Annotated in this window: 40 protein-coding genes (1 of these 40 running past the window's edge); 8 read left to right on the top strand and 32 right to left on the bottom strand. The window is 64.4% G+C overall.

What is annotated here, in order from left to right; translation table 11 throughout:
• Positions 1-95: 95 nt before the first annotated feature.
• From NLM25_RS17490 to NLM25_RS17470, 5 genes are read right to left on the bottom strand one after another with little or no spacing between them, the layout of a single operon-like run.
• Positions 96-701: a DUF3306 domain-containing protein gene (locus NLM25_RS17490; RefSeq protein WP_254137799.1), complete on the bottom strand. Its 606-nt coding sequence runs from the start codon at positions 699-701 to the stop codon at positions 96-98.
• The gene (locus NLM25_RS17485) at positions 698-1,213 is read right to left on the bottom strand and encodes a DUF3305 domain-containing protein (protein ID WP_254141207.1); all 516 of its coding nucleotides are present in this window, start codon (positions 1,211-1,213) and stop codon (positions 698-700) included. The genes NLM25_RS17490 and NLM25_RS17485 overlap by 4 nt, the downstream gene beginning before the upstream one ends.
• Positions 1,210-2,214: a DUF6352 family protein gene (locus tag NLM25_RS17480; RefSeq protein ID WP_254141206.1), complete on the bottom strand. Its 1,005-nt coding sequence runs from the start codon at positions 2,212-2,214 to the stop codon at positions 1,210-1,212. Before NLM25_RS17480 ends, NLM25_RS17485 begins: the two co-directional genes overlap by 4 nt.
• Positions 2,207-2,701 (bottom strand): DUF6505 family protein, encoded by a 495-nt coding sequence (locus tag NLM25_RS17475; RefSeq protein WP_309143599.1) that lies wholly within the window; start codon positions 2,699-2,701, stop codon positions 2,207-2,209. Before NLM25_RS17475 ends, NLM25_RS17480 begins: the two co-directional genes overlap by 8 nt.
• Positions 2,698-3,465, bottom strand: a complete 768-nt coding sequence (locus NLM25_RS17470) for a biotin/lipoate--protein ligase family protein (RefSeq protein ID WP_254137798.1) — start codon at positions 3,463-3,465, stop codon at positions 2,698-2,700. The genes NLM25_RS17475 and NLM25_RS17470 overlap by 4 nt, the downstream gene beginning before the upstream one ends.
• A 137-nt stretch (positions 3,466-3,602) precedes the next feature.
• Between NLM25_RS17470 and NLM25_RS17465 the strand changes: the two genes are divergently transcribed.
• A complete protein-coding gene (locus NLM25_RS17465) occupies positions 3,603-5,573 on the top strand; it encodes a 4Fe-4S binding protein (protein WP_254137797.1) in 1,971 nt (656 codons plus the stop codon).
• Positions 5,574-5,608: 35 nt separating this feature from the next.
• Here the strand turns inward: NLM25_RS17465 and NLM25_RS17460 are convergent, their stop codons facing one another.
• Positions 5,609-6,898, bottom strand: a complete 1,290-nt coding sequence (locus NLM25_RS17460) for a c-type cytochrome (RefSeq protein WP_254137796.1) — start codon at positions 6,896-6,898, stop codon at positions 5,609-5,611.
• A gap of 491 nt (positions 6,899-7,389) precedes the next feature.
• Between NLM25_RS17460 and NLM25_RS17455 the strand changes: the two genes are divergently transcribed.
• The 3 genes from NLM25_RS17455 (at position 7,390) to NLM25_RS17450 (ending at position 8,732) form a co-directional block, all read left to right on the top strand.
• Positions 7,390-7,626, top strand: coding sequence for a hypothetical protein (locus NLM25_RS17455; protein ID WP_254137795.1), 237 nt, complete (start codon positions 7,390-7,392; stop codon positions 7,624-7,626).
• A 102-nt stretch (positions 7,627-7,728) separates the two neighbouring features.
• Complete coding sequence (locus tag NLM25_RS43905; RefSeq protein ID WP_256565447.1) at positions 7,729-7,851, top strand: hypothetical protein; 123 nt, start codon at positions 7,729-7,731, stop codon at positions 7,849-7,851.
• Between the two features lie 137 nt (positions 7,852-7,988).
• On the top strand, positions 7,989-8,732 hold the full coding sequence (locus tag NLM25_RS17450; RefSeq protein WP_254137794.1) for a methyltransferase domain-containing protein: 744 nt from the start codon (positions 7,989-7,991) through the stop codon (positions 8,730-8,732).
• 67 nt (positions 8,733-8,799) lie between these two features.
• Here NLM25_RS17450 and NLM25_RS17445 read toward each other — a convergent pair whose 3' ends face one another.
• The 9 genes from NLM25_RS17445 to NLM25_RS17405 all read right to left on the bottom strand — a co-directional run bounded on the left by NLM25_RS17445 (position 8,800) and on the right by NLM25_RS17405 (position 18,279).
• Complete coding sequence (locus NLM25_RS17445) at positions 8,800-10,203, bottom strand: amidase (protein ID WP_254137793.1); 1,404 nt, start codon at positions 10,201-10,203, stop codon at positions 8,800-8,802.
• A gap of 86 nt (positions 10,204-10,289) precedes the next feature.
• Complete coding sequence (locus NLM25_RS17440; protein WP_254137792.1) at positions 10,290-11,051, bottom strand: SDR family NAD(P)-dependent oxidoreductase; 762 nt, start codon at positions 11,049-11,051, stop codon at positions 10,290-10,292.
• Between the two features lie 47 nt (positions 11,052-11,098).
• Positions 11,099-11,824, bottom strand: coding sequence for an ABC transporter ATP-binding protein (locus NLM25_RS17435; protein ID WP_256570703.1), 726 nt, complete (start codon positions 11,822-11,824; stop codon positions 11,099-11,101).
• On the bottom strand, positions 11,814-12,533 hold the full coding sequence (locus NLM25_RS17430) for an ABC transporter ATP-binding protein (protein WP_254137790.1): 720 nt from the start codon (positions 12,531-12,533) through the stop codon (positions 11,814-11,816). Before NLM25_RS17430 ends, NLM25_RS17435 begins: the two co-directional genes overlap by 11 nt.
• A 2-nt stretch (positions 12,534-12,535) precedes the next feature.
• Positions 12,536-13,609 (bottom strand): branched-chain amino acid ABC transporter permease, encoded by a 1,074-nt coding sequence (locus NLM25_RS17425; protein WP_254137789.1) that lies wholly within the window; start codon positions 13,607-13,609, stop codon positions 12,536-12,538.
• A gap of 12 nt (positions 13,610-13,621) precedes the next feature.
• Positions 13,622-14,488, bottom strand: coding sequence for a branched-chain amino acid ABC transporter permease (locus tag NLM25_RS17420; protein WP_254118134.1), 867 nt, complete (start codon positions 14,486-14,488; stop codon positions 13,622-13,624).
• A gap of 98 nt (positions 14,489-14,586) precedes the next feature.
• Positions 14,587-15,828: an urea ABC transporter substrate-binding protein gene (locus NLM25_RS17415; protein WP_375166840.1), complete on the bottom strand. Its 1,242-nt coding sequence runs from the start codon at positions 15,826-15,828 to the stop codon at positions 14,587-14,589.
• A 34-nt stretch (positions 15,829-15,862) separates the two neighbouring features.
• Complete coding sequence (locus NLM25_RS17410; RefSeq protein ID WP_254137788.1) at positions 15,863-16,861, bottom strand: acetamidase/formamidase family protein; 999 nt, start codon at positions 16,859-16,861, stop codon at positions 15,863-15,865.
• A gap of 17 nt (positions 16,862-16,878) precedes the next feature.
• Positions 16,879-18,279, bottom strand: coding sequence for an amidase (locus NLM25_RS17405; RefSeq protein ID WP_254137787.1), 1,401 nt, complete (start codon positions 18,277-18,279; stop codon positions 16,879-16,881).
• A 409-nt stretch (positions 18,280-18,688) separates the two neighbouring features.
• On the opposite strand from NLM25_RS17405, the gene NLM25_RS17400 reads away from it, so the two are divergent.
• Both NLM25_RS17400 and NLM25_RS17395 read left to right on the top strand, forming a co-directional pair.
• Complete coding sequence (locus tag NLM25_RS17400) at positions 18,689-19,864, top strand: transporter substrate-binding domain-containing protein (RefSeq protein ID WP_254137786.1); 1,176 nt, start codon at positions 18,689-18,691, stop codon at positions 19,862-19,864.
• Entirely contained in the window at positions 19,861-20,448 is a 588-nt protein-coding gene (locus NLM25_RS17395; protein WP_375166839.1) for an ANTAR domain-containing response regulator, read from the top strand. Before NLM25_RS17400 ends, NLM25_RS17395 begins: the two co-directional genes overlap by 4 nt.
• A gap of 147 nt (positions 20,449-20,595) precedes the next feature.
• Here the strand turns inward: NLM25_RS17395 and NLM25_RS17390 are convergent, their stop codons facing one another.
• The 5 genes from NLM25_RS17390 to NLM25_RS17370 form a co-directional block, all read right to left on the bottom strand.
• Positions 20,596-22,071: a sulfatase-like hydrolase/transferase gene (locus tag NLM25_RS17390; RefSeq protein ID WP_254137785.1), complete on the bottom strand. Its 1,476-nt coding sequence runs from the start codon at positions 22,069-22,071 to the stop codon at positions 20,596-20,598.
• 245 nt (positions 22,072-22,316) lie between these two features.
• Positions 22,317-22,466, bottom strand: coding sequence for a hypothetical protein (locus tag NLM25_RS17385; protein WP_254137784.1), 150 nt, complete (start codon positions 22,464-22,466; stop codon positions 22,317-22,319).
• 46 nt (positions 22,467-22,512) lie between these two features.
• Entirely contained in the window at positions 22,513-23,328 is an 816-nt protein-coding gene (locus NLM25_RS17380) for a sulfotransferase (protein ID WP_254118128.1), read from the bottom strand.
• 30 nt (positions 23,329-23,358) lie between these two features.
• The gene (locus NLM25_RS17375; protein ID WP_254141372.1) at positions 23,359-40,656 is read right to left on the bottom strand and encodes a VCBS domain-containing protein; all 17,298 of its coding nucleotides are present in this window, start codon (positions 40,654-40,656) and stop codon (positions 23,359-23,361) included.
• Positions 40,657-41,165: 509 nt separating this feature from the next.
• On the bottom strand, positions 41,166-42,029 hold the full coding sequence (locus NLM25_RS17370) for a hypothetical protein (RefSeq protein WP_254137783.1): 864 nt from the start codon (positions 42,027-42,029) through the stop codon (positions 41,166-41,168).
• A 160-nt stretch (positions 42,030-42,189) separates the two neighbouring features.
• Between NLM25_RS17370 and cysD the strand changes: the two genes are divergently transcribed.
• Positions 42,190-43,128 carry a sulfate adenylyltransferase subunit CysD gene (gene cysD, locus NLM25_RS17365; RefSeq protein WP_254141204.1) on the top strand — a complete coding sequence of 313 codons (939 nt, stop codon included), beginning with the start codon at positions 42,190-42,192 and terminating at the stop codon, positions 43,126-43,128.
• Positions 43,128-44,999 (top strand): sulfate adenylyltransferase subunit CysN, encoded by a 1,872-nt coding sequence (gene cysN, locus NLM25_RS17360; RefSeq protein WP_254137782.1) that lies wholly within the window; start codon positions 43,128-43,130, stop codon positions 44,997-44,999. Before cysD ends, cysN begins: the two co-directional genes overlap by 1 nt.
• 62 nt (positions 45,000-45,061) lie before the next feature.
• On the opposite strand, the gene NLM25_RS17355 is transcribed toward cysN, so the two are convergent.
• The 12 genes from NLM25_RS17355 to NLM25_RS17300 form a co-directional block, all read right to left on the bottom strand.
• Positions 45,062-46,258 (bottom strand): CaiB/BaiF CoA-transferase family protein, encoded by a 1,197-nt coding sequence (locus tag NLM25_RS17355; protein WP_254137781.1) that lies wholly within the window; start codon positions 46,256-46,258, stop codon positions 45,062-45,064.
• Between the two features lie 36 nt (positions 46,259-46,294).
• The gene (locus NLM25_RS17350) at positions 46,295-47,449 is read right to left on the bottom strand and encodes an acyl-CoA dehydrogenase family protein (RefSeq protein ID WP_254137780.1); all 1,155 of its coding nucleotides are present in this window, start codon (positions 47,447-47,449) and stop codon (positions 46,295-46,297) included.
• A gap of 22 nt (positions 47,450-47,471) precedes the next feature.
• Positions 47,472-48,971, bottom strand: coding sequence for a tripartite tricarboxylate transporter permease (locus NLM25_RS17345; RefSeq protein WP_254137779.1), 1,500 nt, complete (start codon positions 48,969-48,971; stop codon positions 47,472-47,474).
• Positions 48,972-48,983: 12 nt separating this feature from the next.
• Positions 48,984-49,451: a tripartite tricarboxylate transporter TctB family protein gene (locus NLM25_RS17340; protein WP_254137778.1), complete on the bottom strand. Its 468-nt coding sequence runs from the start codon at positions 49,449-49,451 to the stop codon at positions 48,984-48,986.
• A complete protein-coding gene (locus NLM25_RS17335) occupies positions 49,448-50,242 on the bottom strand; it encodes a carboxymuconolactone decarboxylase family protein (protein ID WP_254137777.1) in 795 nt (264 codons plus the stop codon). The genes NLM25_RS17340 and NLM25_RS17335 overlap by 4 nt, the downstream gene beginning before the upstream one ends.
• 13 nt (positions 50,243-50,255) lie before the next feature.
• Complete coding sequence (locus NLM25_RS17330) at positions 50,256-51,029, bottom strand: SDR family NAD(P)-dependent oxidoreductase (RefSeq protein ID WP_254118120.1); 774 nt, start codon at positions 51,027-51,029, stop codon at positions 50,256-50,258.
• 11 nt (positions 51,030-51,040) lie between these two features.
• Entirely contained in the window at positions 51,041-52,066 is a 1,026-nt protein-coding gene (locus NLM25_RS17325; protein WP_254118119.1) for an acyl-CoA dehydrogenase family protein, read from the bottom strand.
• Between the two features lie 39 nt (positions 52,067-52,105).
• Positions 52,106-52,879, bottom strand: a complete 774-nt coding sequence (locus NLM25_RS17320; protein ID WP_254118118.1) for an SDR family NAD(P)-dependent oxidoreductase — start codon at positions 52,877-52,879, stop codon at positions 52,106-52,108.
• Between the two features lie 46 nt (positions 52,880-52,925).
• Positions 52,926-54,134 (bottom strand): acyl-CoA dehydrogenase, encoded by a 1,209-nt coding sequence (locus NLM25_RS17315; protein WP_254137776.1) that lies wholly within the window; start codon positions 54,132-54,134, stop codon positions 52,926-52,928.
• Between the two features lie 36 nt (positions 54,135-54,170).
• On the bottom strand, positions 54,171-55,388 hold the full coding sequence (locus tag NLM25_RS17310; RefSeq protein WP_254137775.1) for an ABC transporter substrate-binding protein: 1,218 nt from the start codon (positions 55,386-55,388) through the stop codon (positions 54,171-54,173).
• 62 nt (positions 55,389-55,450) lie between these two features.
• Positions 55,451-57,583, bottom strand: a complete 2,133-nt coding sequence (locus tag NLM25_RS17305; RefSeq protein WP_254137774.1) for an acetate--CoA ligase family protein — start codon at positions 57,581-57,583, stop codon at positions 55,451-55,453.
• Between the two features lies 1 nt (position 57,584).
• Positions 57,585-57,671 carry the 3' end of an enoyl-CoA hydratase/isomerase family protein gene (locus NLM25_RS17300; RefSeq protein ID WP_254137773.1) on the bottom strand. Its footprint extends 684 nt past the window's final position, so 87 of the gene's 771 nt are visible here — the last part of the coding sequence; its start codon lies beyond the right edge, outside the window — the gene reads right to left on this strand; it ends in the stop codon at positions 57,585-57,587.

Below are 57,671 nucleotides of genomic sequence, written 5' to 3'. Positions count from 1 at the left end.
TGCTTGCGTAACAAAGCGCTAACAGAGCGTAGACCTCGCTCCTCGGACGGTCAATCGCCGACCCATAGCGTGAGGCTATACCTTTGGTCGCAGTGTCAGCGAGGAAGAGCACCGCCATGTGTGCGGCGCCGAACAGTCGCGGCTTCCGTGGTCGGTTGCGATGCAACGGGAGCAGCGATCTCGGTGTGGACCGCTTGATCAAACTCTGTAAGCACTGCGGAGTGCACAACATCCGCATTTGGAACGTCCGCGGACTCCTGCAATTGCGTTGGCGTGTCGGAAGATGCCTCTGCAGCGTTCCGCAGGCCGCCGACGATCCGCTCGACCCAGGCGGCCAACTCGGCCTGCGAGCAATCGAGCGGTCCGAACCCCGGCATGGCATTCGGATCGTTGAAGTCCCAGGCGTTTTCGGCGAGCCCCACGAAATCGCGGATCGCCGGATCGGCCGTCCAGGCACGGCGAAGAGCCGCGTGCATCAATTCCTGCGGAACACCTTTGCGCAGGAATGCGGTGATGTCGGTCCCGGCCGCGATCGCATCGATCGACGGCAAGCTGCCGAGATCCACGTCCGGCTCGGCCTTGGCCGCCGGGGACGGCACCGCGGCCTCATCGGCCGGCTCGGCTATTTCCGCCGGCGGAGCATTCGGTTTTGACCCGCGCTTGCGGCGCGACCAACGTGCGAGAAACTCTTCCTCAGTCATTCTTGCCCGCCTTCATGCTGCCGACGCGCCAAGGCTTCGGGATCGGCGCGCCGTCGCTCGCGTTTGACGAACTCTCTCTCGACGTGGTGTTCGGCAACAAAACTTTCAATCACCTCGCGCACGGCCTCGGGCATTGGTACGGCTTCAACCAGATTGTCAGCGGCCTCGGTAAACCCCTCTCCTTCCGCGGGATCAGCCGTCGCTGCGGCGATCGCATAAGGCCAGGCGCCCTCGGATGGGCTCAAGATCACCCAGATGCTCGGCGTGCCGGAGGCAACATTGTCGCGGTAACGCGCGGTTTCCGACACGTACAGATCAACCGTTGCGCTGCCGACATAAAACAAGGTGCTGCCCTCCTGCTCGCGCAAGATTGTCCAGGGTTTCGTATCCGGTTCGTCCGGCAAAACGGCGGTGCTCCGCCAGATGAAATCGACCCAGGGCGACTCCGCCCTGCGTCGTTCGACGACGATGCCGACGGGGATACGCACGATTGGCAGGGCGGCACTCATCAGATGGCTTCCACGCGCCTGATCGGGAGTCCCGCCAACAGATTCTGCGGTTTCATGCGGAGCTTGTGATCGGCCGTCATCGCCAGGATCAGATAGACCGGCTCGCCCTGCAAGCTCTCCATGGCGAGCCGAGAATCCGCAAAAGTCAGGCGAAACAACGAAAGCACTCGCCCTGCGCTGGGCTCGTCAAGCTCCTCGCCGTGCCAAAGCCGATCGCCCATCCTGGTGGCGTCAGCGTCCAACCCGATATACCAGGTCAGCTTCACCTCGCGTGGTTCCGTCAGCGGTTCAATGACAACATCGATCCCGAGCAGATGGGAGACCCAGCGTGTCATTGCCTGCGCCAGCGCGCGAGACCCTCGCCCACCCGCGGTGAGATCGAGAGCCATGTCAAACCGGTCGCTGCGGTCCCAATAGCTCTCGGCGTTGTCCTCGCTCAACACGTCGAGCTGCGCGTCCACCTTGGTGCCCAGCATCGAGATCAGCGACAAGACAGGCGTCGGGCTGCGACCGCCGACGACCTCTTCATCGCCAAGCAGCAAGGCCTGCTCATGCGGCAGGATCCGCTGCGGCCGGAAAAACAACTCGGCGGCGCGCAGCACGAACGGATCGTTGCTGCCATCAAGGACATTGCGCAGGATCACGTGCACAAGTTGATTGATGAACAGCGGCGGCAGGTCGTTTGACCGCGAGCGCAGGGCTGCGAGATACGCAGCCTCGAGTGTTGAGTGCCGCAACATGAGATCGCGAAAGCCCAGTACGAAGCGCCAGTTCTCGCGCGCATCCTCATCGGCGATCGCGGTGACGTCGTCCGCTCCGACCGCCCGGCGCGGATCGGCGAGCATGTCGCGATGCAGTCCCCGTTCGACCGGGCACGCGTCCCTCGGCGGCATCAGCTCGGGACGGGCAAAATATGCCTTCAAGAATTCGTCGGTGACACGAAGCCCGCCGCTCTCGTCGCGATCAAGAAGATGATGGCCGCATGCGATCCAGAAATCACTCATCCTCGATTTCCATGAACGAGAATGCCCTGCCATGCGGCTGCCCTTCCCGCAGTTGCAGCCTGCGGAAGGCCTCGTGGGCTTCGCCATCTCGCGCCGAACGATGGACCGCAACGAGCGAACTGATCGGGTGCGTGCAGAGCGTCTGCGCAAAGGTGACTTCCTCTTCCGCAGCGGTCCTCGCAATTGCCATGTCCGGTGCGCCGAACCGGTCAACGAGTTGCCTGGCAAGGAGTTCGATCAGCGCCTGGCAATCGTCCTCGGTCGCCGGAACAATCTGCGCAAGTGTCGACCATCCCCAGGACTGCACGCCGAGAAAGCCGCTGCGGAAGGCGGCGCGCGCCTTTCCGCCCAGCTTCCCGGGATCCTGATCGCAGAAGCGGAACGCGCCGGAGACCGCCCATTCGCCCGAGATTGCCGGAACGTCGAACATGAAGGTATCGGAGGCATCGAGCGCGATGGTGCGCAGGAGTTTCGCAGCCTTTTTCACGACCCTGGCCCTCCGAGATCAGGATCGAGCCAGGATGGCGCGGCCAGCGCTTTAACAAGGTCTGCCCGCTCAGTCGTATCAGTTCCGATACGGCGCGTGAGCAGATCGCCGCGATCATCGATGCGTCGCAACGTCTGCCGCTCGCGAGGGATGCGGCTGAGATATTCGCGCGCGACGCTGTCAAATCCATCGACCTGCCAGTTGTCGATCGCCCGCATCAGGTGCCGCGCAAAACTCTCTGTCATCTGCACTGCACCGGCCTCCCCGAACCCTTCCTCATCCAGGGCGGAGGCAAGTGGGCGAACACCGGGATCATGATCGTTCATCGTGACTGTCCGGATCACGGCTCCGAATACGAGCCAGCCCGGCGGCTCATCCTCGTCCGCGGATGCGGGCCAGCCCAGCCGTCCCCCTCCGACCAGCGCTCCGTCAATCCTCACCGCATCAGGCCAACCGATCGCGACCTCCTTGGCCGGCGGCGCATAGGCGCGCAGGGCGTCGGTCAGAGCAACCATGCCAGCGTAAAAGGCGCGGCGCGCGGTGGTCAGCGGCTCGGCCGGCTCCAGCACCACCGCGAACTCGGCAACATCGAACCGTCCTACATAGACTAGCGTGCCGGCACCGCTTTCGAGTGCAATGCGGCATGCATGGGCAAACGCGTCTCCGCTCTCGCGCAATCGGACCAAGGCAAAGGGCGGCGGCAACTGGATGGGTTCCGCCATGGAAGCGTGGCTGGTTGGGATCGACCGCAGGCCGTCCTCCACTTTCCCCTTTTTCCCGATTGACAATATTTATACGAGGCAAAGGATCGGCGCGAGTCCGTCATTCGTCGCCCGTCTCGGGAGGGATGAACCTGGAGCAGCCAGCGAAGACCATCCTGATTTGCTCGTGTGAAGACACGATGCGTCTTGACGTGACCGCGATCCAGCGCGGATGCGGCAATGGCAACATCAAGAGTTTTCGTCACCTGTGCGGCGCCGAGCTCGACCGTTTTCGCGCAGGCGCAAAGGCAGAGGGCCCTCTGACCGTTGCCTGCACGTATCAGCAATCCTTGTTTGCGGAGGAATCCGGCGAGCGCTCCGCGCCCATCGCGTTCGTAAACGTTCGCGAAACGGCAGGCTGGTCGGCCGAAGGCGCGCAAGCGGGCCCCAAAATGGCGGCGCTGCTCGCAGCGAGCGCCGTGCAGGCGCCCGACTATCCGCTGGTCACGCTGGCGAGCGACGGGGTCATCCTGATCTACGGCAGGGACGAAGCGGCAATCGAAGCCGGGCGGCTGCTTTCGGAGCACCTCGATGTGACGGTGATGCTGAGGGAGCCGCGCGAGATCATCTCGCCTGTGGCAACGTCCTTCCCGGTCGTGAAGGGAGCGATCCGTAACGCCAGAGGACATTTTGGCGCCTTCGAGCTCACGATCGACGACTACGCTCGCCCGCGTCCCTCCTCGCGCGATCACTACGTCTTTGAAACGCCACGCAATGGCGCCACCTCGCGTTGTGACATCATCCTTGACCTATCGGGAGAGAGACCGCTGTTTCCAGCGCATGATTTGCGCGACGGTTACCTGCGGGCCGATCCCAAGGACCCGGGCGCCATGCTCCGCGCCGTCCTGAGCGCGCGTGATCTCGTCGGACGTTTCGATAAGCCCAAATATGTCGAGTTCACGCCCGATCTTTGCGCCCATTCGCGCTCGAATCTGACCGGCTGCCATCGTTGTCTTGATTTGTGTCCCACGAGTGCGATCACACCGGCCGGCAATCACGTTGCCATCGATGCCGCGATTTGCGCCGGCTGCGGCCAATGTGCCGCCGCTTGTCCGACGGGCGCGGCGTCCTACGCGTTGCCGCCCGCGGACACCCAGCTTCACACCATCCGCGCCATGCTGCTCGCCTATCATCAGGCGGGCGGATCGAACCCTGTCCTGTTGCTGCACGACGGCTCACACGGCACGCCTTTAATTGACGCGCTTGCGCGGCACGGCGATGGGCTGCCTGCCCAAGTCATCCCTCTGGCCGTCAATGAGGTGACACAGGTCGGGCCGGAGGCCGTTATCGGCGCCTTTGCCTACGGAGCGGCCGCATTCCGGTTCTTGCTCCGCAGCAAGCCGCGGCATGACGTGACCGGGCTGAGGCAAACGATCGGCATGGCAGAGACCATCCTTGCGGGCCTCGGATTTGAAGGACACCGGGTCGCTGCGATCGAAACCGACGATCCGGATGCATTGCTGGAGCAATTGAAGGGTATCGGACGACTTGCCAGCGTGAAGACGCCAGCGACGTTCAAGACTGTCGGCAAGCGGCGCGACCTGCTCCGCTTCGCGTTGAGCGAGCTGCATCGCCTCGCGCCGAACCCGGTCGATGTCATTGCGCTGCCTCAGGGCGCTCCGATCGGCGCAGTGAGCGTCGATACCAGTGGATGCACGCTGTGCCTGTCCTGCGTTTCCGTCTGCCCGACCGGCGCGCTCCGCGATGATCCCGAACGCCCGGTACTCAAATTCGTCGAAGATGCATGCGTGCAATGCGGCCTCTGCCAGAGCACCTGTCCCGAGAAGGTCATCACGCTCAAGCCCCAGATCGATTTCCGCGCCGGCCGCGCGAGCGCGGTTGTGATCAAGGAGGAAGAGCCCGCGCTTTGCATCCGCTGCGGCACGGCGTTCGGCGTAAGAAGCACGATTGATCGGATCGCGGCAAAGCTCGAGGGCCGGCACTGGATGTATCCGGCCGGCGACAAGCGCCTCGACACCATCAGGATGTGCGCCGATTGCCGCGTGATCGTGATGAGTGAACAGCAGTTCGATCCGTTTGCGGGCGTTCCGGAACGCGCGCCGCCCCGAACCACCGAGGATTATTTGCGCCGGCCGGACAGCAAGACCTGAGCGCGACCGTTCGTCACCAGGGCTCGGGTACTCACCTATTGCGAGGTCGCCCGGACCAGGAAGTCGGTCAATGCGCGGCGGTCTTCGGCCGATCCGATGCGCTGCTCCGGCATCTTCGTTCCCGGCGTGTAGACGTTGGGCCCGACTTCAAACAGCTTCGCGACTGTCTCGGGGGTCCAGACGATATCCATCGTCTTGAGCGCCTCGGAAAACCGATAGCCGGGGACCGAAGCGATTTTCCGGCCGAACAATCCGGCTAGCGTCGGCCCCGCACGTTGCGCCTCCTTGGTCGACAGCGTGTGACAGGCAACACAGGCGCGAAAGACATCGGCGCCATGATCGCCCGCATAGGCAGCCAGCGGATCCGCTGATGTCCCGAACAGGTTCGAACCGACCGGCTCACCGCTCCGCACATTCCAACGCCGGATTTTTCCGTCCGCACCTCCAGTCACGAGCGTGGCCGCATCGTGCAGGAAGACGACCGACCAGACCGGGAAGCCAGGCCCCACGAGAGTCCTCAACACACTGCGGGACTTGCGCTCCACAATGGCAACCGTGCCGCCGATGCCTGCGGCGGCGATCAGCGTCCCATCGTCGGAAAGCGCCAAGCCAACGATCGACGCCGAGCCTGCGGCCACCTCGCCAGCCGGCTTTCCGTCCGTCGTCAGCATGCGCAGCTTGCCGTCGGCCCCTGCGGCGACGATCTCGCCATCGGGCGCAGTTGCGACGGCGTTCAATGGCACCGGCAATACCACCGTTTCAGGCCGACCCTCCGGCAAGCGCCAGATACACAACGCGCGATCGTAGCCAACGCTCACGAGCGACATGCCGTCCGGAGCGAAGGCGACACCATTCACGTTCTGCACGTGCCCCTCGAGCGCGCGTGATGCGCGATCGGCCAGGGACCAGAGCCGCACGCTGTGGTCCCACGAGGCCGAGGCGAGCGTCGATCCGTCCGGCGCCACGGCGAGTGCCACGACCGGACCGGTATGCCCCTCCAGGACTTGATCGGGCTGCTGCAGGCCCGCCGTCCAGATGGCAATCCGGCCGTCGGCACCCGCTGTGATCATGCGGCCGTCCTTCAGGAACGCAACGGCGTTGACGGCATCCGCATGATACCGCAGCACCTCACCCGCCGCGTCGGTCTTCAGCGCCCAGCGGATGGCGGACGTGTCGAAGCTGCCCGACAACAGGCTCTCGCCGTCAGGCGAAACGGCGAGCGCCCGTACAGGGCCGCCGTGCCCCGCAAGCTGCGCGTGTGCCGCCGACGCAGCAACAATCTCCAGAAGGGTCGCGGCGACCCGGGCGCACGAAGCCCACCCCATCAATCTTTGCCGGCCATGGTTGCTCCACGCCTTCAAGAATGCCCGAAAAAAATGTCCGCGGCACGACGTCTACTTTTCCGGTGCAACGACCTTTTTGGACGAGCCCTCGGGCGCCGCCTGCATCCCGGGCGGGCTCTGACCTTGCGGACTTTCGGCGGGCGCGCCGCCCGAACCCGTATTGATGGGGCCCGTCCAGCCCTGAGGCTGTATTTGGCCCTTCTCTTCGGGACGGGTCTGTGCCGCAGGCGACCCTGTCTGTCCGGACTGGGCGCGCGCACTATCGAAGGTCACGACTGCTGCCAGGCATAGGATGGATGTCAGTGCCTTCACGGCGAACTCCTCCTTTGGAGCCCAACGAGGAAGGATCGATATCCGTTCCTCGATGCGCACTGCGTCAGTTCGCCCATCGTCGGCATTCTCCCTTGAATGGCGGCAGCGCGAGTCCTAGCTTTGGTTGGTCACGTCTTTGCTCGTCATGTCAAGGAAAAGGCATGCTGGGGCAATCGAGGCCATTTCTGCGGATGATCTCATGGCTACGCGCCGTGCGCGTGCTCTTGATTACTCCGGAGCCAGCGACCCGGGAAGCCTCGCCTCTCCTCGTCCTCACGGTTGTCGTGCTCATGCTGCTCGTCGCCATATTGGAAGTGGACTTGCACCGCGCCGAGCTTCAAGCGCTGGGGTTGATCGGCGATGCATTTCCAATCGACCCGATTTTCATGAGCCCTTAGAGTCGGCAGGAACGGCGGGTGAACTTGAGATCGTCCGTCACAGTTGCTCACAGCAAGCGGCGTCGTACGATGCAGGCGGCTTGCAAGTGATGGAGTTTGCGCATGAAGGCTTTTCTGCTCGGCTGCGCTGCGGCCATTGTCATCGCATTTGGCGCAATGGCAATCCTGGATCAGGTGCAGGAACCCGTTTCCCAGGCGTTTGCTACAACCGGCGTGCGTCTGTAAGACGCCGGCCGCAAGAGGCGCCGGGGCGGCCTGCTCCATGCCCGGCTGCTATCTCTAGAGAAGGGAGAGAAGGGGCGCGTGCCCTGGGCCCACGTCTTTCGCAACGTGAACGACCGCGTCTGAGACCTGGCGACCCCATGATGACGCTGGTCCTCATCGTGGCGCTTGTCGCGGCGCTGGGCACAACTCGCGTATGCGCCGCTGACATTGGTTATCTGACTTCTCCGGGAATCCCTGCCAAGGATTTTCTCCCAACTCGGCGCCCGGTTGCGCCGATCGCCGGCCTGAGCCGCTCCGCCTGGGAGCACCGCGACGTCCTGGATGAGGTCGGTGAGGTCGCCCGTCTTCTCGAGCTGAAACCAGGCATGACGGTCGGCGATATTGGTGCAGGCAGCGGCTATTACACGGTCCGCCTCTCAAACATCGTCGGCCCAAAGGGTGTCGTCGTCGCCCAGGACATCATGCGGGACTATCTCATCGAACTCGACAGGCGAACAGAACGGTTGGGGCTGACGAACATCATATTCGCGTTGGGCGAACCACACGACCCACGCCTGCCCGCTTCCTCGCTGGATGCCGCCATCCTCGCCCGCATGTATCATGAGATAACCCAACCCTATGCGTTCCTCTATAATCTCGCGCCGGCCTTGAAGCCGGGCGCGCGGATCGGAATTGTCGACTTCGAGCGGCCGACCTCAAGGCATGGCACGCCGATTGATCTGTTGCGTTGCGAACTGGCCGCCGTTGACTACGGCGAGATCGCCACGTATCGGCTCGCAGGTGATGGCGGGTACCTGGCGGTGTTCGCTCCACCGCAGGCCGCAGTTCGAAAACCTCCTCGCGACATCGTTGCCTGTACGGATCGCGCCGGCATTCGCTGATCGTAGTTATTGGCGGTGCGGGTGGTGCCAGATGAATGTCACCTGCCCAAAACCATTCCGATGCCTCTCATTCGATGGGCGCACGCCGCGTATGCCAATCCGTCACCGACTGGAATGCGTACCCGGCACGGGCAAGAACAGCTTCGGATAGATGCGGGCCGACGAGCTGCATGCTGAGCGGCAGCCGGTCCGACGCCATGCCGTTCGGCAGCGTGATGGTCGGGCTGCCCGAGAAGTCGAACACGGCGGTGAAGCGAAGGATACTGAGCAGAACGTTCGGATCGGCGCCATATTCGCCCATCTTGGTCAGCGTCGGGATCGGCACGGGCATGGTCGGGATCAACAGCAGGTCGATATCGCCGAACAGGGCGGCGAGGCTGCCGCAGAACTTCAGTCGCTCATGATGGATCGCTGCGATCTCGACGCCACTCATCGACCTGCCCTGCTCGATAAGCTGCGCGAGATCGGGGCCGTATTCCGACTTCCGCGACGGATAGGTCTCGAGATGCGCCTCTGCCGTCTCGATCGAGCACATCGGGATCCACATGCTGACGAGCTTCTGGTAGTCCGGGAACTTGACCTCGCGGATATCGGCGCCAAGGTCCGCAAGCGTGCGCTCCGCTTCCAGCAAGGCGGCGACCACCTGCGGATCGATTCCGTCCTGGGTGTAGCTGCGGTCCACGCCGATCCGTAGGCCGCGGATGCCGTCCCCGATGCCTGCCAGATAATTCGGCACCGGGGCCTGCAGGGCCGTCGGGTCGTTGACATCGGCGCCCGCAATGACGCCGAGCATGGCGGCCGCATCGGCCGCACTCCGGCACATTGGTCCGACATGGTCGAGCGAGTCCGCCAGCGGAAAGACGCCGTGACGGCTGACGCGTCCCCAGGTCGGCTTGATCCCGGTCAAGCCGCAGGTCGCCGACGGAAACCGGATCGAGCCGCCGGTGTCGCTGCCGATCGAGCCGAAGCAGAGCCCCGCCGAGGTCGCCACGCCCGATCCGCTCGAGGAGGAGCCGACCCAATAGTCGACGCCCCAGGGATTGAGCGGCGCCTGGTCGTTCGGATGGTGGCTGGTATAGGCGCCCTCGGTCATCTTGAGCTTGCCGAGCGTGACGGCACCGGCGTGCTCAAGCCGATCCACGATCGTCGCATTGAAGGACGGAACAAACCTGGCGTGAATCGTGGTGCCGCCTGCGGTCGGCGCGAACGTGGTGTAGCATAGATCCTTCAATCCGATCGGCACACCGTGCAACGGCCCGCGCCAGATGCCCTTGGCAAGCTCGGCGTCACAGCGCTTCGCCTGCGCCATGGCACGCTCGGCGAGGACAAGCGCATAGCCGTGAAACCGGCTGTCGAGCTTCGCGATCCGGCTCAGCATCGCCTCAGTCACTTTCGAGGGCAGAAGCTCACCCCGGCGAAACAGCTCGGAGAGTTCGGTGATGGACTTGTAGTGAATTGGATCTGCTGACATCTGACAGCCCCGTTGTTGTCGGAAACGGCTTCGCACACCGGCACCCCTGACGGCCCGGTCTCGTGACTGCGCTGCTCGAGAAGCGCCTAGAACTGCACTCCTCGCGTGAGGGCACCATCGACCACGAGGTTGGTCCCGGTGATGAAGCTCGCCGCCTTGCTGGCAAGGAACACCGCACCATTCGCCATTTCCTGCGGTGTGCCCATGCGGCCGGTCGGGTTGAGCGCCAGCGCGGTCTTGTACAGCTCGGGATTGCCGTCCTTGATCTGATGCCAGACACCGCCCTCGAAATAGGTGTTGCCCGGTGATACCGAATTGGCGCGGATGCCTTTACCGGCAAGCTGGAACGCGAGCCCCTGCGTGTAGTGGATGATCGCCGCCTTGAACGTGCCGTAGGGGCCGCTGGCGAAATCGACCTCGCGCCCCGACACGCTTGAGATGGTGACGATGGCGGCGGCCTTGCTCTTCTCCAGATAGGGCATCGCCGCATTGACCAGCCGCACCGTGCCCATCATGTCGGTGGAGAATTCCTTCTCCCAGCTCTCCTCGTCCTGCCCGATTGACAAGGCGCTGACATTGGCGACGACAATGTCGATGCCGCCAAGCTTGGACGCCATGTCCTCCACCCAGGCCTTGAGCGCCGGACCGTTGGAGACGTCGACCGAACTGCCAAATGCGGCGACGCCTTTCGCCTTGATCGCAGTGACCGCGGCGTCGACGTCGGCCTGGTTGCGCGCGCAGATGCCGACATTGGCGCCTTCGGCCGCGAAGGTGTCGGCGATCGCCCTGCCGATGCCCTTGGTGCTGCCGGTGACGAGAACCTTTGCTCCCTTAAGTCCCAGATCCATGTCCATTCCCTCCCTGTTGACGACATAGAGACATGCCATGCGGCCGTTCAGAGCAGGAGCTGCTCGCGGACATTGTCCTCGTTGACCTCGCCTCCCGCCAGTGACTGCGTGATCCTGCCCTTCTCCATGATGTAACATCGCTCGGCGATCGCCAGGATCGTGTCGAGATTCTGCTCGACGAAGATGATCGTGGTCCCAAGCTCGTTCCGGAACGACCTCAGCGCCTCGCAGATGTGCTGGACGATCGAGGGCTGGATGCCCTCGGACGGCTCGTCCAGGATCATCAAGGACGGATTGCCGATCAGCGCGCGGCCTATGGCGAGCTGCTGCTGCTCGCCGCCCGACATGGTGCCCGCGGCCTGCCGCCGACGTTCCTTCAGCCGCGGAAAATACTCATAGACGAGCTCCGGCAGCTTCTTGCCGCCGGGACCGCCGATCAACTCGCCGACCTGCAGGTTTTCCTCGACCGTCATCTGCGGAAAGACGTCGCGTCCCTGTGGAATGTAGCCAAAACCCGCCCTCGCCCGCGCGTCGGCTTCGAGCTTTGTGACGTCCTGCTCCATGAAGCTGATCGTGCCGCGCCATGTCTGCAGCAGTCCGATCAGGCACCGCATCAGGGTCGACTTGCCGACACCGTTACGGCCGATCACGCCGACGATCTCGCCGCGCGAGACCGACATGGTGACCCCCTGCAGGATAGGCGTCGCGCCGTATCCCGCCCATAAGTCCGAGACGCGAAGAATCCGGTCAGTGGGCGTGGGCTTAGTGAGCATGGGCCTTACCGAGGTAAATTTCCGCGACCTTTTCGTCCTGCAAGATGCTTTCGAGATTGCCGCGCGCAAATATCTTGCCGAGATGCAGTACCGTGACGCGTTGGGCGACCTGGCGCACAAAGGCCATATCGTGCTCGACGACAAGCACCGTCATGCCTTCGGCATTGAACGACTTGATCAGCTCGCCGGTCTTGAAGGTTTCCTCCGGTGACATCCCGGCGGTCGGCTCGTCCAGCAGCAGGAGCTGAGGCTTCAGCGCCAGCGCCATCCCGATCTCGAGCCATTGCTGCTGGCCATGCGACAGCGCACCCGCGAGCTTCTCGCTGTCCGGGCCGAGGTTGAGCAGTGTCAGCAGGCGATCCTCTTCGGCGATGCGTTCCGCGCCGGACAGTCGCTCCTGGAGCGCAATCTGGATGTTCTGCCGGACCGGCAGCTCCTTGAACACGCTCGGAGCCTGCATCTTGATGCTCATGCCCCGCTGCACGCGCGCGTATGGACGCTCGGCCGTGATGTCGACGGTGTCGAACAGGATGCTGCCCTGGGTCGGCGGATAAAGACCCACGATCAGCTTGAACAGTGTGCTCTTGCCGGCGCCGTTGGGACCGATCAGGCAGTGGACCTCGCCCGCGTTGACCGCAAGGTCGACATCGGAGACGGCAGTCAATCCGCCAAACCGCTTGGATACGCCTTTGACTTCGACCAGCGTCATGATCAGGACTCTTCCGACTGCAAGCGGCCAGCCTCCGCCATGACGGCACCGTCATCGCGCCGCCGGCGGCCGCTCCACCAGTCCGCAACGAGCTTGCCGATGCCGAGCACAAAGCCTTGCGGCGCGAGCATCACCGTGGCGAGGAGCAGCGCCCCCATCAGCACCAGTGCGGCCTGTTGGCTGTAGACCGTGATGGTCTGGAAGCCGAACAGCAGCAGGAACGACCCGATCAGCGTCGCAGTCAAATCGCTGCGTCCGGAGAAGGCCACCCACACGATCGGCATTGCAGCGGCCGGCAAGCCAATGCTGGACGGGGTGATAAACTGGCCCCACGACGTGTACAGGGCGCCGCTGAGACCCGCGAGACCACTTCCGATCACGAAGGTAAGCAGTTGGTATTTCCTGACGTCGTAACCCAGCATCTCGGCGCGCTGCGGGTTTTCCCGCGTCGCTACGATGACGTTGCCGATCCCCGAATTCACCAGCATGCGCAGCGCGAGATAGACGATCACGATCAGCGCGACCATGACGTAATAGAGCGCCGAGCCCTCGATATAGAAGTCGCCGACCGTCAACGGGTCCATGCCCTTCATGCCGTTGAACCCGTTCAGCCGGGCCGGGCCGATGTGCCATTCAGGCCCCGCGGTCTGGCCCAGAAAGAAGGCCAGCACCAGCGTTGCGGACAGTGTCACGATGCCGAAGAAGATACCGTTGATGCCGCCCCAGATCATGAAGTAGCCGAGGATGCCAGCCGCGACCATCGCGATAAACACAGAGAGTACAAGCGCCGCGATCGTGGCGGTGCCGCCGCCCATGTTGATCGCGAGCACGCCGTAACCGTAACCGGCGATGCCGAAGAACAAGGTCTGACCGAACGACAGCATGCCGCCATAGCCCCACATCAGGCAGAGGCCGAGCGCCATGAAGATCCAGATCAGGAAGTAGGCGAAATTGCCGACGTCGTAGGAATCGGCGAACAGCGGATAGGCCAGCGCGCCTGCCAGCACGGCGACGAAGCACGACCAGAACAACTTGCCGCGTCCGAGCGTCTGTGGGCCTTCCAGCAGCTTGAACATCAACATTCCCCTTTAGCGCCCACGACGAACCAGCACGCTGGACAGCCCCTCGGGCAACACCCGAATGATCAGGATGACGGCGACCAGCATTCCGATCTGTCCGATGATCTGGCCGTAGCTCGCATTCAACGCCATCCGGATCATCGCCAGGAACACAGCGGCCGGCGCCGTTCCGAGCAGCACGTTCGCCCCTCCGATCACGACCGTGACGAAGCTTTCGACCACGAAGGTGGCGCCCATGGTCGGGATCAGCGTCATGGTCGGCGCGTACAGCGCCCCGCAAAGCCCGGCGAGGCCGGTGCCGATCCCGAAGCTGATCGCATAGATGCGGCCGGTGCGTGCGCCCAGCGCCTTCGCCATCGCGGCGTTCTGCATTGTCGCACGGGCGATCACGCCGAAACGCGTCTTCATGAAGATGATGTAGAGACCGGCCAGCACGGCCACCGCGCAACCGAACAGCACCAGACGATAGGTCGAAAACGTATAGCCGCCGATTGCGAAGCTTCCCTCGGGCGTGCCGATTCCTCGTACGGCAGACCCGACGATCAGGAGCATCGATTGCGTCACGATGAGGCTGAGGCCCCAGGTCGCGAGCAGGGAATCCAGAGGCCGCTTGTAGAAGCGACGCACGACCAGGAATTCGACGAGGACACCGATGAGCCCCGCCGTCAACGCGGCGAGTATCTGGGCGATTGCGAGCGGCACGCCCAAATTCACCAAGCCGACCGTCACATAGGCGCCACACATGATGAACTCGCCATGCGCCATGTTGATGACGCCCATCATGCCGAACACGATGGCGAGGCCCGCGGCCGAAAGAATGAGGAACGCAAACACGTCGGCGAACTGATAGAATACCGAGAACACTTCAGCCGACATCTTGATCCCCTTGCCGATCCCGGCGCCGCATCGTTGCGGCACCGGTTTTGTTCGAAGTCGAGACACTCAACACGAGCAAGATCCGTGCCCGCCCGACGTCACGACTTCTTCGGGAGATGGCTTGGCGTGTACTGATCCTTGTCGTTCTTCTTGGTGAGATCACAACCGATCTCGCCAAGCCAGTAGGGCTGGATCACCCCGTAGTCTTTCTCGACCTTCACCTCGTGCTTCGGACCGACCGAGATCAGGCGCATGCGATGCGAGGTGTGCTGGCTCTTCGGATCGATGCAGACCTTCCCTTCGGGAGCATCGATGCAGGCATCTCCGGTCGCGATCACTTTCCGCATGTCGTCGAGCTTGATCGACTTCGCCTTCTCGACCAGCGCCTTGTACATGTAGAGCGCGTTGTAGGCGTTATACCCCATGTCGTTGATGTAGAGTTCGTCGGGGAATTTCGCGTGCCAGCGCTTCTTGAACTCGGTGGCCTCAGGTGTGTCGATCTCCTCGAACCAGTTGGCGGTCGCGTGCATGTTGTTGAGCGCCGGCGGCTTGAACCGCTTGTGCTCGAAGCCGAGCATGACCTTGATCGAAGACCCCATCGGCAGATTGAGGTTGGCTGCCGCCGCCTGCTCGAAGAACGAGTCCTGGGCCGCACCGACATTGATCGTGAGCAACCAGTCCGGCTTTGCCTTCTGGATGTTCTGGATGGTCTGCGCAAACTGCGACACGCCGAGCGGAATGAACTCCTCGCCCACGACCTCGCCGCCGAGATCTTTCATGATCTTGCGGTTCCACTCGGCCGAGATCTGACCGAAATTGTAGTCGGCGGCGATGACGTAGACTTTCTTGCCGAACTTTTCGACCATCCACGGAATCAGCGTCGAGAACTGCTGCTCGGGCACCGCGCCCATGCTGATCATGCTGGCGTCGCAGACGCCGCCTTCGTACTGGTTGGTGTAGAAGTACGGCGTCGAGGTGCGATCTACGATCGGACGCAGCGCCTCGCGTGAGGCCGAGGTGATGCCGCCGATAAGCACGTCGACCTTGTCGCGATTGAGCAGGCGGCGGCCGAATTCCTGATAGCGCGCGTTGTCGCCCTGCGGATCGAGATGGATCAGCTCGATCTGTCGCCCGAGAATGCCGCCGCTCTTGTTGATCTCCTCGACAGCGAGCTGAGAGCCGTGCAGCTTCGGCATGCCCATGAAGGCGAGGTCGCCTGACACGTCCTCGAGCAGACCCACCTTCAACGGTGGTTCCGCTGCCCGAGCAGCACTCATCGCCGCCGCTGTACCGAGCATGGCGCCGAGCAAGACGATACCGAACTTACGTCCCGAATTCATCGTGATATCCCCTGTTTCTGAAAGCGGCTGGATGTCATGGCTTGAGGTAATTCTTCAGGATCGATGCCCCCATCGTGTATTTGGGGTCGACCATGTTTCCGAGCCGCATGCGGCCGGCCTGGCTGAGCAGCATGTAGGCGTCGATCTCGTCGAAGCCGTAATCGGCCGCCATCCACCGCACGAGCTCGCGATAGGCGATGCGCGCCGCGTCCTCGAGCGGACGCGCGCTGCCGATCGTCATGATGAAGTCCTTCGTCTCGAGCCGCGGCCATGCGAAGCTCCAGTTCTTGATCAGGTCGACCTGCAGCGTGACGGTCGCGCGCTGCTCCATCGCCACGCCGGATAGCTCGCCGTCGCCTTGCGTCGCATGGCAGTCGCCGACGTAGAGCATCCCGCCGTCGGTGTGCACCGGGAAATAGATGATCGCGCCGGGAGCGACGTCGGGCAGATCCATGTTGCCGCCGTGATAGTCCGGCTGCAGTGACGAGATCGCCTCGATCTCCGGCGAGACGCCGATGGTGCCGATGAACGGCTCGTAGGGCAGCGTGATCTTGTCGTTCCAGCGCACGCCGTTCCTGTCGACATGCAGCTTCTTCACGCGCTCGGGCAGCGGCGGATTGAGCAGCGCGGTCGAGCTTGTTCCAACCAGCCCGCCGAACTCCGGAATGATGCAGGTCGTTCCGGCCGGCTGTTCACCCCGCGTCTCGACATCGCGGATATAGATCGCAAGGCAATCGCCCTTCTTGGCGCCCTTGACGGCGATCGGTCCGCATTGCGGGTTGAGATAGGGGAAGTTCAGCTTGGCCGTGGGGCTGTCGCTCTCCTTGGTGAGCACACCGCCGAAGGCGTCTTCCGTCTCGACGACGACCACCCCGCCCGGGTCGATCGACAGGGTCGGCTTGGCATAGGGACCGTAGACGTAGTGGAAGCCGCCCTGTTGCTCGATGGTCAGACTATGCGTCGCGCCCGTCGCACCCTTTGCGACTGCGCGCTTGGCCATGATGGAGTTCTTCAACCAGTCTTCTGCAGACATACGAATGTCTCCTCAACTCAGATCCCGGGATGACGTTTGTGCCAGTCGGTGACGCGCTGGAACGCATCGCCCGCGCGAACCAGGCCGGCCTCGTCGAAATGACGCCCGACGAACTGGAAGCCGACCGGACCGCCATTCGCCGCGAAGCCGCCGGGAAGCGTTACGGTCGGGCTTCCCGTCATGTCGAACGGGCACGTGAAGCGGAGCAATCCGCCAATCAGCGAGGCGTCCTCACCAAGTGCCGCCATCTTGGCAAGCGTGGGCGCGGCGAACGCCTGGGCCGGGACCGCGATGAGATCGACGGTCTCGAACAGCACACGCACTGCGCCGCGGAACGCCTCGCGCCGCAGCACGATCTTCTGGTAGTCCATACCGGACTGCTGCCGCCCGAGATCGAGCAAGCCCGCGAGCGCAGGGCCGTACTCGTCCTTGCGCGCCGGATAGGTGTCCTCGTGCGCAACGGCGACCTCGATGCCGCAAAGCGGGAACCAGTCGTCGACAACCGCCTTGGTGTCGGGGAACGTGATCTCCTTGATCTTCGCGCCAAGATCGGCCGCCACACGCAGTCCCTCGGTCAGCACCTTGGCCGCGTCACCGTCAGTGCCTTCGCTGGTCCAGCGCCGGTCGACGCCGATTGTCACGCCACGCAGGTCGCCGGATAGACCCGCGAGATAGTCGGGGACGGCCAGCGGCACCGACGTCGTGTCCCTGGGATCCTGTCCCGCGATGACGCCGAGGATGGCGCCGCAATCGACCGCGCTCCGCGCCATCGGGCCGATGTGATCCAGCGTCGCCGCAAGCTCGAACGCGCCGTAGCGACTGACACGTCCCCAGGTCGGCTTGAGCCCGGTGACGCCGTTGGCCGCGGACGGAAAGCGGATTGATCCGCCGGTATCGGTGCCGAGCGAACCGAAGCAGAGGCCCGCCGCGGTCGCGACGCCGGAACCGCTCGACGACGCGCCGGGCCAGAGATCCGCGTTCCACGGGTTCTTGGGCGGATCGATCTTCGGATGGTGGTCTGCGTAGGCGCCCTCGGTCTGCTGCAGCTTGCCGAGGATGATTGCACCGGCATCCTTCAGCCGCGCAACGACCGTTGCGTCCTCGGTGGGACGGAAATCGCGATGAATGGTCATACCATGGGCCGCCGGCGCGCCCTTGGCCCAGCAGAGATCCTTGACCGCCACCGGCACACCGTGAAGCAGCCCCCTGATCTTGCCGGAAGCGATCTCCTTCTCGGCCGTGGCGGCATCAGCGAGCGCCGAGTCAGCCATCACATGCGCAAAACTCTTGAGCTTGCCGTCGAGCTTCTCGATCCGCCCGAGCATCGCTTTGGTCGCTTCGACCGGCGACAGCTGCTTCGCCTGGATCTTCCGCCCGACCTCGACGAGTCCCAGATAGTGGAAATCTGCTGCTGCCATTGTTCTTCATCCTCCCACTCGACGTGACACGCGGTCGTCCCCGCGCATGCGTCAACGTTCTGGCGACGCGGTCGCATTGCCAGCTTCCCTGGCGGCAAACGCAAAAAGCCACCCGTCCCTCCCGAATGAGGTGACGAATGGCTCAAATGCCGCGGCTATGAACTATCGCTTAGGGTCCGACATCGAACGAAGCACTTAGTACAAAGAGCTGGACGTCATCGGCCAGATCGGCGCACGCGAGGTTCGACAGGAGGCCCTGTAGGAGGAAAGTCTAAGTAACTGTCCGTCGCATTGTCAACGATGCTGTCTGCCTAAATTTCGAGAGTGCTGCGCAGCAAAACGGCAAGCCACTTGCGCTGTCATCGGCGATGATGATTTCATCTTCGCGTTGCGCGACCGAAAGCCGTCAATGACAAAACCGTCTGTTCCCGTTGGCATCATCTGCTCGCAGTCCGGGCCCTATCAGGCCATGGGCCGCGAAATCCTCAAGAGCGCGATGATGGCGGTCGACGAGATCAACAGCCAGGCGGAGTTCGACTTCTCGATCGCAGCCCATATTCGCGATCCCCGCGGCATCATCTCGGAATACCATACGGTCTGCGACGACCTCATTCGCAACGTCGGCGTCAAGCATATCATCGGCTGCTACACGTCGGCGTCGCGCAAGCAGGTCTTGCCGATCGTGGAGCGCACCGATCGCCTGCTCTGGTATCCTGCGCGCTATGAGGGCTTCGAGTGTTCCGACAACGTCATCTATGTCGGCGCCTCGCCCAATCACAACGTCCTGCCGCTCGTCCGTTACGTGCTCGACAATCTGTCACGCGAAATCTTCTGCGTCGGCTCCAACTACGTGTGGACATGGGAAACCAATCGCGTCACCCGGGAATTGGTCAGCGCGGCGGATGGCCACATCCTCGCCGAACGGTTGCTCGAGCTCGGCGAAAGCGCCGTCGGGCATATCGTCGACGAGATCGTACGGAGGAAGCCGCCCATCGTGTTCAACACGTTGGTCGGAAGCTCGAGCTACGACTTCATCCGTGCCTTCCACGCCGGCACCAAGGCCGCCGGGCTCGAGATTCCGATGCTGAGCTGCAGCCTGTGCGAGCCGGAACTGTCAATCGTCGGACCGGCATCGGCCGGGTGCATCACGTCGTCCGCCTATTTCGAAAGCATCCGCCTGCCTGAGAACCGCGCGTTCGTCGAACGCTGGAAGGCGCGCTATGGCGAGGACAGCAGCCCCTCCGTCGACGGACAATCCGCCTATGTCGCGGTTTATCTGCTGGCGCGCGCGCTGCAGCGCGCAGGCACATCTGATATCGTGGAAGTGCGACGCGCTGCGGCCGGCCATCGCTACAATTCGCCGCAAGGACCAGTCTGGATCGACGGCGGCAACAACCATTGCGTCCTTACACCGCGGTTGGCCGTGTCCAATCCGCAAGGACAGTTTGATATCTTCTGGGAAGCTGACGCGCCTGTTAAGCCTGATCCTTATCTGACCCAGCTCGACGTTGCCGTAAGTCCTTCGCGGGACACGTCGAAGGGTAGTGCGCTGCCGAATGCGCCACATTTGCGGGTTGTGAAATGAGCAAACCGTCTTCATTTTCGCTACGCGGACGCAAGGCCCTCGTCGCCATCAAGGACGAACGCGATGCCTCGATCGTCCGGCGCCAGTTTGAGCGTCTCGGGATCGACAGCGTCGCATGGGACCCCACAGGGGCGATCGACTTCGCGCCGGATCTGGCGTTGATCGATGACGAGTTCCTGCCTTTGACACAACCGGCTCGACGTGCGTTCCTGGGGCGCTGCCCGGTCATCGCCCTGCTCGGCACCGAGACGCCGAGCCGCCTGAAGCTGGTGTTCGAACTCGATCCGGCCTCATTCCTGGTCAAGCCGTTGCGCTCGGCCGGCATCTACGCGGCGCTCGTCATGGCGTTCGAACGCAACGAACGCACCAACGAATTGAAGCAGCAGGTGCTCAAGCTCGAGCAGCGTCTTCGGTCGCGTCGCGTCGTGCTTGCCGCCGTTCTCCAGGTGATGCACTCGCACGCGCTCGCGGAACCAGCCGCCTTTGCACTGATCCGCAGATCCGCCATGGAACAACGCAAGACGATTGAAGAGCTTTCGGCGGAGATTACGGCAAAGGGCATTCTCCCACGCGCAACCGGTTAGACCACCTGCCGGTTCACCGCCTTCCAACGGAACGCTCGGATTACCGCCACACGGCCTGCGTTGCACGAAATGCTGGCAAGATTTCTCTTGGTCACCGCAGCGTTCTTGAACATTCGCGCCGCTAGATGATTTCCGCGGCTGCAGCACTCATCGCGAATTGACGAGGTTCAGACTTGCCGCGTCATTTACCGATGCTCTCTGTTGGTTGAGAGCGTCCGGCATCGGCATAGGAGGCGCTCGCCGGGGCTGGAGCCTGTACCAAGCCACTTGACCGGGTTCGAACTGGGCGCGGTCATGCCTCGACCAGAACGGCGGCGCATGATCGCCGACGACCAGGATGTCGGCCGGCGCCACGGCTGGGTCGCGCGCTATCTTCGCGACGACGGCAAATACGTCGTGCCAAAGTTCGGCCATCCGGCAAACCTTGGGTCGCCCAAAGACGCCACCGTCGATCCCGCAATGAAAATCCGTCAGGGCTTGGCTGGGCGCGACCGGAATATGTGTATTCAGAGTGAGCCAATAGATGAAGCGTGGCTTGCCTTGCTTTCCCGCGTCGCGGGAGGCTGCAGAAATCACGGGCGCAAGATCTGCATCGCACGCGCCGGCGAAGGCGCTACCGCATACGCGGTGGGTCGTTTTGACCAACTCGTCGCGGAAAAATTCCTGGTCGAAGCCGATTGTCGGATACCACCGCTCACGCTCGAACATGCCTCCAGCGAAGCCGTGCATGGCGATGTTGCTATACCCTCGCGCGGCCAGCAGATCAGGCAGGCAGGTGTTGGTGTCGTTCTGAACGTACTCCGTGTAGAATGTGCGCGTATTGCATAGTTCCCGCATCTCGCCCGAGGTCGTCGAACCGAAATAGACCGTTTTTCCGGACGTGACCGTGTAATCCCTCGTCAGGCTTTGGTCATACAGTGGTTCCGCTATGCGCGCTCGGGCGTTCTGATCCAGCAGGTAGCCCAGGCTCTCGACGATCACCAGGACAACGTTTTTTCCGTCAGCGCCCGCCGCCGCCCTAAAACCCGACACTTCCGCAGCGGATTGCACCGGCTCACTGCTCCCCATCGTGGAGCCGAAATGGTAGTGTGGCGATGCGTTGCTGACATAGTCGAGGACACCGAACGCCTGCGCCACGAAGAAGAGAACCGGTATGTTCGCCTTCATGAGCACGGCGCGCGGCCTCAAGCATGCCAGGGTCGCGCTCGTGGTCATGACGAGTATGGCGATCAAAGCAAAATAGAGCGGAGAGGCGAAGAAATTGATGCGCCTCGCGTGGTCGACAGCTGCCATCAAGTCACCTAGCCCGAGGCCAAACATCAGAGACAACGTTTGCACAACGTCGAACGTGAGCGCGGCAAGAAACAGCGCGGCCGTGATCATGAAGGGAATGCGCCGCGCCAGGATGGCAATGCTGGCATAGAGAGCGATGGCGATGGACCGCGGCGGGAAGCCGATATCGACCAATGAAGCCATCGTTGCGAGCGAGATCAGGTTTGGAATCAGCAGTCCGCCCGCGAGTAGCCGTACGTTGGGCGAAACGAGCGCGTTAAAGAACATGGACCACTTTTGAGGGCCTTGCGCGGCCTGGCGCGCATCGGCGGGCATTGACGACGGAAGCATTTTCGCAACCAAAAAGACTGTTGTCCCTTGGTTCAATCTATAGGCGAGTCCTGAAATTCAGATTAATTGCGACTGCGGAAAACACGTGGAATGAATTAACCATATCGAGGAGGCTAGTGGGGCTGGCCCGGCCGCAATCCAGATAAGGCCCGACATCCTCGGGGCCTCTAACCGAAGTGGCAACGTTGATGTGCGGCGCCCGTCGCAGGGCTACATCCCGCGCGCGGCACGGATCGTCCATGACATCAACAGGGAGTGAGCAACCCGCTCACATTGGACAAATCTTGCAATGGGCTGCGCGAGCCGATGCTCGGCGAAGCCGGATCAAAAGCAGGCGCTGGCGTCGTTGCGGGTTTCGCCTCGCGCTTCTCGAGCAAGGCATCGGCGGTCAGCAAGAAAATCTCGAGACAGACACCGAATTCGAGGTGGTCATACCCTGCCCTAGATCACCCTCACCTGGTTCGGGTTGCGGGCGGGGTCGCCCCAGAAAGCATCGTTCTCGTATTTGCGCCAGAGATCGCCCGGCAGCACGGTTTTACGACCCGGGGATTCCACACGTTTGCCGACCCTGTGGAGACCCGGCGTACCAATCCTGCGGTCGAATTCTTCGGCGTCGAACTCGATGTTCTGGAAATCATGGGCGAACGGCTTCTCGCCGATGAACTCGTAAACGGCCGCGATCGCCCGCTCCGGCTGGGTGGTCAGCGTCTCATAGGTCAGCGCCAGCAGGCAGGCGGTCTGCTCGCCGCAAAACGCTTCGCGCAGCGCATTCCAGGCAAAGCCAACCATGCCGTTGGGAGCGGCCAACCCTTCGACGCGCGAATACACCGTGCCGCCCGGCTCGAAATTGAAGATGCCCGACGGCTGATACTTGTTCTTGCGAATGAGCCGCTCGACCGAGTCCAGGATCCAGGGAATGTGGCGCACGCAGCAGATCACCTTGGCGCGTGGAAACAGCTCGGTGATCAGCGGCAGCCGTGCGCACCAATTGCGGTTGGTGTCGAACACCACATGCCCCTTCGGCAGATCGGCGTAATAGGTCGAGAAGATCGCCTTGATGAGCTCCCGGCGCTGCTCGTCGGTGATGAAGATCGCGGTCTCGTTGTTCATGCTCATGCTGCGCAGCATGCCGTCGACCAGCGAGCCGACCGGTCCGGTCATCCCGGCGCGAAAGCGCGGGTTCTGTCGCAATATCGCCGACAGCAACGTCGAGCCCGCGCGCGGAAGGCCGGAGATGAAATGGATATCGCCTTGCATGATCCTGCAAACCTGACTGGGGATTCGTGACTAGACTACCAGAAAATCCCGCTGCTGCAGCAGGTTTGGATTGACACCGGTCAGTGTGACCGAGTGAAGCGCGTCCAGCGCAATGATGGTATCGGCCGGGTTGCCGGCGTTGTGCGGATCGGCGGTGATCGCAGCCAGCGCTGCCGCCGCGTCCGCGTAAGCCGACTGGCTGAGTTGCAGGACGTCATGCGCCACGTCGAAATTGCCGATGGTAGCCGTGGCGGCCGCCTGCGAATTGAACTGGAACACGAACGTATCGTTCGCCGCTGACGCCGTCAGCGCAGCGTTGTCCCCCTGCACGGTCACCAGGTGCGATCCGTCATTGTTGGTGACATCCTGAGCGATGACCGCGCCATCAGCGCCATAACTGACCAGAGATTTGGCATAGGGCGGATTGGCGCCGAAATAGAAACTTGCGACGATCTCATTTACCGTCGACGGCGTCAGCAGCGTATTCAAATGCGCATCATCCGTCGGCGTCGTGTTCTGGAACTCGATCTGCAGCGGCCCCGAACCGACGCCCTGCACCAGAATGTGCGCCGTGCCGCCGGCGACGGAAATCGCGATGTCGGTGTCGTGGCCGCCATTGACGGTCGAGACCGACACCGCATTGGGATCGACGCCTTCGAGATGGATGCGGTCGTGCTCGCTGCTGCCGGTTGCCCAGGACAAGTCGGTGATCTTGTCGGTGACGCCCGCGGCAAGGTCGCTGCCGCGGAAGAAGAACACGTCGTCCCCCGTCCCGCCGGTGAGGCTCTGCGCGCCGACACCGTAATGGATCACGTCGTTGCCCGATCGATCCGGCCCGGCGGTGATGGTCGTGGTGTTGGCCGCGGAGTCGTAGGCGAAATGGAAGTCCGACAGCGAAGCGATGTCATCGCCGCTGACCGTAAGGCTGACCGATCCGCTCGCGCCGCTCAGAACCAGAACGCCATTGATGAACGTTTCACTCGTGGCGTGGAAGCCGTCGACGATGATCTGGTCACGCGTGCCGAAATGCTCGATCGCGTTGACGGGCGCGTTTGCGGCGCTGAATTCCAGCGCGGCATGATCCGCCGCCGAGAAGTCGATCGCGCCGGAGCCGGCCGCGCCGCTCGCAGTGAGGTCGAGCGTGCCGTTCTCGATCGTGATGCCGCCGGTGAACGTGTTCGCGGTCGCCAGGACCAGCGTTCCGTCGCCATCGAGGACCAGATGTCCCGCGCCGGTCTGGCCGCTGGCATCGTGCGAGCCGGTCATATCGGCGATCACGTCGCTGATCGTGATGATGTGCCCCGCATCCGGAGCGAAGGTGATGGTCTGGTTGCCCTGGAGGAAGATGCCGCTGCCGAGGCCCGATCCGGAATTGTGGCCGACATTCGAGCCCGAACCACCGGCGACGCTGTTGTCGTGGGTGCCACCGCTGCCGCCGAAGGTCAGCGAGCCGCCTTCCTGGACGAAGATCGCGCCGCCGGCGCCGAGTCCGCCGCCGCCCGATTGATAGTTGCCTTGCCCGCCGCCGAAACCGCCGGCGCCATTCGCGTAGCCCCAATAGCCGGCACCGCCGCCACCACCGAACCCGCCGGCGCCGCCCGCACCCCGCAGCCCAGCGCCGCCACCACCGCCGAACCCGCCGGCACCTCCGGCGCCGCCCGTGAGATCCACAGGGCTGACGACGCCGCCGCCACCACCACCGCCAAAACCACCGGCGCCGCCCGACGTGGCGGACCCCGCGCCACCACCGATGCCGCCACCAGCGCCGCCGACATAGCCGTAGCGACCGGAGCCCCACGGACTGGTGCCAGTGACGCCGCCGCCACCATCGGTACCTCCAGCACCGCCACCGGCCGCCGCGCCGATAACGATGCCGCGACCGGGCACGTAGCCAAAATAGCTCCCGCCCGACGCCGCGAGGCCGATGCCGCCGCCGCCATTGACGTTGCCAGCGCCGCCCATGCCGCCGCCGCCGCTGGCGGAATAGCCATTGAAATAGCTTCCATTGCCGCCGACCGCCCGATCATGTGCAAAGCTGACATTGTCGAGCGTGACCGCGCCGCCCGAGGCGATGAAGAGGCCGCCGCCAAGTCCCGCGCCGCCTCCGCCACCGCTGGTGGAGTCGCCACCTCTGGCAACCGCATTGATGACGCTGAGATTGTCGATGTCGATCGTGCCGGAATAGACGAACAGGCCGGGAAGTCCGTGGGCGTCCAGGGTATGCCCATTGCCATGGATCGTCAGCGTATCGCCAGAGGCGAGATTGAACGCCGCGAGCTGTGTGCTCAGGACGAGGTCGCCGACGATGTTGAACGTGTAGTGCGTGTTGACGTGTGAATATGCGCCGGTCAGATCGATCGCTGCGATGTCGGCGGCGAGCTCCGCGGCCGTTGTGATCGTGAAGCTGGTGGCGGTCGTCGCAACGTTCACATTGGAGGCCGTCGACGCGGCGCTGGTCGCCGAGCCCGCGCCGTTCACCAGCGTCTGCGTCGCCGTGATCGTGTGAGCGCCGGCGCCGAGCGCAAGGCCGTTGATCGAATAGATCGCGAAGTGGCCGGTCTGGTCCACCGTGCCCGAGCCGATCGCAGTCGTGCCGCCATCCGCATACAGCGTGACGATGTCGCCGGCCTTGCCGGTGCCGAAAGCCTCGACGCGTCCGCCGGGATCGTCGACCGAAACCACCGATGTGATGACCGGCGCGACCGGCGCAACCGTCGCCACGAAGCCCGATGCCGTGCTGGTGAGATGATCCGCATTGGTCTCTGTCACCGACACGGCCTGGACGCCGGGGTTCAGGCCGGAGATGGTCGTGATGTCGAAATGCCCGGTGGCATCGACGATTCCCGAACCGATGGTGACGCCGCCGAGGGTGATCGTCACGGTGTTGCCGACTTCGCCCGTGCCGACGAACTCGAGCGCACCGCCCTCCACCGTTGTTCCGATCTGCGCCGTGATCGTCGGCGCGATCGGGTTGACGTTGACGGTGAATGCAGGCGACAGGCCGCTCGCCATACCGTCGTCGGTCTCCGTCGCGGTAAAAGTGTGAATGGCGTCTGCAAACGTCACGGTGGTCGTGATCGAGAACGTGCCGTTGGCGGCAACCGTGCCGGTTCCGACTGCCGTCGTGCCGCCGTCGGCGTAAAGCGTGATGGTGCCGCCGACGTGCTGGGCGGTTCCCTTCACGGTCACGGTGGTGCCGTTGATGGGCTGGCCCACCAGCGCGGTGATCGCCGGCGCATTCGGCGTGACGTTGACCGACACGCCCGAGGAGACCAGGCTGACGAGGTTGGCGGCGTTGGTTTCCGTGGCACGGATGATATGCGCCCCGCCGAGGATATTGGCGAAGATGTCGAAATGACCGGTCGCATCGACCACGCCGCTGGCCAGCACCGTCGTGCTGCCGTCGGCGAACAGCTTGATGGTCTCGCCGACCTCGCCGGTGCCCTGCACCTCGATGCGCTGCGAGGTGCCGGAAACGGGAAGCACCGCCGAGATGACCGGCGTATCCGGGATCACGTTCACGGTGAATTGCGACGACACCGGACTGACGAGGTTCGCGGCATCGGTCGCCGTCGCGGTCAGGCGGTGCACGCCGTCGGCGAATGTCACCGTCGTCGTGATGTCGAAATGTCCGGTGGCGTCGATGACACCGGTTCCGACCGGCGTCGTGCCACCATCGGCGTAGAGTGTGACGCTCTGGTTCGGCTGGCCCGTGCCCTTGACCTCGATGGTGCCGTCATTGTCGGGCTGGCCGACCAGCGTGGTGATGGCCGGCGCCGACGGAACGACAGTGATGGAGAGACCGTTCGATGCCGTGCTTGGCAGGTTCGACGTCACGGCGACCGCCGTCAGCGTGTGGACCCCGTTGCTCAGTCCCGCCGAGGTCACGATGTCGAACTGGCCGCTGGCGTTGGTGGTGCCGGTGCCGATCACCGTCGTACCACCGTCGGCAAAGATCTGGATGGTGTGATTGGGCTCGCCCGTGCCCTTCACCTCGATCGGCCCGCCATTGAAGGGGTTGTTGACCAGCGCGGTGATCGTGGGGGCAGTCGGATTGACGTTGACGATGAAGCCGGCCGACAGCGGGCTTACCAGGCCGAGGCTGTCGGTCTCGGTCGCCCGGATGGTATGGACGCCGTCGGTCAGCGCCGGCGTGACGATGTCGAAATTGCCGTTGGCGTCCGCAACGCCGGTCGCAAACACGGTCGAGCTGCCGTCGAGATACAGCTTGATCGTCTGGTTGGGCAGCGCGGTGCCCTTCAGCTCCACGGTGTCGCCGTTGAGCGGATGGCCGATCTGCGTCGTGATGACAGGCGCGCTCGGAAGGACCGTGACCGCGAATCCGGCGGAGAGCTGCGACGACGTTCCCGTCTGCGAAACCGCCTGGAATGTGTAGAAGCCGTCGGCGAGCGGCGAGGTGATGAGATCGAAATTGCCGTTGCCGTCGACGATGCCGGTGCCGAGCACGGTCGTGCCGCCGTTGGCAATGATCGTGACCGTGGTGCCCGGAGCGGCCGTGCCGCGCAGTTCGACGCCGCTGCCGTAGACCGGCTGGCCGACCACGCCGGTGATTCCGAACGGGACGCGATCGGTCAGCATCACGCCGCCGCTGTAGGCCGTGACGTCGAACTGGAAAAGAGAAAAATCAACTCCCGGGTTGAGATGCAGATCGACTGAATGAACGCCATCGCTGACGGTCAGGACGTTGCCCGCGCCCATCGTCGCCGTCGCATTGGCGGCAAAGCCGACCAGCTTGATCGTATCGCCCGGATTGAAGCCGTTGATCTGGTTGGGCAGCGTCACCCCGGCTTCGAGGATCAGCGTCGCGCCCGAATTGGGGACGAAGGTGATGATGCCGCTGCCGATCGAATTCACCGAGGTGAGATCGATCGTGCTGTTGCCGCTCAGCGCCATGCCGCCGGTCAGCAGGTTCATGCCGGTGATCGTCAGCACCGACGTGCCGGAGGCACTGATGGTGCCGCCGCCCGTGATCTTGTTCGCCAGCGTGTAGTGCGCCGAGCCCGACAGCGAGAAGGAATCGTTGACGAGATCGCCCACCGTCAGCGACACCGTGCCGGTGTTGGAGATGTCGATCGTCGTGCCGGTGATGGCGCCCGACAGCGTGACGTTGCCGGCGCCCGCGACATGGATGATGCCGACGCCTCCACCTGCGATCGTGTCCGAGATGGTCAGCGTGTTACCCAGCAGCGGCGCAAGGGTGACGTTCTGCGAGGCCGCGAAGAGACCCGAACCGATGCCCTGCCCGTTTCCGCCGGCAGCGGTCGTGGATGCACCGCCGAGACCGCCGACCGCGGTGTTGCCGCCGATCGAACCACTCTGGATCGTCAAAGATCCGCCGGACGCAACGAAAACGCCGCCGCCAAGACCGGCGCCGCCACCGCCACCACCGGACGCAACCCTTACCCCGCCGCCGCCGCCGCTGCCCGCACCATAACCGCCGCTGCCGCCGAGGCCTGCATAAAGGTCGCCACCGAAGAAAGGGGGACTGCGGGTGATAACCCTGTAAACGCTGGCCCCGCCACCACCGCCGCCGCCAAATGAGCCGGCCAGACCGTTGCTTCGCGAGTGCGCGTAGAAGGCCGGCTGGCGCCCCCAACCGCCCGCGCCGCCGATGCCGAATCCACTCACAGGGCTCCCCGGCCCGCCGCCGCCGACGTAGCTATTGTAGCCTCCGGCGGTGCCGCCATTGCCACCGGCGCCACCGATCGCGGAGTTGCCGGTGAACGCCACGCCATCGAGCGTCGCGGACGCACCTGCGCCAATGAAGAGGCCGCCGCCCAGTCCGGCACCGCCACCGCCGGCGCCGGCATAGGCGTGGGCAACGGACCCGCCGTCGCGGCCATGTGCAAGGGTGCCTTCGATCGTCAGCTGGCTGAGCACCAGATTGCCGGATTCGAGATCGAACCCGGAATAGGTCGCCGTGCCATTGACCGAACCGTCGATGGTGTGGCCGCCACCCTTGATGGTGAGCGTGTCGCCGGCGGCAAGAAAAAGCGCTGCCATGTTGCCGGTCAGCTTCAGATCGGCGGTCAGGTCGATCTCGTAGTCGATGTTCGTGCCGTAGTAGAAGCCGCCGGGATTGATGGCCGCGAGCGCCGCATTGAATTCCGCCATCGTGCCGACAGTGAAGGTCGCGATGGGATGGCCGGTGAAGGCCGGCGTGCCCATGGACGCGCCGGTCGCGAAGGTGAAAGCCGGACCATTGCCGTTGACGGCGCCGTTCAGCGTGTGTCCGTTGGTATTGATGGTGAGCGTATCGCCGGCGGCAAAATTCAGCATGCCCGCCGACAGGCTGCCGAGCGCGGTGTCTCCCTCGAGATTGATGACGTAGTTGATGTTCGGCGAGGAGAAGAAACCTCCGACATTGATGGCATTGAAGGCTGTCGTCAGCTCCGCAACGCTTGCAACGTCGAACGTGGGGATCGCATTTCCGACCAGCAGGGCGTTTCCGCCGGACACACCTGCCACAAAACTGAATCCGCCGCCGGCGCCGTTGACGGCGCCGTCCAGGGTATGGCCCGCGGTATTCACCGTGATCGTATCCCCGGCGACGAGGGTAAGCTTCGCCAGTCCCGCCACCAGCGGAATGTCTCCGTCGAGATTGATCACGTATTCGACGGACAGGTTAGAGACAGGATTGGAGTTGACGGTCTGGATCGTGGCGACCAGTTGGTCCGTCGTCGAGACGTTGTAGATCGGCTCGACTGTCAGCGTGCCGCTACCGGTGTGGGTGAAGACCTCGCTGCCGTAGAATGCGCCCCGCAACAGCACATCGCCGGAGCCAGAGACGTTGATGGCACTGGCCGTGATCCTGGTGAGGACGGTGACATCGCCGGCGCCGGTTATGTTGAGGACATTCGTTCCGATGCCCTGCGCCAGCACGACCGCGCCGGCGCCCTGAATATTGAACGTGCTTTGGGTGCCGCCCACGAACTGATCGACCGTGAGGGTCTGTCCGGCGCTGGACGTCAGGCCGACCGTGCCGCCGTAGTTGAAGAGATCGTTGCCGATGCCCTGGCCCGCCGTACCGCTGGTGCCCCATGGACTGCTGCCGCCGGCGCCGCCCGTTGCACCATTGTTGGAGAAGGTCCAGTCGGTGATATTCAGTGCACCGCCGGAGGCGACGAAGACCGCGCCGCCGAGGCCCGCGCCGCCGCCACCACCGCCGCCGCCGCCTCCGCCTCCAGAGGTTCCAGTGCCGCCCATGCCGGCGCCGTAGCCGCCGGCGCCGCCACCGCCGGGTGGAAAGGAGGTGACCGGACTGCGTCCGCCGCCGCCACCGCCACCACCACCGCCGAAACTGCCTCCGCCTCCGTTGGCGCTGAAATGACCACCCGCTCCGCCATAGCCGAATCCCGGCTGGCCCGGGCTCGATGCGCCTCCCGTTGTAACACCCTGGTCGCCATTCGGCACGCTCGGTGCATAGATGCCGCCCTGACCGCCATTTCCGCCGAAGACATGATTGTCGGTGAAAGCGACATCGGTCAGTGTCGCCGAGCTGCCGGCGCCTATGAACAGCGCGCCGCCCGCACCGAGTCCACCACCGCCGCCGCCATACTTCGACGCAGTTCCCGGTGACGCCCCGTCTCCGCCGTGCCGGACGAAGTCGGCGACGGTCAGATGATCGATCGTCACGTCGCCTGATCGCAGGACGAAGCCGGAATAGGTGGCGGCGCCGTCGATCTCATGGCCGAGGCCATGGATCGTCAGCGTGTCGCCGCTGGCGAGATTGATGTCGGGCAGCGCGCCGTCCAGCGTGAAGCTGCCGACGATATCGATCTCGTAGTTCTGGTTGGTGGCGGAGAACACGCCGCCGACGCTGATCTCGTTGATCGCGCGGGCGAGCTGCGCGGTGGACGACACATGGTAGACCGGCACCTCGTTGAGCTTCAGTTCGGTGCCGCCGGTCCCATCGGACACCAGCAGGAATCCGTGCGGCGCGATGTTCTGCTCGGCCGGATCGAAGTGGACGGTCGCAACCGGCACGCCGCCGGGGCCGGTCAGCGTCAGCACGTTGTTGACGAAGCTGCCGATGCCGGTGGCGTTGATCGTCGCAAAGTCGATGGTGTCGCCGACGCCGAAGCCATGCACGACCGCGCTCGGCATCGCGCCTGTGACGGACAGGGTCTGCATCCCCGTACCGAAGTTGACCGATTGAATGCCAGACAGCCCGCCCTGGAAGATGGCGACATTGTCGCCATTGCCGAGATCGAGTGAGCCACCGAGTGAGACGGAGGCGGTGAAGGTGACGGTGATGATCTGGGCGCCGAGCCCGAGGTCACCGCTCCCGGTGAACGTATTGCCGAACGTGCCGGAATGGGCAATGACGATGTCGCCATTGTCGACCACCGCTCCGCTGCCGAAGGTCCCCTGCCCACCGAGCGTGAGCTTGGCGCCGGCATCGATCGTCGTGCCGCCGACATAGGAATTGGCGCCGTCGAACTCGACGGTGCCCGGCCCCTTGATCTCGATCGCGACGCTGCCGCCATTGCCGCCCTGGTCGGCGATCCCACCGGCAATCGTGATCGCGTCTCCGGACGCCGGCGCGAGAACGATCGACTGGTTGCCCTGGAGGAAGATGCCGCTGCCGAGCCCCTGCCCGGCGCCAGGCATAGAGTACAACTGATGAGCCGCCTGGATGGCACCCGCAGCGCCTCCGGCCACGGAGCCGCCGGACAGCGATCCGCTTTCGAGGATCAGCGTGCCCCCCTCCTGGACGAAGATGCCACCGCCGGCACCAAGCCCGCCGCCACCGACATTGCCGATCTTTGACTGGTAATACCCGCCGGCACGATAGGCGAAGGAGACGCCGCCATTGCCCGCGCCAAATCCCCCGATGCCGAACCAACCGCGGAGGCCGCCGCCGCCACCGCCGCCGCCGAAGCCGCCATTGCCGCCGGCGGCGTTCTCGCCGTTGCCGTAGCTGTTGGTGTTCGTGTTGAAGCCGCCACCAGCACCGCCGCCGCCACCGAAGCCGCCCTGTGCACCCGTGGTTCCGGCTTTCCGGGAGGCGAGATAGGCGTTACCGCCGCCGCCACCACCGCCAAAGGTGCCGGAGGCCGGGGACGATCCGCGATACGACGTCGCCCCGGCCCCGCCTCCGCCCGGAAGATTCGACAGGCCGAGGCCGCCGCCGGCGCCGCCCGCATAGCCCCAGCCGGTGTAGCCGACGTGGCTTCCGATGCTATAGAAATGTTGCACCCCGGTCGTGGAGCCAACGGCTCCGTCGGTGCCCATGCCGCCGCCGCCGCCACCGCCTTGATAAATCCTGCCGGCCGGGTTCACGCCGCCGCCGTTGCCGCCCCGGGCGGCGTTGTAGAGGAAGGTCACGTTGGCGATCGTCGCCGTGGCACCGGCCGCGACGAACAGGCCGCCACCAAGTCCGGCGCCGCCGCCGCCACCGCCGATGGCGCCGGCGCCACCCTGCGCCAGCGTGTGCGCAATCGTCATGTCCTTGAACGTGACGGTGCCGGCATATTCGAAGAAGCCGCGGTGGGTGTTGGCGCCGTCGAGCGTGAAGCCGGCGCCATCGACCGTCAATTTGCTGCCGCTGGCGAGATTGATGGCGGCAAGATCCGAGCTCAGCGACGCCAGCGAAATATTGCCGGCGAAATGGATGACGTAGTTGAGATTCGCGCCATAGGCGTTGCCGCCCGAGCTCATCGCCGTCAGTGCAGCGTTGAGCTCGGCCGCGGTGCTCACCGTGAAGCTGGTCTGCGCCAGGCGGATGTTGGTGCCGCCATTGCCGTCCGCGACCAGGGCAAGGTTGAGATCGAAATGCTGCGCCGGGTCGAAATGCAGCGTCGCCACCGCCGTGCCGCTGACATTCTTCAGCGTCATGACGTTGTTCGCATCGATCGTGAAGGAGGTCGCGACAACCGACTTGAGATCGATGGTATCCCCGACGTCGAAGCCCTTGAGGGTGACGGCGGGAACGCCGGTATCGAACACGGCGGTGATGATATGACCTTGGCCGAAATTGAACGTGCCCGTTCCGGTCACGGCGGCCTGGAATTCGAACGTGCCATCGTGGTCGAGGGTAACCGCGCCGTTGTCCGTGATCGCGTTCACGATCGTACCCGGCGCCTCGAACCGCAGCGTGCCGTTGTCGATGATGGCGCCGGTGCCGGCGCTGCCGCCGGCCTCGACCTCGAGCGTGCTGCCGCTAGCGATGGTGGTGCCGCCGACATAGCTGTTGGCACCGGCGAAATGCACCGTGCCCGCGCCGCCAATGTCGACGTGGCCACTGCCGCCATTGCCGCCCTGGTCGGCGATCGTATCGGCAATGACGGCGTCCGCGCCCGCAGACGGCGCGAACGTGATGCTCTGGTTGCCCTGGATGAAGATGCCGGAGCCGAGCGCCTGTCCGTCGCCTCCGCCGCGGCTGCCCAGCCCTCCCGTAGCCGAATTGCCGGAGACCGAACTGCCGGCAATCGTCAGCGAGCCGCCTTCCTGCACGAACACGGCACCGCCGGCGCCGAGGCCGCCGCCGCCACCGGCAAACCCAAACTGATCGCGGCTTCCGCCAGCACCGCCGCCGAACCCGCCAGCACCGCCCGCGCCGGCGGTACTGCGCCCGCCGCCGCCACCGAAGCCGCCGGCACCGCCCGTCGCTCCCGCTCCGCTGCCGTAAGAGCCTGCGGCTCCGCCGCCACCTCCGAAACCGCCGTCGCCGCCGACGCTGAAGGTTCTTACATTTGTGGTGTTCTGGTTGGCGCTCGCACCGCCACCGCCGCCACCGCCAAACCCGCCATCCGCACCCGGAGAAAGGCTGCTGCCGCCCGAAGGTTTGCCGCCGGCAGCGGCCTGCGAATAGCTCGCGTGCCCCGGGACGTTAACACCGAGCGTACCGCCCGGGGCGCCTTTGATGTAGATGAAGGTGCCGCCGCCGGCACTATAGCTGCCACTGGCGAAGGCGCTGCTGCCGGCGGTGCCCATGCCGCCACCGCCGCCACCTTGGCCTGAGCTCGAACCACCCCCCCAGTAACCTCCGGCGCCCCCCTTGGCCGCGTCGCCCGTGAACGTCACGGCATCGATCGCGACGGCTGCCCCCGCCGCCACGAACAGGCCGCCACCGAGACCCGCACCACCGCCGCCGCCTTCGACGCCGCCGGCGCCGCCCTGGGCCAGCGTGTGCGCGATGTTCAGATTATTGATCGAGACGTTGCCGCCGAACACGAACAGGCCGCGATAAGCATTTGCGCCGTCAAGCGAATAGCCTGCGCCATTGATGACGAGATGGCTGCCGCTGGCCAGATTGATCGCAGTCAGATTGGCGCCGAGCGAGGCAATGGAGATGTTGCCCGCGAACTCGATCGAATAGTTGGTGTTTGCGGCAGCAGCTCCGCCACCCACGCTGATGGCGAGCAGCGTCGCGTTGAGCTCCGCGGCGTTGTGGACGGTGTAGACGTTGGACGGCTTGATCACGGTGCCGCCGGAGCCGTCGGCCGAGAATGCGAAGCCGTAGGTCGGTCCGCTGAAATGCAGATCGGCGCTATGGGTACCGTCGGTGACGTGCAGAATGCCGGTCGTCGAATTGAACGACTGGGAGAACTGCCCTGAACTGTAGTTGATCCCGACCAGGTCGATCGCGTCGGTCGCGCCGCTGAAGCCCGCGATGGTGCCGGCAAAGCTCGCCGGGGCATCGATCTTGAGCGTGGCGAGCGCACCGTTGAAAGTGATGGTCTGGCCGGATCCGACGCTCGCGCCGAATTCGACCGTGCCGCCATTGCCGACTGTGACCGCCCCACTGCCGGTGACACTGCCCGCAACCAGCAGCTTGCCGCCGCCGTCCGCCTGCAGCGTGCCGGTATTGGTGACGTTGCCGGCGAGATCGAGCGTACCCGCCTTGGCGTCGATGACGCCGCTATTGTTGACCGCCGTGCTGACGATCGTGGTGCCGCTGCCGGTCTTGTCGTAGTTTCCGACGACGTTGAGGGTTCCGCTGCCGGCGCTCGACGCGATGTTGAAGGCACTTCCGCCGGTCGTGGCATCGGTGAAGGTGACGCCGGCATCGATCTTGAAGGCCGCGCCGTTGTTCAGCCGCAGCGTATCGCCGGAGAAGGCGCCGGTCTGGCCGGATCCGTGCAGCTCGAGCGTCCTGCCGTCGAGCGTAAAGGTCTCGTTATTGGCATCGAAGAAGGTCGCGAGCCCGTTGACGATGGTCGTGCCGCTGCCGCTCTCGGTGCCGCCGGTGAAGGTCGCCCCGTTGGCATCGATCAGCGTGCCGGTGCCCGACAGAGTGCCGCCGGACTGGGTCAGGCTGTGGATGGTTTCCGAGACGGCGCCGAGGTCGATGTTGCCCGGCAGCACGAAATCATTGGTGACGGCGACATTGACCAGCACCGGCACGCTGGTCACGCTGCCGTCGGTCGCGGACACGGTGAAGCTCGCGGCCGGGTTCAGCGTGCCGTCACTGACGAAGATCACCTGGCCCGCGGCGAGCTGTGCCTGGGTGAAGCTCGTGATCGCAACGCCGGGGGCGCTCGACAGAGCGACATAGCCACGTTGCGTGCTGCTGACGTTGAAGGTGAGCTGGCTCGCGCTGTTGTCGACATCGCTGACGCTGAGGTCGGCCGTGGTGATGGCCGTCGCAAGGCCTTGCAGCAGCGCCGCCGCATTGTCGCCGGACAGCACAGGCGCATCGTTGGCGCCCGTGATCGTGATGGTGACGACCTGCGCGCTGCCGTCGCTTCCCCTCACGGAGAAGGTGTCGGTCATCGTCGCGCCGGCGGCGAGCCCCTGCACCGTGGAATTGTTGTTGTCGAGCGTGTACCGCCAAACGCCGGCCGAGGACACGGTGTAGGTGCCGTAGCCACCGGTGCTGGCGGTCTGCGCGGCGACGGCCACGAAGGTGACGGAGGACGTGTCGGGATCGAACAGCGTCAGCGAGCCAGTCGCGGTCGGCATCCCCGGCACCGCGTTGGCGACGCCGCCCGCCTCGACGACCGAACCGGTCGTCGTCCCACTCATCGTGGCCGGATCGTCGGTGCCGAGGATGTTGATGGTGACGGACGAGGTGGTGCCGTCCGAACTCGCGACGGAGAAGATGTCAGTGTAGGTTTGCCCGCCCACGAACTCGTCATGTGCGGAGCTCGCGACATAGCTCCAGGTGCCATCCGCGGCGAGCGTGAAGGTGCCGTATTGCCCGGCGGTGCCGGCCTGCGCGACGAAGGATTGCGGACTGTCGGGATCCTGGATCGTCAGCGTGCCGCCGGTCGACAGCGCCGCGTTAGTTTCGGTCAGATTGCGCGTCACCGCCGATATCACGGCAGCATCGTCGGTGCCGTTGATGGTGATCGTGACGACCTGCGGCGTGCCGTCGACGGTCGTAACCGTGAACGTATCCGTCAGCGTGCCGCCGGCATTGAGCCCTTGAACTGCGGCATTGTTGTTGTCGAGCGTGTAGGTCCAGACCCCGGCCGATGTGACGGCAAAGGTGCCGTAGTGGTTGTCGCTTGCCGCGCCCGCATTGACCGCCGTGAAGGTGTTGGCGGGATTGTCGACGTCGGTGTCCGTCAGCGTGCCGGTCACGGTCGGCGTTCCCGCCAGCGCATTGTTGAGGCCGCCCGCCTCGGTCACCGAACCGGTGGTAGTGCCCGATATCGAAGCTGCGTCGTTGCTGCCGAGGATATTGATCGTGACGGACGAGGCCGTGCCATCCGAGCTCACTACGGAGAACGTGTCGGTGTAGGTCTGCCCGGCGACGAATTCGTCATGTGCCGAACTCGCGACATAGGTCCACGCGCCGTTCTGGGCGACGGTGAAGGTGCCGTAGTGCCCGACCGTGCCCGCCTGCGCCACGAAGGTTTCGGGATTGTCGACATCATGGATCGTCAGCGTGCCGCCGGTCGACAGCACCGAATCGGTCTCGGTCAGACCGACAGTGTCGGCTGACAGCACCGCGGCATCGTTGGCGCCGTTGATGGTGATCGTGACCAGTTGCGGGGTGCCGTCGATGGTCGTCACGGTGAACGTGTCGGTCAGCGTCCCGCCGGCATTGAGCGCCTGAACCGCGCTATTGCTGTTGTCGAGATTGTAGGTCCAGACGCCGCCCGACGTCATGGTGAAGGTGCCGTAACCGTGGTCGCTCGCCGTGGCGGCCCCGACCGCTGTGAAGGTGTTGGCGGGATTGTCGACGTCGGTGTCCGTCAGCGTGCCGGTCGCGCTCGGCGTCCCCGCCACCGCGTTGGCGACCCCGCCCGCTTCCGTCACCGCGCCGCTGCTGGTGCCCGACACCACAGCCGGATCATTGACCGCCTGCACGGTGATATCGACGGTCGCCACGTTGGAATCGGCGAGGCCGTCATTGACCTTGTAGGTGAAGCTGTCGGAGCCGTTGTAGTCGCCAACCGGCGCATAGGTGAAAGAGCCGTCGGCATTCAGCGTCAGCGTGCCGTGGGCCGGACCGTTGACGAGGATGGCGTGCAGCGCATCGCCGTCGAGGTCACTCGCCCCGGCGAGCACGCCCGTGCCCGGCACCACCAGCGCATGGTCCTCGTCGGTCGTGTAGCTGTGCGCGACGGCGACCGGCGCATCATTGGCGCCGTTGATCGTGATCGTCACATATTGCGTGGCGCTGGCCGCGGTGCCGTCGTTGACAACGACCGCATAGGTCAGCGTGAGCGTCTGACCCTGCTTCAGGAAATCGAGGTCTGCCGCAGCCGGCTGGTAGGTCCAGCCGAACGTCGTGGCGGAGCCGGTCGACAGGTGACCAGTGGAGTCGATCGCAAAGGCGGCACTGTCGGTGAGCGCCAGCGCGCCGGTCGGCAGATTGAAGGCGTGCCCGTCGAGGCTCACCACGGGCGCGCCGACCACCGAAGCTGTCAGCGTGTCGCCGACGTCGCGGTCGCTGGCCGAGATCGAGCCCGCCAGCGAAATGACCTGCGCATGGGCATCGGCCGCCTCGTTGACCGCCGCGGTGTCGCCCGTCACCACGGGCACGTCGTTGGTGCCGGTGATGGTGATGGTCAGGGTCTGCTGGTTGCTGGTGATGAGCCCGTCGCTGACTTCGACCGTGTAGGTCAGGACCAGGCTCTGCCCCTCCCGCAGGAAATCCAAATTGGCCGCGGACGCATCATAGGTCCAGCCGATACCGGCAGTGCCGCCGTTGGAGGTGCCCGCATGGAATGACAATGCATTGTTGATCAGCGACGCCGCCCCTGCCGGCAGGGCGAAGGCGTGGCCATCGAGAGTCACGACCGGCGAACCGGCGATCGAAGCCGTCAGCGTGTCGCCGATATCGGGATCGGTCACCGGCATGGTGCCCGTCAGCGTGACGTGCTGCGCGGCGGCGTCAGCAGCTTCCCCGGTGCCTCCCGAAGCAGCGGCCAGCACGGGAGCATCCTCATCGCCGGTGATCGTGATGGTGACGTTCCGGCTTGCCAGCCCGCCATGACCATCAGCGACGGTCACGGCATAGGTTTCCGTGACGGTCTGCCCGGCCCGCAGGAACTGGACGTCCGCGTTGTCGACGAGATATTGCCACGTCGCCTGCCCGCCGAGGCCATTGACAGTGTCGGCAGACAGATGCGCGCTCATGGTCCCGAGCGCCAGCCCGCCCGGGCGGGTCGAGCTGACGAAGGTGGCCGAGACGACATGCGCGTCCGCCAGATCGACGTCCGTGAACGCGATCGCACCGTCGGCATGCAGCCGTCCCTGGGCATCGAGCGCCGTATCCTCCTGCACCGCTCCGGTTGTCTGCGCAGCGCCGATGACCGGCGCATCGTCGACCGCACTGACCGTCAGCTCGCGCGTGGCGACGGCCGTGTCGTGCCCGCCGTGAGCGATGCCGTCCGGGTCCTGCACCGTCATGGTCAGCGTGCGGGTCAATGGCGAGGGATTGTCGCTGGTGTCGGTGTAGAAGACCGCCCGCAACGCGGCCGCAAAATCCGCAACCGACGGCTGCTGGCCGGCCTTCGCCGTCAGCGTCAGCGTGCCGGTGGCCGGATCGAACCTGCCCTCGATCCGCGTGGTGTTCGTAAACGACAGGATGTCTTCGCCCGGCTGATAGTTGCCGGTGATCCGGACGGTCGCCTGCAGCAAAGTGTGGCTGTCCGGATCGGACAGCGTCAGCGCCGGCGCAATCGCGACTGGCGTTTGCTCGCGCGCAGCCAACGGCGCCGATCCGGAATTGAAAGATAGCGAGGGCGGATCATTGACCGGCGGCGCCGGGATCGATCCAACTTCGGTACCGGCTCCGCCGTTACCACCTCCGGGCACGGGGGGGCCGACGTCCGCACCGGTGCTGACCGGCGGGCCGTGGCCGGGAACTCCATCAGGCAGAGACGACGGCGCGCCACCCCTTGGATCGTACGAGCCAGATGGAGGAGACGACGAACCGTGCGTGCCGGCACCGTTCGGCGAGTCGCTGCTATAGCGGTCCGCAAGGTTCTTGATCCGCAGAATGTTGTTCAAGGCATCCAGCTCGTCAGCCCTATCGGCGTCCGTCTTTACCTGCTCGCTGGTTGCTATCTGAGCTGGACCGGTCGGCTTCAGCTCCAGCTTGCCGCCTTCGCTGCTGATGGTTGCAATGGCATTGCCGTTCCGATCGTAGGCGGTCGCCTGATGCTGCCCATCGTTCTGATGAAAGATGGACAGTGTGACCGATCCATCGTCGGGGGAGATATCGCCGCCACCGGCCGAGCCTGCAATCCTTGCCGAACCGATCGGCGTTCCAATCCGCATGTCGCCGGTCTCGGCAATCTTGCCGGACGCGAAACTGAACGATCCCTGGATGAGATCGAAGACTTCCAGATTGGTGCTGCCCTGCGGGTCGAATTTGAATTCGCTCAATGCAAGGCGTGAACCATGGCCGAGCTGGAACGCGCTGCCGTCGTTGAAAACCAGGCCAGCCGTGCCCCCGCTGTCGGTCTGGACCACGTCTCCCTTGAGCAGCACATCGCCGTTGTTGAGCCCCACGACAACGCCGTTGCGCAGGACCGTCACCTGGCCTTCGACCCGTACCGCGTGTCCGATCACCTGCATCGCCGGCGACGCATCCTTGGCAGCGTACTGTCCGGGAGCAACAGGCCCGGCTAACACAGCGACGATCTCGCCGCTTAACCTGGCGCCATCCGTCGACAGCCGCGCGTGCAGATTTTCCGATTTGAAATAGCCGGCAACGACGTGACTCTTTCCGTCGGCACCGAGCAGCCTCAGGTCGTCGCCGGCCCGCTCGAACGCGGCGTTGAACAGGAGATGCGTTTCCTCAACCGCGACGGCGGATGCACCGGGCGCGCCTTCGATCGAAAGCTCTTGCGAAATAGAGAGCGAAAAATGCCGATCGTCACTGCCGACATGCAGCATCGTTCATTCCATTAAAAGAAAGCCGCATAGTTCGTTTGAAAGCCCGCCGCCGAACAAAACCCACACGACGTTGTCGTCGCGCTTCCATCTACCGACGAACGAGATCAATCCTCGTCATGCAATTCCTCGAGACTTTTGCCGAATGTTTCGACCGCCATTCTCATGTCGCGCAACCTGAACGCGACGACTCTTCGGCGGCAGATTAGTACGGTATTCTGCTGCCGAAGGCTGCGAACAACCATTCACACGCGCCGTATTCATGCGGCGCCGACAGCCGAAAACGCCGTTCATGATAAACTGCGACATGGGCCAATTCTCGTTCCGCGCACGAAAACAAGCTGCGAAATTGTTTCCAGCCGCGACGTGACTCGTTGCGGCGCGTTTCCGTAGCTGGCCCAACATTTACGGTAAAGATCGAGACGCGCCCGGAAAGGTCGACTACCAAAAATGGTCAGTCGACAGCGGATCGATCAATGCTGCCGGCCATCGGTCCAACGATGTCGTGGACGTCACCGATGCGACACGAAGCAAACATCGAAGGCTGCGTCGATGATCGCGAGCTTGACCGCCTGCGCCTTGTGATATTCGCGGCGAAAGCCTTTCGAGACCCACAGCCGGGACCTGCCGCGCGCTCCGACCCAGCCGAGGCTTCCCATGGACTCCGCCTCGGCGAGCTTGCGGCCCAGTTGGGTCCGGGACAATTTCAGCCGCTGCGCCAGAGCGGACACCGACGTCACGTCGGTCGTGATACGATCGAGGCTGGCGTCCTCTTCCTCACAGCCGACGATCAGGCGATCCATCAACACGCCCCCCTCGTCGACCCAGGTGAAGAGCTTGAACGTCGGTTCGGGCTCACGAACCATGTGAGACCCGAGCAGGCCGTCGGCAATCAGCGGCTGCATGCGCTGAACGACCTCCGGTCGTGCGGCCAAAGTCGCCGAACGGCTCCCGCCATCGAGGCCATCCAGCGTCGCAAGATGCAGCAGATGCCATTGATACAGCGCATCAAGCGCCGCTGGTGCCGGCTCGAACGGGCGATGACGCCTGCCTTCGCTTCCCGCAACATGGCGCGCGATGCCGTATTTCAACATCTCCTTGACGAAGGCAGCCGCAGTGTTCCGGCTTGCGATCCGGTGATGCTCGACAAGATCGAGCACACGTGCGGTCAACACTCCTGAGCCCGCGCCGGCCACGGCAACGTCCCGGAAGAATTGCGCCACCGCCGCGTGGGCCATCAGCCAACGTTGCTGCGTTGCAAACAACGATCCCATCCGCGGATCGGCAGCGTTGAGAAGCAAGAGCGCCCAGGCTTGTCCGCGCACGCGGGATTCAAGTGCAGGATTCAGGAAAATGTCATCCGCATTCAATGCCATCGGGTCTCTCTAAGCCAAAGCGCGCCGCCTCATGCCGTCGACCGCTCGCGTCACCAGCACCGTGAAGTCGGCTCCGCGCGCCGTAGACATGAACTATCGCTGCCGGTATGGCATGAAGTATGTTGTCATTCCAAATGAGATTCCCCTAAAGGCGCCTGCAATGAATTTCGTGGCATCGACCACTGATGGAGCGCAGCGCGGGCTCCCGAAACACCTCAAGAGTCTGGAAGCTCAATCAATCGAGATCATGCGCGAAGTCATCGCCGAGTTCAAACGACCGGTGATGCTTTATTCGATTGGCAAGGACTCCAGCGTCATGCTGCATTTGGCGCTCAAGGCGTTCTATCCCGCGAAACTCCCCTTTCCGCTGTTGCACGTCGATACGACATGGAAGTTTCGCGAGATGATCTCGTTTCGCGACGAAACAGCGCGCCGTCTCGGCATCGAGCTGCTCGTCTACATCAACCAGGATGGTCTTGGCCGTGGCACGTCGCCGATCATATCAGGCTCGTCGATCCACACTCAAGTGATGAAGACGCACGCGCTCAAACAAGCCCTCGACCTCTATGGCTTCGATGCGGCTTTCGGCGGCGCTCGCAGGGACGAAGAAAAGAGCCGGGCCAAGGAACGGATCTTCTCCTTTCGCTCGCGCGAACACGCCTGGGACCCCCGCAACCAGCGCCCCGAATTGTGGAACCTGTACAACACCCGTGTCGGACCCGGCGAAACCGTTCGCGTTTTCCCGCTATCGAACTGGACCGAACTGGATGTCTGGCACTACATCCATCTGGAAAACATTCCCGTGGTGCCGCTCTATTTCGCCAAACGCCGCCCGGTCGTGGCGCGCGGCGGCTCCTGGATCATGGTCGATGACGAGAGACTGCCCCTCAATGCGGACGAGCAGCCGGAATTGCGGCAAGTTCGATTTCGAACGCTGGGTTGCTATCCCCTGACCGGAGCGATCGATTCCAGTGCAACAACGCTGGAAGATATCATCTCGGAGATGAGATCGACGCGACTTTCGGAGCGGCAGGGTCGCCTGATAGACAGCGACGAACCCGCATCAATGGAGCGAAAGAAGCGCGAAGGCTATTTTTGATGGAAAGCCCTGAGTTTCCCGTTGAAGCGCAGAGCAAGGACCTGCTTCGTTTCCTCACCTGTGGATCGGTGGATGACGGAAAGTCCACGCTGATCGGCCGGCTCCTGCATGACTCCAAGCTTATCTTCGAAGATCAACTATCCTCATTGGCGACGGATTCGAAGCGCCACGGCACCACCGGAGACGACATCGACCTTGCACTTCTCATGGACGGGCTGGAGGCTGAACGGGAACAGGGCATCACGATCGACGTTGCACATCGCTTCTTCAGCACGCCGCGACGTTCCTTCATTGTCGCCGACACGCCCGGCCACGAGCAGTATACCCGGAATATGGCCACCGGCGCATCGACAGCCGATCTCGCCATTCTCCTGATCGATGCGCGCAAGGGTGTTTTGCCGCAGACCAGACGGCACTCCCTGATTTGTTCGCTGCTCGGCATACGTCATGTTGTCCTAGCCGTGAACAAGATTGATCTGATCTCCTATCAAAGCGAGATTTTCGCTCGCATTGTCGATGAATACAGAGCCTTCGCCGTGCAACTCGGCTTTTCATCGATCGCACCGATTCCAATCTCGGCCCGACATGGCGACAACGTTACGAAGGTGTCGGATAACATGCCCTGGTTTCGCGGGCCGAGCCTGCTCGACTATCTCGAAACTATCGATGTGAGTGGCGATACGCTCGAAAGCCCGTTCCGCTTTCCGGTGCAATGGGTCAATCGACCCCATCTTGATTTCAGAGGTTACGCCGGCACGGTAGCATCCGGGACAATCAATGCCGGCGATCCCATCGCCGTCGCGAGTTCCGGCAGAATCTCGAGGGTGAAGGAACTCCTGACTGCCGAAGGCGCTCAGACCTCCGCCCAGGCCGGTGACGCGATCACGATCACGCTCGCAGACGAGTTGGACATCGCCCGCGGCGATCTCCTGGCCAATCCGGAGTCTCCTCCCGAAGTATCGGACCAGTTTGCGGCACATGTCATCTGGATGAGCGACCAGCAACTCATGCCTGGCCGCTCCTATTTGGCCCGCATCGGCACCCGGACGACGCCAGTTACGGTCACCGGGATCAAGTACAAGATCGACGTCAATACGCGCGAGCATCTTGCCGCCCGCACCCTCGGCCTCAACGATATCGCCTTCTGCAACCTGTCGACGGGCATGCCTGTCGCGTTCGACCCGTACGGGCAGAACCGCAAGACTGGATCCTTTATCGTCATCGACCGCTTGACCAATCATACGCTCGGCGCGGGGATGATCGCGTTTGGCCTGCGGCGTGCCACCAATGTCCACTGGCAGGCCACACTGATAGGAAAGTCGGAGCGCGCTGCGCAAAAGCACCAGAAGCCAGCCATCATATGGCTCACCGGCCTGTCAGGTGCCGGCAAGTCGACGATTGCCAACATCGTCGAACGCCGGCTTCACGCTGGCGGCCACCACACCATGATGCTGGACGGCGACAATCTGCGCCATGGTCTCAGCCGGGACCTCGGTTTCACGGAGGCGGACCGCGTTGAGAATATCCGTCGCGCCGGAGAGGCGGCAAAGCTCCTGGTGGATGCAGGCCTGATCGTTCTCTGCTCGTTCATTTCTCCGTACCGCGCTGAGCGCAACATGGTGCGTCGTCTGATGTCCGATGGAGAATTCATCGAGGTATTCGTCGACACACCCATCGACGAATGTGCCCGGCGTGACCCAAAGGGCCTCTACGCCAAAGCGAAAGCCGGCAAGATCAAGAATTTTACCGGCTTCGATGCCCCGTACGAACCACCGACAACTCCCGAAATACACTTGCAAACGATCGGTCGGCAGCCCGAGGAGTTGGCGGACCAGATCGTGAAGACATTGGCCGCGCGCGGAATCGTATAGGCGAAGAGTTGATGCGGGGTCCGAATATCTGCTCCGGAGGCCGCAATAGACCTTCGCCGGCGTCAGATGACCTTCCGCTCCGCGAGGCGTTCGATCTCGTCGTCTGAAAGGCCGAGCCAGCGCTGATAGATCTCGCGATTGTCCTGGCCGATGTCGCCCGCGGATGTCTTCAGCTTCGCGCGGTCGATCGTGAAGCGCGGCACGACATTCGACATTGCCACCGAACCGAAATCCCGGTCTGGCACACGGGTGATCATCTCGCGCGCCCGGGATTGCGGATCGGCTGCGATCTGGTCGATCGCGTAGATCGGCGCCAGCGTGCCTTCCTCGGCCGCGAAGGCGGCGAGCACGTCGTCGAGCGCACGGTCGCCGCACCATTGCGAGAAGACCGCGTTCAACTCCGTCGAATGTTCGACCCGGCGCGCGTTGTTGGAAAAGCGCGGATCGTCAATCAGGTCCGGCCTGCCGATCGCCCGGCAATTCGCGGCAAAGAGCGCATTGGTCGATCCCGCCAGCGTGACCCAGCGATCATCTCGGGTCCGATAAACGGCCGCCGGCGCGGAGTAAGCGTTGCCGTTTCCAATGCGGCCACGCACGTCCCCGAGCTGATCGAACTCGATGGGCAAGACGTCGAGCAGCCGGAAAATCGCCTCGGTCAACGCGAGATCGATCTCCTCGCCCGGCGCGCCCGGGTTTTTCGCCCGCTTCCACAGCGCCGCAAGCGCGCCGACCGCACCGAACAGGCCGCCGATTGCGTCGCCGATGGGATAACCGGGATGCATCGGCTGACCATCGGCCTCGCCCGTGATGTAGGTGAGGCCGCCCATGGCTTCGAATATCCGTGCGAAACCCGGACGGTCGCGATACGGCCCGTCCTGGCCGAACGCGGTCGCGCGCAGGATGACGAGGCGCGGCTGAATCTGCCATAGCACCTCTTTCGGCAGTCCCCAGCGGTCGAGCGTCCCGGGCCGGAAATTCTCGATCAGCACGTCGAAATGCGGCAGCATCCGCTTGAACAACTCGACGCCTTCGACCCTGCGGAGGTCGAGCGTTGCGAACTTCTTGTTGCGGTTCACGCTCTTCCACCACAACGGCTTGCCGTCCTTGAACGGCGGGAAGGCCCTGACCCCGTCGCCCTGCCCCGGCATCTCGATCTTGAGCACGTCGGCCCCATAGTCGGCCAGCAGCGTCGCGGCGAACGGCGCAGCGACGATGGTCGCGATATCCAGGACTTTCAGTCCTTCCAGCGGCCCACTCATCTCACGTCCCCGAACACATTGAACTTGCCTGACGGTTCACGCCACGTCTCGCAGCAGGAGACGGGCGATGTTGAGCTGGTGAATCTGGCTGGTGCCCTCATAGAGACGAAACAGCCGGACGTCCCTGTACCAGCGCTCGATCGAGGAGTGATCCGCGATGTAGCCGGCGCCGCCGAACATCTGCACGCAGCGATCGGCCACGCGGCCGCACATCTCGGTCGCGAAATATTTGCACATCGACGCTTCGAGCGCGATGTCCTCGCCGCGGTCGCGCTTGCGCGCGGCTTCCAGGATCATCGACTGCGCCGCGAAGATCTCGGTCCGGCAGTCGGCGATCATCGCCTGCACCAGCTGGTAGTTTGCGACCGGCTCGCCGAACTGGACGCGGCTGCTGGTATGGCGGATGGCCATGTCGAGCATTCGGATCGCCGGCCCGGTCGACAGGGCAGCCAGATGAATGCGCTGCTTGTTCAGCACCTTCATGATGGTCTTGAAGCCCGCGCCTTCGCGGCCACCGATCAGATTAGCGGCCGGCACGCGGCACTGGTTGAAATAGACCGCGCTCACGGGCGAGCCCGCCTGCCCCATCTTCCGATAGGGCGCACCGGTCGCAAGGCCGGCACTGCCCCGCTCGACGATGAACGCCGAGACGCCCGCCGCGCCTTTCGACTGCGGATCCGTGCGCGCCGTGACCGTGAAGATGTCGGCGACGGGCGCGTTGGTGATGAAGCATTTCTCGCCGTCGAGGACATACCAATCGCCATCGCGGCGCGCGGTGGTCTGCACGTTCGAAGCCTCGGACCCAGCGTCCGGCTCGGTCACGGCGAGGCAGCCGGTCCATTCACCGCTGGCGAGGCGCGGCAGGTAGGCTTGCTTCTGCTGCTCGGTCCCGTCGGCGACGATTCCCTCCGAGCCGATTCCGGTGTTGGTCCCGACCCGGGCGCGAAATGCGACCGAACATTGCGACAGTTCGAACGCGGCCAGGACGAGCTCTTCGGTGGTGAGCCCGGCACCACCATAGGCCTCGGGGATGCTCCAGCCGAAGAAGCCTTCGGCGCGCATGATCGCGACGATGTCTTCGGGCACGTCATCGCAGCTTTCGACGCGTGCCTCGGCCGGAATAGCGACGTCGCGGACAAACCGGCGGACGCGCTCCAGTAGCGCTTCGAAGGCGACAGGTTCGCGGATCATGGCAGGAGTCTTCCGATCAATCTCATTCCTGGAGCGCCTCCTCGCGCCGCGCGCGGATCGTCGGCAGCATGATCAGGACGACCGCGATCGCGGCCGCGGCCAGCAGGCTCGCCGAGAGCGGCGAGGTCAGCAGCACGGTGGCGTCGCCGCGCGACAGCACCATGGCCCGGCGGAAATTCTCCTCGATGGCCGGCCCGAGAACCAGGCCAAGCAGCAGCGGCGCCGCCGGCAATTGCAGCTTGATCAGGACATAGCCAAACACGCAGAACACGGCCGCCTCGTAGACTTCGAACGTTCCGCTGTTGATGGAATAGACGCCTATCGAGCAGAACACCATGATCGCCGGGAACAGATAGCGGTACGGGATGGTCAGCAGCTTCACCCACAGCCCGACCAGCGGAAGATTGAGGATCAGCAGCATCAGATTGCCGACCCACATCGAGGCGATCAGGCCCCAGAACAGGGTCGGGTTCTTCGTCATCACCTCCGGGCCCGGATGGATGTTGTGGATGTTCATGGCGCCGACCATCAGCGCCATCACGACGTTGGAGGGCACCCCCAACGTCAGCAGTGGAATGAACGAGGTCTGGGCGCCGGCATTGTTCGCCGATTCCGGTCCGGCGACGCCCTCGATGGCGCCCTTGCCGAACTGCTCGGGATGCCGCGACAGCTTCTTCTCCAGCGTATAGGACGCAAAGGACGACAGCACCGCGCCGCCGCCGGGCAACACGCCCAGCAACGTGCCCAGCGTCGTGCCGCGCAGCATCGCCGGCACCATGCGGCGGAAGTCGTCGCGGGTCGGAAACAGATTGGTGATCTTCTGCGTCACCAGCGACAGCTTGTCGTCCTGCTCCAGATTCTTGACGATCTCGGCAAAGCCGAAGATGCCCATCGCCAGCGGCACGAAATCGAGGCCGTCGAACAGCTGGGGAATGCCGAAGGCAAACCGCTGACTGCCGCTGTTCAGATCGGTGCCGACGAGGCTCAGGAGCATGCCGAGCACGACCATGCCGATGCCCTCGATGAACGGACCGCTCGACAGAACCGAGGCGAGGATCAGGCCCAGGATCATGAGCGCGAAGAATTCCTTGGGACCGAACAACAGCGCGGTCGCGGTCAGCGGTCCCGCGAGGGCCGCCAAAGCGAGCGTCGCCACACATCCGGCGAAGAAAGAGCCGATGGCTGCCGTGGCGAGCGCCACGCCGGCGCGACCCTGCTTGGCCATCTGGTAGCCGTCGATCGTGGTGACGACGGACGAGGACTCGCCGGGCAGGTTGACGACGATAGCCGTGGTCGAGCCGCCATACTGCGCGCCGTAGTAGATTCCGGCGAGCATGATCAGCGCGGCATCCGGTTGCAGCGCATAGGTGATCGGCAACAGCATCGCGATGGTCGCGAGCGGACCAAGGCCCGGAAGCACGCCGATCAGCGTGCCGAGCAGGCAACCGAAGAAGGCGTAGAGCAGATTGGCGGGCTGGGCTGCGGTGGCGAAGCCGATCGCCAGATTATGAAATAGATCCATCTGCCGGCTCGCTCAGTTGAGAAGAGATGGCCAGACGGGCAAAGGCAGCCCAAGGCCGTAAACGAACACGGCCAGACACAGCGCGATGAGCACGGCCGCATTCGTCAGCGCGCCGGTCCAGGTGAACTCAGGACTGGCCTTGCTCGACACCATGATCAGGACGAACAGGGCGCCGACCAGACCGAGCGGGAACAGAAGCGCGCCGAACAGGACCACCGCCCCGGTGATCCAGGCGAGCCCCTTGAGATCCCACTGCCGCAGCGCCTGCGCCCCAGCTGTCGGCTTCACCGCGCTGAGGATCACGACGAGACCAATGGCGGCGAGCACGATCGCGAGCAGGCGCGGGAAATAGCCCGGCCCCATCTTCGCGGCTGTACCTGCAGGATACTGCAGCGCCGTCACGAAGAAGAAGACCGCAAAGACAAGAAACAGGGCACCAGACGCGAAGGCCCTTTGATTGCGGATCGCCAATCCCTTCATTGCGGTCCTCCATCCTCATCCGAAACGGCCTTCAGCGGGCCCTCCCCGAGAGCCTCCATCAGAACCGGCACGCCGACGGCGCAGGCGTGCACGCCGAGATGCGCGGTCATCTGGAGAACCTGGCGGATCTCCCGCTGGCCGATGCCGAGCCGCAGCGCCCGCCTGATCTGCACGCGCAGCCCGTGCGGATCGAGCGCCGTGAAGCAGGCGTTCAATGCAATCGAGATCAGGCATTGCGAGCGCCGGTCGAGGCCGCCGCCTGCGCCTCGGTCGGCGAGAAGGTCCAGCAGCACGGCGAAATAGCCGGGATCGGACCGCAGCCATTGCTCGCAAAATTCCGGCCAGTCGCCGAACTGCGCCATATAGGCCTCGCGCAGTGCGCGTTGCTCCTTCGTCAGCTCGGATTGATCGGCCTGAATGCCCGCGCTCGCCAATTCTTCCGCGAGGATGCCGATGCCGACGTTGCAGCCGTCCAGCCCTTGAGCCGTCGCCAGGCGAAACACGTCGATAATCTCCCGCGCCGTGGCGCCTGCCTGAAGCGCAAGGCGAAGGTGCAGCGCGAGCCCGGCGCGGAACAGATGCGTCGCCGATCCGTCGAGCGCGACGTAGATCAGCTCGCACATCTTGGGCGACAGCGGCCCGTTTTCGGCGGCATAGCCCGCATATTGGCCGTAAGTCTGGAGGAACGCCGGATCGAGCCGCAACAGACCCTCCGTCCAGGGTCGCCAATAGCCACGCGCCCTGACATAGGCCTCTTTCAGCACCTCTTGTTCCGGCGTCAGATCGGACATCGCGCTGGTCCCGTCAGGCAATGTTGGTCAGAGTGATGCCGCCGTCGACGGTGAGCACCTGCGCCGAGATGAAGCCGCTCTCGTCACCGGCGAGGAAGCAGATCGCCTTGGCGATATCGTCGACCGTGCCGAGCCGGCCCAGCGGCGTTCGCGCGACCCGGCGCGCATCGAGCTCGGCATTGCGATTGCGCATCGTTCCCTCAGTCGGGATTGCCGAGGGCGCCACCGCGTTGACGCGGATGTTGCGCGCGCCGAGCTCGGCCGCGGCCGCGCGCGTGATGCCCATGACGCCGGCCTTGATGCCGCTATAGACGATGCTGTTCTTGGCCGAGATCAGGCCAGCGACCGAAGCCACGTTGACGATGGCGCCGCCGCGCTCGGTATCCATGACCTCGGCCGCCGCCTGGATTCCCCAGATCACCGCTTTGAAGCCGATGTTGAGCATGCGGTCGACGGTTTCCGGGGCGATATCCGGGACGGATTGGTAGCGGACCCAGGCCGCGTTGTTGACGAGGATGTCGAAACGCTTCTGCCCCTCCGCCAATGCAAGAACCGCCTGCCGCATGCCGTCGCGGCTGGAGACGTCCTGCGTGACGGCAACCGCGTTGCCGCCGGCGGTCTTGATCGCGTCCACCGTGCTATCAACGAATTCCGGCTTCAGATCATTGACGCCGACGATCGCGCCGCGCGCGGCGAGCTTCAATGCGGTGGCGCGTCCGATGCCGTTTCCGGCACCCGTGACGAGTGCGACGCGGCCTGCGAGCGTCTGATCCCTGGTTTCGGTCATGGTTGTCTCCCTCACGCTCCTGCCTCGGCAAACGGAGCAACTTCCGATACATAACGGCGGCCGAACGTGCTGATCAGACCGCTGGCGTCACCCTGTGCCTGGAGCGTGCGAATGCGGCGTAGATGCCGATGCACCGGCACGTCCCAGGTAAAGCCCATGCCGCCATGGATCTGCAGCGCACCTTCGCTGATCGAGCAGCCATAGGTCGCTGCCGCCAGGAACGCCGCATCGCGCTGCACCGGGCCGCCGCCGTCGGATAGGCTGCGCGTGATCGCATGACGGATGCTCTCCAGCCCCAACTTCTGGCGCGCCAGCGCGTGGCGAATGGCTTGGTTATAGGACAGAGCGTGGCCGAACTGGCGGCGCGTCGAGGCATGCTCCTGCGCGAGCGACAAGCATGCTTCGGCCGATCCCAGGATGGCGGCGGCCCGAAGCACGTTGGCATCCGAGTTGAGCGCAGCCCACGTCCCGGGCGGCAGGATGGAGCCGATGGGAACTTCGACCTTCTCCAGTCGCACATTGTGCTCCGGCACCGTCAGATCGAGACCCGCCGCGTCCTCCACCACGACACCTTCGGCATCGGTCGGGATCAGCACCGCAGCGCCGCCGCTCATCCGCACCAGGATATGGTCGACCTTCGCTGCGCAGGGTGCGCGCCCGAGCGAGCCGCTCAGCACCAGCACCCCGCCCTGCCGTTCGGTGAGAGCCTCGCCCTGCCAGGCGATGGTTGCCAGTTTCTGGCCGGAGACGATCGCGGCGGCAAAACGCGTCAGCGACGACTGGAGCAGGCGGCCGACGAGAATGGTCTCCAGCAGCGGAAAGGCGAGCAATCCGGAATGCGCCGCCGCGATCACCGGCACCGCGAAGCCGATCGGCAGAGCCAGTCCCCCCACCTCCTCGTCCGCGACGATTCCGAGCAAGCCATCACCGGCGAGATTTTTCGCCTGCGCGCGCAAATCAAGGCCCGCACAGGCGGTCACTGCGCGTGCCGCGGTTGCCGCGAACTCGTCGGGCTGAAGTCCTTCGGCCATGCTCATCCTTGTCCTCTTCGAAAACCTTGCGACTACAATCGTTCACTAGGCGAGATAACCGCCGTCGACGGGCAGGATGACGCCGTTGATATAGGACGCCATCGCCGAGGCGAGAAAGACCACCGGCCCCGCGATCTCGTCGGGCTGTCCCACACGCTTCATCGGGGTGCGCGTCATCAGACCGGAGAGCCTCGCAGGATTCTCGCGGGTGCTTTCGCTCATCTCGGTCGCGATGATGCCGGGCGCAACGGCGTTCACCCGGATGCCGTCGGGCGCGAGATCGCGGGCAAGAGCCTGCGTGAACAGCCTCACCGCGCCTTTCGACGGAGAATAGCCGAGCGCACCATTCATGCCGCCGAAGGCCGCGACGGACGCAACGTTGATAATGGAGCCGCGCGTCTTGCGCAGCGCCGGAATGAAGGCGTGAACCACGTTGAAGGTGCCGTTGACGTTGACGTCGAAGACCTGGCGCCAGTTCTCGTGGGCGCGCGGGCTGTCGATCGGTTCCCGGATGATGATGCCGGCATTGTTGACGATGACGTCGGCGGGACCGACCTCCTCGTCCACACGCTTTGCCACGTCACGACACGCCGTGGCATCGGTCACGTCGAGCGAATAGGCCGCCGCCTCCTTGCCTCCGTCCCTTATCTCGCGCACGGCGGACTCGGCGCGGCCCTGCCGTAGATCAGTCACGACGACCCTCGCCCCGGCAGCAGCGACGCCGAGGGCGATGGCGCGGCCGATCCCCTGGCCCGCTCCTGTCACCACGACGAGACGGTCCTTCAGCAGGCCCGCAGCTCCGCTCCGGCCGTCGGACATCAGCGGCTCCTTGCCGTTCGCGGCGAGACAACGCGAAGGATGACCATCACTTGCCTCGCGATAGCTGGAGAATGCGATCGGCGATGATGCCGAGCTGGATCTCGGTCGTGCCGGCGTAGATCGTCTCGGCGCGGGCCTGGAGGTAGATGGCCTCGAAGCGTCGCCGCGCCACCTTGATCGCCGGGTTCTGCGGCAGCGAAGCCTGCGAGAGCAGCTCGAGGCCCAGCGCGGCAAAGCGCTGATGCGATTCGCTCCAATAGAGCTTTGCAAGACTGCCGCGCGCGCCGATCTTGTCGCCGCTCGCGAGCGCTTCGACGGCGGTCTCGACATGCGCCTTCAGCACCTCGATCTCGACGGCGACCTCGCCGAGCCTGACCGCGTAGTGCCTGTCGGCGACCATCGCCGACAACGCCGTGTCAGCCTTGCACGCCGAGATCAGATGTCGCAGCTCGTTCTCGAACCGCCAGGCGCGGTACATGCGGTTGGTCGCCCGCTCGATCTCCAGCACGCGGATCGCCGCTGCCCAGCCCTCGTCGGGCGCGCCGATCGCATCAGCCTGCGCGACCTCGACCTCGTCGAAGAAGACCTCGCAGAAGCTCTCGCGTCCGTCGATCGACTTGATGGTGCGCACGCGCACGCCCTTGGCATCGAGCGGCACCGCAAACATGGCAAGGCCGCGATGGCGGTCCTCCAGCGGCCCGGTGCGGGCGAGCACGAGGCAGCGTTGCGCCCGGTAGGCGCCGCTGGTCCAGATCTTCTGGCCATTGATCCGCCAGCCGTCGCCGCTTTGCGTGGCGCGGGTGCGAAGTCCCGCAAGATCGGAGCCGGCCTCCGGCTCAGAAAAGCCCTGGCACCAGATGTTGCGCATCTCGAGGATCGCGGGCAGGAAACGCCGCTTCTGCTCTTCAGTGCCGACAGCGAGGATGATGGGGCCGGCAAGCTCCTTGCCGATCGAGTTGACGCTTTCCGGCATCGCAAGCCGGCCGATCTCCTGATTGGCAATGAGGTGTTCGCGCAAAGTACGACCGTGCCCGCCATAGGCCTGCGGCCAGGTGATGCCGGTGAGGCCGGCGCGGTACATCGCCGCCTCCCAGGCAATCGACTGCGGGAGCGTGGGCGGCGCGAATGCGGCGCTGTCGCTGCGGAAGCTCGCCGGCAGATGGGCGCGCAGCCAGCGATGCATCACATCGCGATAGGCGTCGCCCGTCAGGTTCTCCCCCGCGGCTTGCGTCAGTACCGCTTCAACTACACTCATTCGTCAGCTTCCTGTTCTCGCCATACCTGCCGACATTCACTGCGACTTGAGAAGATCGCAGGCGCTCTCCGACGCCGGCCGCCACGCATCCTCGGGCGCGATCGTGCCGGTGATCTCGTAATAGTCGTAGGTGTATTTGGATTCCGCCGGTGTCTTGATCCGCGCGACATAGAGCGGACGCATCACCTGGCCGTCGGCCCTGATCGCGACATTCTTCATCTCGAAATCGTTGATCGGCGTGTTCTTCATCTGCCGCATCACGGCATCGCCATCGTCCGAGCCGGCGGCGGCCACCGCCTTCAGATAATGCGTGATGGCGCTGTAGGTGGCCGACTTGCCTTCATTGAGCAGTTGCCCGTTCGTCGCCTCGGCGTAGCGCTTGGCAAAGGCCCGGCTCTCCGGCGTCATGTCCCAGTAGAACGGCGTCGTCAGCCGCACGTTCTGGAGGTCCTTCAGGCCAATGCCGTGGGTCTGGCTGATCATGAGGCCGAGCGGAACGAGGAGTTGCGTCTTGGTCAACCCGAACTCCTGGGCCTGCTTGATCGCGTTGGCGAAATCCGCACCCGAATTGGCGAGCGCAATCGCCTTGGCGCCGCTGGCCTGTGCGGTCAGCAGGAACGAGGAGAGATCCGACGAATTGAGCGGATGCAGCACCGAGCCCAGCACCTTGCCGCCGCCGGCTTCGATGAACTTGGTCGCATCCGACTGCCAGGCCTTGCCGAACGCGTAGTCGACCGTCAGGAAGAACCAGCTGTCGATCCCCTGCGCGAGCAGCGCCTTCACCGTGGCCTTCGGCTGGGCATAGGTGTCGACCACCCATTGCGTGGTCATCGGCGAGCACTTGTCGTTGGTGAAGAACGAGCCCGCCGTGCCCGCCAGCATGTAGGGCTTCTTGCGGTTCTTCATGATCTCCTGTACCGCCAGCGCGATCGAGGAGGCCGAGCAGCCGACGATGGCATCGACACCTTCATTGTCGACCCAGCGCAGCGCGATGGCGACGCCGACGTCGGGCTTGTTCTGGTCGTCGGCAATCACGAGCTCGATTTTCTTGCCGCCGACCATTCCGCCGAAATCGGCGGCCGCGAGCTTGGCGGCGGCGACCGAACCGAGGCCGCAATTGTCGGCATAGGGACCGTTCTGGTCGTTCATGATGCCGATCTTGACGACGTCACCGGAAATTCCCTGCGCCGACAGCGGCGCATTCGTCAGCAGCAGGGCAATCATGCCGAGCGCAGTCATGGTCGATATCTTCACCGTTTCCTCCTGCCTTTTCGCGTTTCCTCTGGACCGGCTTCTGCCGGTTCTCGTCGTTTGGTTCAGTGGTGATCCCGGGTCGGCCGCTCTCCGTGCGGGATCAGCAGCGCGTCGAGCGCCACGGCCCCCTCGCCTGCGGCGCGCAACAAGAGCGGGTTGACGTCGATCTCCGCGACCGTGTCTGCATGCGCCGCCGCAAAGCGCGACAGCGCCGCAACGGCGCTGGCTGCCGCGTCGAGGTCGGCACGCGGCCGGCCGCGCGCGCCGTCGAGCACGGCAAACGCCTTAAGCGAACGCAGCATGGCCATGGCTTGCGCCTCGCTAACCGGCGCCATCTGCACGGCGGAGTCCTGGAGGATCTCGGCAAAGATGCCGCCGAGACCGACCATCACCACCGGCCCGAACACCGGATCGATGCGGTTGCCGAGGATGAGCTCGGCGACGCCCTTGGCCATCGGCGCCACGATCACGCCGTCGATCGTGGCATTGGGTGCCCTCGTGGCGACACGATCGCGCATCTGGGCATAGGCGCGCCGGACGTCCGCCTCCGAGCCAACGCCGACAACCACGCCGCCGGCCTCCGTCTTGTGCGGCAAATCGGGCGAAGCGATCTTCAGCACCACGGGATAGCCGATCTCGGTCGCGGCACGCGCCGCTGCATCCGCATCCTGCACGAGGTGCTCGACAAGGACCGGAACGCCGGCCTCGGCGAGCGCGCGCTTGGCGCCAAGCTCATGGCGAAAGGCATCTGTCGGAAGCGGCAAAGCCTGCGCGACTGCCACCGGCTTGTCCTGCGGGCGCTGCGCCGCGACCTGCAATCGCACCAGCGCGGCAACGGTCGCACAGCAGCCGTCGAAGCTGGCGATGGTCGGAAAGCCCAGCGCGTGCAGCTCGGTCAGTGCGTCCTCGGGTCCGTCAACGCACAGAACGATCGGACGGGCGGGAAATTGCGCGCGCATGTTGCGCAGCGTATCCATGTAGATCGAGCGCAAGCGCGGCAGGTGCAGCGAGAACGGCAGCGGCAGGATCACCGTGTCGGCGTTCTCGTCCGCGACGACCGCGGACATGATCTTCTCGAGCAGATCGGGCCGGCTCGACATCTGCGCGGTGGCATCGACGGGATTGCGCGCCGAAGCAAACGGCACCAGTTCCAGAATCCGGCGCTGCGTCTCCTTGCCGAGCTCCGGCAAAGTCAGCCCGACCGACTGCGCGGCGTCCGCGAGCAGCACGCCGAAGCCGCCCGATGCGGTGAGGATTGCGATGCCCGGCCCTTTCGGCAGACGATCCGGCAGCAGGATCGATGCCGCATGGCCGAGATCGATCAACTCGTCGAGGCTGTGCACACGCACGGCGCCGCAACGTTCAAACAGCGCATCGAACACAGCGTCCGATCCCGCCATCGCCCCGGTGTGCGAGGCGGCCGCAGCCTGGCCTGCCGCGGATGTGCCGATCTTCATGGCGATGACGGGCTTGCCCGCATCGCGGGCCTCCTCCAGCGCGGCGATCAGACGAGCGGCGTCGCGGCACGCCTCAAGGCAGCACAGGATCACCGTGGTGGCGGGGTCGCGCGCCATCCAGGCGATGCCATCGGCGATGTCGATGTCGCACTCGTTGCCCGTGGTGATGAAGCGGCTGACGCCGACGCCGCGCTCGCTGGCGAGACGCATGGTGTAGCTGCCGAGATTGCCGCTCTGCGACACGATGCCGAGCGCGCCGGCGACCGGCATGCCGTGCTCCAGCACGATCGAGAACGTCGCGATGCTCTTCTCGGCGACGCTGACCGCGCCGAGACAGTTTGGCCCCAGAAGGCGCATGCCGCTGTTGCGCGCGGCAAGGCGCAGCCGCTCCTGCATGGCGCGGCCCTGCTCGCCGAGCTCGGCAAAGCCGGAGGAAAACACGACGACGCTGCGGACTCCGCGGGCCGCGCACTGCTCCACGGCCTCGCCCGCGCGCTCCGCGTCGACCGCGATGATGGCGAGATCCGGCGCCTCCGGCAGATCGACGACGGAAGCATAGGCCTGAAGCCCCTGCACCGTCGCAGCCTTCGGATTGACCGGATAGATCCGACCTGCGTAGCCGTGACGGCGCAACAGGTCGACCGGCCGGCCTCCGATCTTGGTCGCCTCCTGCGAGGCGCCGATGATCGCGATCGACCGCGGCGACATCAGCGCGTCGAGACCTTCTCCCGGCCGCATCTCAGCGCCCCTTGAACACCGGCGCGCGCTTCTCCAGGAACGCCATCCGCGCTTCCTTGGCGTCCTCGGTCTTGGACAGCGCCATGGT

It is taken from the genome of Bradyrhizobium sp. CCGB01, assembly GCF_024199795.1.
In the GTDB taxonomy this organism is placed as follows: Bacteria; Pseudomonadota; Alphaproteobacteria; order Rhizobiales; family Xanthobacteraceae; genus Bradyrhizobium.
Note: the sequence above shows the minus strand (reverse complement) of the source record. Positions and strands in the feature narration are given on the sequence as shown.

Bases quoted from the DNA above. Each gene is read 5' to 3' on its own strand.
- NLM25_RS17460 (WP_254137796.1), bottom strand. From the start codon at position 6,898: ATGGGGTGGGCTTCGTGCGCCCGGGTCGCCGCGACCCTTCTGGAGATT.
- NLM25_RS17490 (WP_254137799.1), bottom strand. From the start codon at position 701: ATGACTGAGGAAGAGTTTCTCGCACGTTGGTCGCGCCGCAAGCGCGGG.
- NLM25_RS17445 (WP_254137793.1), bottom strand. From the start codon at position 10,203: ATGTCAGCAGATCCAATTCACTACAAGTCCATCACCGAACTCTCCGAG.
- NLM25_RS17350 (WP_254137780.1), bottom strand. From the start codon at position 47,449: ATGATCCGCGAACCTGTCGCCTTCGAAGCGCTACTGGAGCGCGTCCGC.
- NLM25_RS17330 (WP_254118120.1), bottom strand. From the start codon at position 51,029: ATGACCGAAACCAGGGATCAGACGCTCGCAGGCCGCGTCGCACTCGTC.
- NLM25_RS17465 (WP_254137797.1), top strand. From the start codon at position 3,603: ATGCGTCTTGACGTGACCGCGATCCAGCGCGGATGCGGCAATGGCAAC.
- NLM25_RS17380 (WP_254118128.1), bottom strand. From the start codon at position 23,328: ATGCAAGGCGATATCCATTTCATCTCCGGCCTTCCGCGCGCGGGCTCG.
- NLM25_RS17415 (WP_375166840.1), bottom strand. From the start codon at position 15,828: ATGAATTCGGGACGTAAGTTCGGTATCGTCTTGCTCGGCGCCATGCTC.
- NLM25_RS17395 (WP_375166839.1), top strand. From the start codon at position 19,861: ATGAGCAAACCGTCTTCATTTTCGCTACGCGGACGCAAGGCCCTCGTC.
- NLM25_RS17430 (WP_254137790.1), bottom strand. From the start codon at position 12,533: ATGACGCTGGTCGAAGTCAAAGGCGTATCCAAGCGGTTTGGCGGATTG.
- NLM25_RS17315 (WP_254137776.1), bottom strand. From the start codon at position 54,134: ATGAGTGTAGTTGAAGCGGTACTGACGCAAGCCGCGGGGGAGAACCTG.
- NLM25_RS17355 (WP_254137781.1), bottom strand. From the start codon at position 46,258: ATGAGTGGGCCGCTGGAAGGACTGAAAGTCCTGGATATCGCGACCATC.
- NLM25_RS17420 (WP_254118134.1), bottom strand. From the start codon at position 14,488: ATGTCGGCTGAAGTGTTCTCGGTATTCTATCAGTTCGCCGACGTGTTT.
- NLM25_RS17325 (WP_254118119.1), bottom strand. From the start codon at position 52,066: ATGAGCATGGCCGAAGGACTTCAGCCCGACGAGTTCGCGGCAACCGCG.
- NLM25_RS17340 (WP_254137778.1), bottom strand. From the start codon at position 49,451: ATGAAGGGATTGGCGATCCGCAATCAAAGGGCCTTCGCGTCTGGTGCC.
- NLM25_RS17375 (WP_254141372.1), bottom strand. From the start codon at position 40,656: ATGCTGCATGTCGGCAGTGACGATCGGCATTTTTCGCTCTCTATTTCG.
- NLM25_RS17410 (WP_254137788.1), bottom strand. From the start codon at position 16,861: ATGTCTGCAGAAGACTGGTTGAAGAACTCCATCATGGCCAAGCGCGCA.
- NLM25_RS17305 (WP_254137774.1), bottom strand. From the start codon at position 57,583: ATGCGGCCGGGAGAAGGTCTCGACGCGCTGATGTCGCCGCGGTCGATC.
- cysN (WP_254137782.1), top strand. From the start codon at position 43,128: ATGGAAAGCCCTGAGTTTCCCGTTGAAGCGCAGAGCAAGGACCTGCTT.
- NLM25_RS17455 (WP_254137795.1), top strand. From the start codon at position 7,390: ATGCTGGGGCAATCGAGGCCATTTCTGCGGATGATCTCATGGCTACGC.
- NLM25_RS17320 (WP_254118118.1), bottom strand. From the start codon at position 52,879: ATGTCCGACGGCCGGAGCGGAGCTGCGGGCCTGCTGAAGGACCGTCTC.
- NLM25_RS17345 (WP_254137779.1), bottom strand. From the start codon at position 48,971: ATGGATCTATTTCATAATCTGGCGATCGGCTTCGCCACCGCAGCCCAG.
- NLM25_RS17390 (WP_254137785.1), bottom strand. From the start codon at position 22,071: ATGCTTCCGTCGTCAATGCCCGCCGATGCGCGCCAGGCCGCGCAAGGC.
- NLM25_RS17440 (WP_254137792.1), bottom strand. From the start codon at position 11,051: ATGGATCTGGGACTTAAGGGAGCAAAGGTTCTCGTCACCGGCAGCACC.
- NLM25_RS17405 (WP_254137787.1), bottom strand. From the start codon at position 18,279: ATGGCAGCAGCAGATTTCCACTATCTGGGACTCGTCGAGGTCGGGCGG.
- NLM25_RS17425 (WP_254137789.1), bottom strand. From the start codon at position 13,609: ATGTTCAAGCTGCTGGAAGGCCCACAGACGCTCGGACGCGGCAAGTTG.
- NLM25_RS43905 (WP_256565447.1), top strand. From the start codon at position 7,729: ATGAAGGCTTTTCTGCTCGGCTGCGCTGCGGCCATTGTCATCGCATTT.
- NLM25_RS17450 (WP_254137794.1), top strand. From the start codon at position 7,989: ATGATGACGCTGGTCCTCATCGTGGCGCTTGTCGCGGCGCTGGGCACA.
- NLM25_RS17370 (WP_254137783.1), bottom strand. From the start codon at position 42,029: ATGGCATTGAATGCGGATGACATTTTCCTGAATCCTGCACTTGAATCC.
- NLM25_RS17400 (WP_254137786.1), top strand. From the start codon at position 18,689: ATGACAAAACCGTCTGTTCCCGTTGGCATCATCTGCTCGCAGTCCGGG.
- NLM25_RS17480 (WP_254141206.1), bottom strand. From the start codon at position 2,214: ATGAGTGATTTCTGGATCGCATGCGGCCATCATCTTCTTGATCGCGAC.
- NLM25_RS17435 (WP_256570703.1), bottom strand. From the start codon at position 11,824: ATGCTCACTAAGCCCACGCCCACTGACCGGATTCTTCGCGTCTCGGAC.
- cysD (WP_254141204.1), top strand. From the start codon at position 42,190: ATGAATTTCGTGGCATCGACCACTGATGGAGCGCAGCGCGGGCTCCCG.
- NLM25_RS17335 (WP_254137777.1), bottom strand. From the start codon at position 50,242: ATGTCCGATCTGACGCCGGAACAAGAGGTGCTGAAAGAGGCCTATGTC.